This is a genomic window from Microcoleus sp. B13-B6, from assembly GCF_036705405.1.
Classification (GTDB): domain Bacteria; phylum Cyanobacteriota; class Cyanobacteriia; order Cyanobacteriales; family Microcoleaceae; genus Microcoleus.
In genome coordinates, this window is sequence record NZ_JAUBUJ010000014.1 from 1 (window position 1) to 49807 (window position 49807).

Sequence of the window (49807 nt, forward strand, 5' to 3'; positions counted from 1 at the left end):
CCGTCCAAAAAGGACGGGCGGGACGCCCATCCCACAATAACAATTAAAATTGTAAGTTATTTAATTCGCGATCCTAATGAGGACTAAAATCCTGGCTACCTTTCGTCAGAGTTGTCACTATCTGCTAACCAGAAGCATTCGCAGGATTTGCTATCAGATTGCGGATTTCATTTGAGCGTTCAATGTACTCTCGATCGCTCAAAACAGCTTGGCTTCCCTCCAGCGAAATAGCATCGGCCAAATCGATCCAAGAACGGCAACCGCCGTATTCAGGAATGTAGGGAATTTCGCGGATTTCTGCAAGGCGATAAGCCCGCAGCAATAAAATATAAATTGGCTGATTTTGTTTCCATTTCAGGCGATCGCTGACAAAATTTTCATTCCAAATATGGTACGGAAATAGCGCAGTAATTGCCGGTTCCCAAGCTACCAAAAAAACATCGGTAATCTCCGCCCAACTGCCAATTCTAACAACTTCAGGATGCCAACCAGATTCGACAGTATTGACTTGATGTGCAAACTCCGGCTTTAATAAATCCGGCTGTTGGTGTTCAAAAGTTGGATACAGCAAAACCTGTTTGTCAGTGACATTGAACTGTCCTGCTTGCTCGCGAATTCCCCCCTTCCGCAACAGCACAATCGTTTGACCTTGTTCCAAAGCATTAACTGCTACATTCCATTCTTTCAGCGCCCTAGTAGTTGATTTCATGGGAATTTAGTTGGGTTTTAACAATAGTAACAAAAATCGGTACTTTCAAGCAAGTACAGCCACTTTTTCCTGTTAAAATTGGCGTAGTCCTGACTATGCAGGACTACCCTTTATTGCTAAATTCTCACTGCAAAAGATGCTGCTAATTCGCGTTCTGGTTCCATACCAACTGTAGGCGGCATGGAACGATTTGCTACTTGCTCGATCAGTTGTAGATGTTGCGGCAGCATTTTAGCTAAACTGTAGCGTTCTAGGGCGGTTTGACGGGCTTTGATGCGAATGTCGGCCATGCGGGTAGGATGGTCTAAAACTTCATCAATGCGATCGGCTACTTGTTTCGGTGAGAAGTAATCGACTAGCAAACCGTTTTCTCCGTCGCGGATAACTTCTCTGACTGGCCCTGTGTCGGAACCGATTACTAAACATCCGGTTGATAGAGATTCAATCATAGACCAAGATAGCACAAAAGGTCTGGTCAAATAAACGTGTACGTCCGATGCTTGAATTACTTTTAGATAAAGCCCGTAAGGTAGGGGCCCGACAAAGTGAACTCGCGACAAATCTAGGGGTACTTTTTTGAGCATATAGTCTTTGTAAGACTCGCCGTTGGGTAAAGAACGCCCATAACAAACTCTTTCGGAACCAACGATTACGACGTGACAGTTGGGGCGGCGTTCTTGTACATAGGCGATCGACTCAATAAATTCGGGAAAACCTCGGTAAGGTTCCATTCCCCGCGATACGTAGGTGACAATTTCATCAACGCCAGACAAGTCTAAGTTAGGCAAAATTAGTTTAGCACCGGGGTCGGGTTTGAAGTAATCGGTATCTACGCCGTCGTGGAGTGTGGATAATTTTTGTTGTAATTCGGGCGGAAATTGCGATCGCTGCCAATAAGTTGGTGATAAACCCCAATCGCAAGAGTATAAATCGATCAAAATCGGCGCATTTTTGATTCTAATTCTGGCCATATCGTCAACTGTTAAAGGTTCCGCTGGGTCGAAATCTGCGTCGGAACCAATAGCATGATAAAACCACTCGAAATAGCACAAAAGCGGTGTATTTGGAAAAGCTTCTTTGACAAATAATGTCGGCCCCCAACCGGAATGTCCGCAGATAATATCGGGTACGAAACCGTCTGCTTTGAGTTGTTCTGCCATTCTAAATACGGCTTGTCCGTAGATGACGGCACTTTCTAAAGGGCGGACGTATTGGTGAGTCTGCGCGTGGGGTTCCCGGCTGGGGGTAAATGCTGCTTTCCGCACGCCGGGAATGTTCCACTCTGGGCGCTCGTTTTTAGTGCCGAAAACAATTTGATTTTTGGGATCTGCGCCTAAAGCCGTGATAATGTGGCGGTATTGGGCGGGGAAGTTGGGATGGAGAAATAATGCTTTCATTGTCTGTTGACTGTTGACTGTTGACTGTTGACTGTTGACTGTTGACTGTTGTCTGTTGACTGATAACAATCTAAAATCTAAAATCGATTGACTGTTGACTGTTGACTGTTGACTGTTGACTGATAACAATCTAAAATCTAAAATCTAAAATCTAAAATCGATTGACTGTTGTCTGTTGTTAGTTGGAATAAAATATTTTGAGGCGGCTAAAAAGCTTTGGTTTTATTGATTGGGGGTTGGTGCTTTGCAGATCCAGACACAATCTCGCGGTACTGAAGATGTATTTTTCAGGATAATTTCATAGTTTAAATGATGGAGAAATTTTTCCATGATTGTATCAGTCATAACTGAAAATGCTGTGCCGTCTCTGCGTCCCAGCAGGTTTTTGTCCCACTCGCTGGCGAATTTTTGCCACCCTAATTCGCTGAGAATATTCCCGTGGTGAAAGACGCAAATTCGATCGCCCCGCAGCAGTTTGGGAATTCGAGTCAGGTAGTTGAATATATCTACTGGCTCTACGTGTACCATTGTATCGTAACAAAAGCAGACATCGGCTGAACCTGGAGCGATGCCGTCTAATGTTAAACCGTCGAGTTTGACGTAAGAAACGCGATCGTCTCCCAAGCGCGATCGGGCGGCTTGCAGCATTTGACTGGAAATGTCGGCACAAATTAGTCGATCGCAATATTTCAGCAACAGCGAACCTGTTTTTCCGCCACCGATACCAATTTCTAAAACCCTATGTTCTTTTTTGATGTACGGTGCAATAAATTGCTGTTCTATCAAGGATTCATATTCTGCTAGGGAGTTAGCGGCACCGGCCGCTTTCCCTATCCATTCGTCGCCAATATGGGCAAGTTCGGTATTACTTTTTTGCCACTGTTGGGCGTAACTGTCCCACGCCGTTTCATAATCTACTTTAGGCGGTATTATTTCCATTGTTTTTTTTTCTGTCTCAGAATACACAAACAAAAGTCGCTTGATAGTCCTCCCGGCTGATCCATTAAGATTTGTTCAATCTCCAGCAATAACCTGACGATCGTTTCACTCTTTGGTTCTCCGTCTGAAAGTCGAGCGTGATCTAAAAAAGGGTAAAGTTCGTGAAGTAACCCCCCACCGGCTAGATTCAAGACTTCCACATCAAAGTAGAATTCTAAAAACGGAAGTATCAGCTTTGACCGGACTGCTTCTGAAGGGTCTCTCGCCAATACTTTCTCAATACTTGGACTAGAAAATTTTTCAGTTGTTCCCGACCTTAGCGTGTCGGGAAAACATTTGTAAATGCGATTAATCACATCCACTTGAGCTTGATTATATATATTGTAGCAATCTCCTATGTATTCATTGACAATAAAATATCCATCGGGTTTTAAACATTTCTGAACAATTGATAGACATCGTTCTAGTTCTTTGACGTGATGCAGCGAACCAGAGCAAAAAACTACATCGTATTTTTTATTATCATCAACCGCAAACAAATTAAAGTCATCTTGATAAAAATTAATCTCTACTCCCGCTGCGGCGGCATCTTGTCTAGCAATTTCTAAAGAATTTTCGGAAAAGTCAAAGGCATCAATTTGAGTTGCTAATCCTAATTTAGCCATGAGAATCTCGTGATTTCCCACACCGCAACCAATCGACAAAAGACGATCGAACCGTCGATTTTTTAAATATTTTTTGACTAACCAGGTTAGCCAGTAACCTTGAGTATTACCACCTGACAGCCGATGGTTGATAGTTTTTTCGATAATCGGATTAGACAACCAGTAACCCTGCTTCCCAATTGCGGCTGTTGGGTTAGTCTCCCAGTAATTTTTAGCTGTTAATTCATTGGATGTGTTCTCTTCCGTGATGCTGGAAATTTGACGCCATACTTTTTTACCATTGAATCTTGAACGATTACTTTTTAATAGTAAAATAACCTTCTCTAAAAATTTGACCATAAGCTTGAGTCATTTCTGCAAAACTATTCAAAGACTCTAACACATATTTAGCATTTTCTGCTAACCGCTGGCGCAAAGATTTATCTTCCAATAAACTATGCAGTGAGGCCGCTAGTTCTTCTGGGCGATCGGGCGTGTAAAACAAACCATTAATTCCAGGTCGCACTTGTTCTTTAATCCCAAAAACTGGCGTTGTAATAATTGGCAAATCGCAGGCCATCGCCTCCAAAATCACTCTTGGAAAACTTTCGACGCGAGAAGTGCAAACAAAAATATCAGCGGCTTTGTAATATTTTCCCGTCTCCCCTGTTTCCGGGACTACTGTCACCCTTAGCCGCAACTCGGCTGGCAATTCCCCCACCAACTCGGCTAATTTATTGCTGTAAATACTCGGTCTATCGCCCACAATAAAACACCTAATTTTATTGTGCCATTTGTCAGGCAAAAGAGAAAGTGCCTTAACTAAATCCTGCTGTCCTTTGCGTTCGCATACCGTTCCCAGCAGCAGAATTACCACATCTTCCGCTGCAACACCTAAAGTTTTTCTAGCCAATTCAGAGTTCTCCGAATTTTCCAGTTTGCTCAAATCTAAGCCGTTGTGAATCACGGTAAAATTGTGGTGGCTGTTGAGAGGCAAATACCTGTCCCGCGTTGCATCTGCCACAAAAATCACTTTGTAAGGAAAGCGAAAACACTCTAAAGCTCTCGCCGCAATCTCCGAACCAAACCTGTTAAAATAAGTTTGCCAAGGTTCGCTTTCGTGCACGTTCCATACCACAGGAATTCCGATTTGCCACGCGGCATCCACTACAAAAAAGTTTTCTAAAGTATTGGCATAAATTGCATCTACTTTTAAACTTGCAATTTCTTGGCTAAAACTGCGGATGGCTTCATCATAAGCATCGCGCTGGTAGATGTGTTCGAGAGGATTGTCGCGCACAATTACTTCAATTCCCTGCTGTTCGTAAGCTTGACGCAGGGGCCCGTCTGTTACGCAAAGTACGATCGGCTTAATCACACCCTCAGCCGCTAATTTCACTGCAACTTCGTACTGATGCAGCGGCGCCCCCGTAAAATCCAGCGAATTGCTGCACATCAAAACTCTGATAGGATGAATCAAATTCTCTGCTTCTGCTACCAACAAACCAGAATCGGAAACTTCCAATGTATAACCTTCTTCCTTCTTCCCTCTTCCTTCTTCCTTCTTCCTTCTCTCTTCTTCCTTCATAAAAACCCGTCGAGGTTGAATATGAAAATACTCATCTTCTAAAGACAAGTGAGGACTGTAAAAACTGTCATTTTTGCCCGCATACTTGCGCCTAAAAGCTGCCACTTCTTGAGGATTGTCGGTAAAACCCCTAGAAGTTCCCTCTTTGTGCAACAACTCCGCATCGGGACAATATACGCACCGATAACCCCGTTCTAACAGTCGGTATCCGTAATCTGCATCATTGTAAGCAACAGCAAAATTCTCCTCATCAAAACCGCCCAATTCTAAGAACAATTGACGCGGAGTAATGGTGCAAGCGGCTGTTACCGCAGAGTAATTTCGCGTTACCATCGCTTGAGAAAGATAGCCTCGATTTTCACTGTTCATCAGCTTAAAAGCGTGACCCGCCAAACCGTGATGCAGCCCGTGAATTACGCCCGCGTGCTGAATTCTGCCGTCTGGATATAAAAGCCGCGCGCCGACTGCACCCACTGCGGGAATTTGAGCATATCCCACCATTTGACTCAGCCAGCGAGGGTTAATTACTTCAGTATCGTTGTTCAAAAACAACACATATTCGCTATCAACTTGTTCGACAGCGCGGTTGTTAATTGCTGCAAAACTAAACTTGCCCCCAGGATTTTTTATATGCAAAACTTGGCAATTTAATTGCTTTAGATATTCCAGAGTTTTAGGGTCGTCGCTTTCGTTATCGATGACGGCAACTTGATAATTTTTGTAGGTTGTAGTTTCTAGAGAATCCAGACAGGCTTTCAGCAATTTTAGCTGATTTTTAGTAGGAATAATTACCGTTACTGATGGGCCGTTATCCGGGAAATCCTGGGCAAATATGCCCAGATTTTCTTTAATCGCCCATGCGTGCTGAGCGACATTGCCGTTAATTTTTCGGCGGTTTAGTGCGTCTTGAATGGCTTTTTGACCTGCGGCAAAACTGGCGGGTTTTGCTGCCCCAGATATGGCTGTAGAACCGGGTGCGGTTCGCCAGTGATACAGCACTAGCGGCAGGTGCGCGACGTGGCGAGAAATTTCGGTGGCTCTCAAGGCAAAATCGTAATCTTGCGAGCCTTCAAAACCTATCCGCAAACCGCCTATTTGTTCAAAAATGTGTCTTCTCACGGCGCACAAATGACCGAGGTACATATAGGAAAGCAGCAGTTCCGGCGACCATTCCGGTTTGAATTGCGGGGCGAATCTGCGACCTTTAGTGTCGATTTTGTCGTCGTCGGAATAGAGAAAATCGGTGGCTGGATGCGAGGCAAAATATAAGGCGACTTCGCCTAATGCGTCGGGAGTTAGTTCGTCGTCGTTGTCTAAAAACAGGATGATGTCGCCTGTTGCGAGGGCGGCGGCGCTGTTGGTTGCGGCACTGATGTTGCCGTTTTCTGTACGAAATGTGATGCGGATACGATCGTCCTTTTGGGCCCAGCTTTTCAAATTTTCAGCAACAGTAAATTCGGTGCTGCAATCATCGGCAATGCAGAGTTCCCAGTTTGAATAAACTTGATTGATTACGCTGTCGATCGCACTTTCGAGAAAATCTATCTGCGGGTTGTAAACTGGCATTACTACCGAAATTTTTGGCAGGGGTTCCCGGCAGGATTTTAACCGAGAAATCAAGTAATCGCGCGCGCGATCGTTCCACTGATTCACCTCCAGCCAAGCGTCATACCTATCAATGGGTTGAGGCACCACAAAACCCGCAGGTGGCAGTAATTCCCCAGGCGCACTAAACTGTTTTTGCTGCCGATAAATCTTCCCCAACTGGCGCAGCACTTTCACAATTTCCCAGGGCAGAGGCAAAATTCTACCAAGACGCTGTTTTCTTTCCTTCGCCCGCTGCTGAATTGCCGCTGTAAACCTTGATAACTCCTCAAACTTATCAGCACTTCGCTGCCAGATATGGTAGCGCCGCACTGTCAATATTTTAGGCGCTTGAAAAGACAAAATTTCCCCGGTTTCTAACTCAGCTTGCAGAGAAACGTGCCATTCCCCTGGCGGCAAATCGACAAGGGCCTCAAAACCGCTTTCCGAACTGTTAACCCAGTCGGGAAACACTTCGCCGACATCTTTTCGCCGTAAACCGTAGGCGCATTCTACAGAAGTATCACCGCACAATAAGCTTAATTTAGCAATTTTGCGATCGTGGTGGCAGCACCAACCTGCAAACAAAATTTGACCCTGACGCTGTTCCCACACCACCGGTACATCTAACGATGCTTGAATCGTTGAAACTAACAACGGATAAGCGGCCAACAAATGCCATTTACCTCGCTCGTCTTGCGCTTCCAGTAGCACTTCGTGCCGTCCGGCAGGCGCTTCCAATTGAATTGTAAAACCTGATTTCTGCGCCGCCGGAATATTAGAGTGTGCTAGCGCTATATCACTTCTATCTATGCCGTAAACGCCTGGGAAACTCTGGTCTTTAATTCTGGCGCGGACTGCTGTAGTCTCTCTTTTTTGGTTAAAAACCCAGCCGACAATTAGCAGGTTGGAATCACAAACTTGCCAAGTAGTGGGTCGATCTAACGAAAAAATAAATTTCGGGAACCAGTCGCGGATTTTGCGCTGAACTTCCCACAACTTTTCTCTCAGTTGCCACCATATTGAATACTTGATTATAGCAAGTTCTGCCCGAAAATTTTCATTTTCCTGGCGGTACTGTTCTAATTTTTCCTGAGTTTCCTTTAATTTTTCCTGATTTTGACTTTGTGCTGTTTCTAACTGAAGTAACTCAGCTAACTTCTGCTGCAATATAAATTCAGTCTCTTCAAATTGTACCTGAGTTTGCCCTAATTCTGCTTCTAATTCTAATACTTTCGCTAACGCTGTTTGAAATTGCGTTTCTTTGCCTGCAAGCTGTACCTGAGTTTGTCCTAATTCTGTTTCTAATCCGAGGAGTTTCGCTAACGCTTCTTGAAATTGCGATTCTTTGCCTGCAAGCTGTACCTGAGTTTGCCCTAATTCTGCTTCTAATTTTAAGACTTTTGTTAAAGCTTCTTGAAAGTGCGATTCTTTGCCTGCAAGCTGTACCTGAGTTTGTCCTAATTCTGTTTCTAATCCGAGGAGTTTTGCTAAAGCTTCTTGAAAATTTGATTCTTTGCCTGCAAGCTGTACTTGAGTTGCTCCTAATTCTGTCTCTAATCCCAACACTTTCGCCTGGGCCTGGTGAAATTGTTCTTGCCACTGTTTGAGTTCGGAAGAGCTAGTTTTTTGCTGCTTTTCCAGCAAGCGGATTTTTAGCCAATCTTCAAATGGCCAGACTGGAGATGCTGGGAAATTAATAACTCGATCGATCGCACCTTTCGATTCGCTGCTCAGATTGCCAGCTTGAGTTTCCAAAAGTTCATAGAGTTCTAATGCTTCGGGAAAATATTTTTCTATTAAACTAGGTCTGTGACTTTTGACAATATCGTTGACTAATAAAGATTCTTCAAAATTGTCGCCCGGTATCGCACCTAAGTTAACATTAAATTTTTCGTTGACTTGATGGAGGAAAAGTTCAGGAGTGTTGCCGATGGGGTAAACGTTGGCTAGGAGACAGCGATGGGGGAAACGTTCGTAAAGTTCTAAAACTTTTTGATTGTAGTGAATCCACATTTTTACTGCCTTTTCGGGATTTTGCAGCAAGCTGACATCGGTTCCCCGGCGGTAAAGGGAATCGACTACTTCCCAGGGCGATCGATAAACACAGATAAAATTAGCTTCGGGGAGTAAAGTCAGCCAAAAATCCCAAAAAAGGGCTGTTCGCGGGTCTTTCCAACCCCAATGTTTGTGAGGAAGTTGATTTTGGTCGATCGCCCTTTTGGCGATTTCGACGTATTCTGGTGCTACCGGAATCGTTTTTTCCAACGTACATCCGAGTTCATCAATACCGTGCGATCGCAAAACACTTTTGTGAAACTCCACAAAATCAACATTCTCGAAATGACCTTTCACATTTCCGTCAGCGGGGCCCACTAACTTTTTGCCAATATCAACCCCGACTTTCTGAAACAAAGAAGCTGTTAAAGACGTACCGGAACGGTGCATTCCGGTAACAATAAAAACCGACGGTTTGCTGTCATTTGTACTCACAATTTCTCTCCCTCGCCCTAATTCCCACACCCAATTTACTCGCTACTCTCCCGCTAAGCCCAGGGATCGCCTGACTTGAAACCACGCGCTTCTCAGCTTCCAAAACTTGCTGGTTTCCATTGCCAAAATCCGACACTTCGCTTGCTCTAGTTCTTGCTTGAGATTAATTAGCTGATTTTCTTTTTTCTCCAACTGTGTTTGCACAGATACTAACTGATTTTGAGTTTGCTCCAATTGCCTTTGAGCAGAAACTAATTTAGTTTGAGTGTCTTGCAACTCCGTTTGAGTAATCATTAACTTACTTTGACTTTGCTCCCCTTCTATCCTAGCCGACTCTAACTGAGTCTCAAGTAATTTGAGTTTAGTCTGACTAGAACCCAATAAAGACTGGGCTTGTTTTTGGTTAATCAGGGAGTTAACAGTGCAAGTTTCCAGAATCCATTCCCCACCGTAGTTATTGATTGCTTTGACGATTAACACATCCTGTGGCGTCACAGTATTTTTGGGTACATAACAGTTCCAACCCGATTGCAAAATCGCATCTTTTTGAAAATATGCAGCCACATCCGGGCGATCGTAAAAAGGCTCGCACCTCTGCACAACCTCACCGTTTACCAGCACTTGCACCTCCTCAATTCGCCCGTCGAGATTCACATCAGCCGCCCATCCTTCCAAATATAAACTACCTTTACTCGTAAAAGCAGCCACATCAATATATCCTCCCGGCTGGTGATTAAATTCCAACTCCGAAAAATCTCTCACTAGCTGATTTGTGACAACATACAAATCCTGAAACCTGCAGATGCCTTTTTTGAGGCGGTGAACAAAAGCTTTGCCTCCGCTAACTTCCTCAACAATTTCTCTCACAAACTTTTCTGTTACATAAGTTGTGCCGTATTCCTCCTTATCTAAAGACTGACTTTCGCTTTGGGGACTAAACAAAATACCGTTGGCAGGCATTTCTATGTGAGACGGCAGCAAACACTGATCGTGAACGCTGAACATTAAAATGCCGCTAGGAGTCAACAAATCATACAAATTTTGGAGCCAATTCGTAAAAGTTCTTTCCGGCATATGGCTGAAAAAAGAATTAGCCAGAATGCAGTCAAACTTTCGGTCAATTAAATAATTTTCTGGTTTTCCCGTCGAGACAATACCGCTGACGCCCAAATATTCACTTTGAAACTTGACCGCGTTAGCATAAATATCAGAAACCCAAATTTTTTCCGGCGGCATTTCCTGAATCAAATACCGCGTAAATCGACCGTAACCGCAGGCAAAATCTAGAAAAGACGGTACATTTTCAAAACTGCCAAAATGCCATTCCACAACTTGTTTAACCGTAGCCAGGACGCTGCGCCCGATCGCATAATAGCGCACCAAAGCCTGATCGAGATCGTCTTTGACATTGTTCAAGCTGAACAAATACATTTCATCGTCTTCGCAGATATTCAGTTTAAAATTTTCGGGAAACTTAGCTTGATCTTGAATAAATGCTTTGATTACGGGATTTTCTACTAAATCTAAATTGATCTCGCTCATCAGAAATATGGGTTAGAAACCCCGTCCTTTTAGGACGGCTTTACATTGAGTTAAAACTTTTGTGGGGTGGAGGGGTATGGTTGCCCCAAGGCGTGAGGTATGGTTGCCTCAATCTCATGAAGGAGTAAAGTTAGCACGCGCCTTTGTTTAGTGAGCTTGTTAGGCCCAAAGCACTGTAAAGCGTGACCTTAGAACTGTTTAACCTTCAGCGACAGAGCAAGGAACTAGCTACGCATTCTCCCGGTGTCGTGACTCAAAAAACGTAGTCAGTTAAGACTTAGGCCCGTCAGAACGGCTTGTCAGATTTCTCTTTCAAGCCTCATGCCTTCAGGCTGAGGTTCCTGACTGTTTTTACAGAATTTTAGATAACCTCTGTTGACTGCTCTTTCACTAGAGTATCAGCATTAACAACAGTTAAACACGGTTCGATCAGCAAGTCAACGATGCCGTTACCGCAGGACTCAGTACAAGACTGAACTCTAAACATCGCCACATCAACGCAGCGATCCAGATAAGTTAAATCTCCATCTACCGTTCCCACAACCCCAGCATTCAGAAAATAAACACCGGGATTCAGCAAACATTTAAAATGAAACTTCACTACAATTGTCGTTCCCGCTTCCACATACCTAACTGACTGAGTAGAAGCCTTCAAAGAAGCACCCGCCAACTCAAAACCGCTAATTGTTTTAATCAACATTCCAAACCTAACTTTGGAAGTTGACCGCGAGAAAGTGACAGAGTAAGTATAAATATAATCTTGACGGCCGATCAAGTGATTTACCACATTCCCCTTCAGCGTCTCGATGTGGGGGTTGATAATTTCCGCTCCGCGAGACGGATACCTTACCGTATTCGACGGTATCATCCCCGGATCGTAAAATTCATCGTAATATTCCTTGGGTTTAGAGAGATGTTGCTCCGGTTTAACTTCCCTCTTTGTGCTTTCTAAATTAGCATCCTGAAGCTGGTCTTGACTTTCCTGTTTTGTCAGTTGGTTCAGAGTGCGAATATCTGACTTCAACCCCAGAACCTGATCCGGATCGGCATAAATCAGCTTTTGATACTTAGAAATTACCACCTTCGGCGTGTGAGCGAGCAGCAATTCACCGCTATCCATTAAAATCGCGGACGTACAAAGTTGCACCACAGAAGTAGCAGCGTGAGAAACAAATAAAATTGTTCCGCCACCTTCCTGAATGCTTTGCAAGCGGGCAAAACACTTGCGTTGAAAAGCTTCGTCGCCCACCGAAAGCGCCTCGTCTACCACCAAAATATCTGGCTCGACGCTAGTCGCAACGGCAAAAGCTAGCCTGACAAACATACCGCTAGAATAAGTTTTGACGGGCTGTTCGATGAAATCGCCAATATCAGCAAAAGCAGCGATATCGTCAAACTTTTCTTCAGTTTCTTTTTGATTGAATCCCAGTAACTGAGCGTTAAAAAACACATTTTGTCGCCCGGTAAATTCCGGGTTAAACCCGCTTCCGAGTTCCAACAAAGCGGAGACTCGCCCTTTAACCTCGACGCTTCCTGTGGTAGGAGTCAGCGTACCCACAATTATTTGCAGGAGAGTGCTTTTTCCCGAACCGTTGCGACCGACGATTCCCAGAGTTTGTCCTTGAGGAATTTCCAGATTGATGTCGTGCAGGGCCCAAAATTCGTCAGCAAGTTTTTTGCTGGGGTAAATAATTTCCTTTAAGCGGTCTCCGGGACGATCGTACCGCTTAAAGCATTTGGAAACATTTTTTAGTGAAATTACATTTTCTGTCATCCGATTTTAGATTTTAGATTTTAGATTTTAGATTGATATTATGTCCGATCGAACGAAAAATAGGTTTGTAGGGAGTACGATCGTCCTCTGATTTTTATGAGGACTTGCATTCCTCACTACAAACACCTTTATTGGGATTTTAGATTGAAGAATTGACTGTATATCTCAAACATATTTACAGCACGTCAGCAAAAGCGGGACGCAAACGCCGATAAACCGCCAAACCTCCACAAAATATAGCAGCAGAAATTAGCGTGGCGACACCCCATTCGCCCCAATGCTTAACTTCTCCAAGCAGTATGAGGTCTCGATAAACCTCCGAGATGGCGGCCATTGGATTCAGCCAAAATATCCACGCTCGCCACTCTTGGGGGATGATGGATGCTGGGTAGACGATCGGCGTCAAATAAAACCAAAAATTTAGAATAACACCTAATGTCTGAGGAATGTCTCGCAAAAATACAGTCAAGCCCGCTGTCAAATATCCCAAACCAGCAGTTATCAGCAACTGAGGTATCCACACCAGCGGCAGCAAGCATAAAGTAGCGTTGAGCTTTTGCGACGACACTGCTACTATCACAATCAAAGCTGCTAAACCCAGAGAACTTTCAAGAAAAGCTGTAAAAATCGGCACTAGGGGCAGCAAACCGAGAGGAAATACCACTTTTTTTACTAAATTCGGCTGCCCCACCACCGATACTGCCGACTTGATCAAACCGCTGGTGAAGGCAGTCCAAGGCAGCAAACCTGCAAACAACCAGACTCCAAATGTAATGTCGCTGTTTTCTGGGAAGCCTGCAAGGCTGAGCTTTACCTTGAGGACGATCGAAAATACGTATGTGTAAATCACCAATTGCGATAGCTGATTCAGCAGCGGCCACAAATTGCCCAGAATCGAGCCTTTGTATTGAGATTCCAAGTCCCGGCGCACCAAGGTTGCCAGCAGATTCAGCTTCGCCCACCGCCGGGACGTACTTGTCGGCCGCCGGCCACCCAGCCTTCGGGCCTTTTGGGCAACTCCTTTCACAGTTCTCTGCAATTTTTTCGCCCTCGTTCACTAGCTTCACACCTAAATCAACTCAAGCTACAATTGTGCAGCTTTTGCTAAACCGCAATTATTCCACAGCCCCGCCGCTTTGATCAAGGATCTGCCACCCTGGCTTGGGCTTCTTCCTTCTTTCTTCTTTCCCCTTCCTTCGGAGGTTATTTTAGCCGATCGCACCCCGCACTGCCGAACCGATCGCTAGTTTTTGCTCGTCATCGTAGCCCCACCGCCGGAAAAATTTTTCATACTCGCCGTTGCCACTCTGCAAACTTTCTAGCATTTGCGACGCTATAGTTTGACACGCTGGCATTTGCAGGATTTGAATTAAATTGCGCGATCGCTCCTGCACTCTAGCAGAATCGGCCGCCATTTCCTCCTTTTGCTGGCGCGAATGATGTACAACCATTGCCGCCGACATCGCCAAATTTTTCACCAGCAGTTCTGCTACGATCTCAGGAGCCGATCGCAGCGCCTCGACTACTCCGGGTGACGGGTGATCTGCCTCCGGTCCATCGTCCGTTAGATAGGTGACAAAAAACCCCCTAGCACCGTTCTGTGTTTTCACCAGAGATGTAACAGCTTGCTGGATGTCGGCTTGTAAGAGTCGATCGGCCTCCATGAACGACAGTAAAGATTGAGTCAGCTCGATCGCCCCCTCAAAAGTTATGCTTTCCGATGCTAATAAAGAAGATGGAATACTCATAACGAACTCAATAATTGTAAAGATTCTGCTAACAATTGTAAACACTTCCCGCTGCCCGAACGCAGATAAATATGGCTATTATATCCTCCAAACAACAGCCCCCCGACCCAAATCTACCCGAAGACATAGCCCCAGCCCGTCGCAAAAAAGCCGCCAAACCCCAGGCGGAATCTTTGCTAGAATCGCAAGAACTACCCGACGAAATCAACAGCAAACAAGACGACAAAATCCGGCCCCAGCGGCTAGCTGAATACATCGGGCAAAAAGACTTAAGAGAAGTTTTGGCGATCGCAATTGCAGCAGCCAAATCTCGCGGCGAACCTATGGATCATTTGTTACTATACGGGCCTCCAGGATTGGGAAAAACCACAATGTCGCTAATTTTAGCAGCAGAAATGGAAGTTGAATGCAAAATCACCACAGCCCCAGCCTTAGAAAAGCCGCGAGATATTGTCGGATTGCTGATCAACCTCAAAGCAGGCGACGTGCTGTTTATCGACGAAATTCACCGCTTATCTAAAGTTACAGAAGAAATCCTCTATCCGGCGATGGAAGACTGTCGGTTAGATATTACGATCGGTCAAGGAAAAACCGCCAAAATCCGCAGCATACCCCTGAAACCGTTTACCTTAGTAGGAGCAACTACAAAAGTCGGATCGCTGACATCTCCATTGCGCGATCGTTTCGGCTTGATCCAAAGATTGCGCTACTACGAAATAGACGAACTTAGTCTAATTGTCCAAAGAACCGCCCAAGTTCTCGACACTCAAATCACCCCAGAAGGAGCCACAGAAATTGCCCGCCGAGCTCGCGGAACCCCCCGGATCGCTAACCGCTTGCTGCGGCGAGTTAGAGACTACAGCGAAGTCAAAAATTTAAAGCCAATTGATGCCGAAGTTGCCTCACTCGCCCTGGAATTATTCAACGTCGATCCGCTAGGTTTAGATTGGACTGATCGGCGGATTTTGACAGCAATGATTGAGAACTTTAACGGCGGCCCAGTGGGCTTAGAAACCCTCGCAGCTTCTACAGGAGAAGATACTCAAACCATTGAGGATGTATACGAACCGTACTTAATGCAAATCGGATTTTTGCAGCGGACAAATCGCGGGAGAATGGTAACTCTTGCTGCTAGAAAACACTTGGGTTTTATTGAATAAAAAATGGGGCATGAGGCATGGGGTATGGGGCATGGGGCATGGGCATTGGTTATTGGTCATTCATTATTGGAGCCACTCCTAAATAACTAATAACTAATGGCTGATAACTCTTCTTATAAATTAAGTAGGGTGGGCACGGCGCACCTTACCGCTATCGGTAGGTGAAACCACTTTTTGCATCCAGGAATGAACTAATAACCAATAACTAATGACTGCTAATATAAATTAGTTTTCCATCTTTTTGACATCCGTAAAATCAGCTTTTAAATCATGGGAAACCAGCGAGGAATTACGCAATACTTTTTCTCGATCGCTCGCAATTTTTAGAGCGGTTTCCCAAGTAAAAGTAAAAGAATGAAAAGAATCCGCATCAATTCTATCTTCATCCAAATCCGCCATAACTTGCTTAAAAATCTCAAATAACTCTTCTTGCAACCGATCTATTTCCTCAAAAGTTCCGGCTTGGCGGCTTCTTTGAATCAAATTTAGAATAATCAAATTAAACTTGTCAGCTCGATTTTTTTGTTTCAGCAAAAAGCGCGCTCGCAACTGCCAAAGCCAAGAAACAAAAAGAGTAACAAACGAAAAAGACAAGCCGATAACATCGGAATTTGCTGCAAAAAAATCCGGCTTTTCGCGATCGTAATAAGCCTGAGCGCCCTCATGTACGGGCAAAGCCAAACCGCCGCTTTCCGACGGCTGACTAATCATGGCCGCCAAAGAATTAGTAGCTACCAAATTGCGGCGGTACTCGAACAAAATTCGCGTAATTTCCTTAACTATTACCGGATCGACATCCTCGCGAACCAACAGAGTAGCCTGCACCTCAACGCTAGGCAAATCCACATCTGGTACTGCGGGATCCGCCTTGTAAGTACCCTTAGGAATCAAGTGATCTTCCAGATAAGGCCACTTAATTTTCATCGCCGCCGCTTGGTCGATGGGCACCAATTTGCCCCGCGTATTTTTCAGCAAATCGCTAACCAAATCGCTCCCCAGAGGTTGCACCCGAAAAATAGCATCAACCTCGCCGCTAGCAAACAACTTAGTAGCCTCAGTCCAAGAGCCAGCAGTAAACTGAAAATCGCTTGCTTTCAAACCGTAATGTTTGCTGACCAACCAAAAAGAACTATAAGAACCGCTGCCTTTCTCCCTCAGCGCAATATGTTTTCCTTTTAAATCCGAAACGCTTTTAATTCCCGACTTTTCCGAAACAATTAAATGAAAAACTTCCTTAAACAAAGAAGCAATTACCCGCGCTTCAGGCACTGCCGGCGTATCGTTCAGGGCAATAGCTAACTGAGCCTCATTTGCCTGAAGCCGGCGCATATTTTCGTCAGCGCCTTGAGTCTCAACAACTTTAATCCGCAGGCGCGGATTTTGTTGCATAACTACCTCAGCAATTGCTTGTCCGAAAGGATAATAATAGCCTGTCTTTGTTCCCGTCACTAGGGTTAATTCATGGACTCGCTGGTTGTCTTGGTGCACCTCCCAGCCAAAAACTCCAATCAGGACAACGCTTAATAGAGCAACGGGAAGCAGAAATTTATTTTGCATAGAGGTTGAGACTCGATCGTTAGAATGGCAAAATCAAAAGTATTCTAGTTAAAACTGAAAATTGGAATCGGGAAATTAGACGCGCCCGATAGTGGAGGAGCCAATACCCAATTCCGTGTTTGGCCGATGCTTTTAGGCCCCATCCGAGGGGAGATTTCCCATAGGGGATTTTAGATTAAGATTACCACTCAATCTAAAATCTACAATCTAAAATCTAAAATTGTCCGATGCTTTTAGGGCCCCATGCCTAATTCCCAATTCCCAATTCCCAATTCCCAATTCCCCATGTTAATATCCCTCAGAATTGAAAACTTTGCTCTAATTGACTGCCTGGATCTAGAATTTGGCCCGAGTTTGAACGTATTTACGGGGGAAACCGGTGCCGGTAAATCGATTATCCTAGATGCGATCGATGCAGTGTTGGGCGGGAAAGTCGATCGCCGATCGATTCGCACCGGAGCAGCGCGGGCAATATTGGAAGCTACCTTTGAATTGGACAAAGCCGCAGCTTTGTGGCTGGGCGAGCAAGAAATCGAACCCATAGACGGAAATTTAGTCGTTTGCAGCCGGGAAATTAACGCATCGAGCGGTGCTCTGCGTAGCCGATCGCGCTTGAACGGAATTTTCGTCAACCGCCAGTTAATGGATCAACTGCGCGATCGGCTCGTCGAAATTACCGCCCAAGGCCAAACCGTCCACCTCGGACAAGAAAATCTCCAGCGAGAATGGCTCGATTTATACGGCGGCAAAAAGCTCACTGAAGCGCGATCGATCATCACCTCCGCGTGGCTGGGAGCCAACAGCGCCAAAACCGCCCTCAAACGCAGGCGTCAGTCGGAACAGCAGCGACTGCAAAGACTTGATTTGTTAGAATACCAAGTCCGAGAACTCGGCGAAGCCCACATCGAAGACGCCGACGAACTCGAACAGCTAGAACACGAATCAATCCGGCTAGGCCACGTCGTCGAATTGCAGCAGCAGAGTTACCAAGTCCACCAAGCCCTTTACCAAAACGAGGGCGACAGCGCATCAGCCGCCGACTTGTTGAGCAAAGCCGAAGTAATTTTAAGCGACATGGCAGTTTACGATGTGCAGTTGCAACCAATCCTAGAAATGGTCAGCGATGCTTTAGCCCAAGCCACAGAAGCCAGCCGGCAAATTAGCAGCTACGGCGAACAATTAGAAGCAGATCCCGAAAGACTCGAAGAAGTAGAAGATCGGATTCGCGAACTCAAACAAATTTGTCGCAAATACGGGCCGCTCAAAGAAGCGATCGCCTACTACCAAAGCATTCAAAACGAACTAAATGAACTTTTAGAAGGAGGCGAGTCAATGGAAGCCTTAGAACTCGCATATCAGACTGCTTTAGAGCAATTAAAAGACGCTTGCAGCCACCTCACCACCCTGCGACGCGAAGCCGCCCTCAAACTAGAAACGCACCTCGTAGGAGAACTTAAGCCCTTAGCAATGGAAAAAGTGCAATTTCAAGTCGAGATATCGCCTTGTACCCCAACCGCTACCGGTGCCGACCAAATCGCCTTTTGTTTCAGCCCCAACCCGGGCGAACCTTTGCAACCTCTGGGGGCGATCGCCTCCGGGGGAGAAATGAGCCGCTTTCTACTGGCCATCAAAGCCTGTTTTTCCCAAATAGAAAGCGCCGGTACACTGATTTTTGACGAAATCGACGCCGGAGTCTCCGGGAGAGTCGCCGGGGCGATCGCCAAAAAACTCTACCAACTTTCCGACAAACACCAAGTTCTCTGCGTCACCCACCAGCCGCTGATCGCCGCGATGGCTGATTTTCATTTTCGCGTCAACAAACAGACGATCGAAGCAGAACCAAGTATCGGCGAACCTGCTGCCGACTCCGAACCAGTCGAACGCACAGTAGTCAGAGTTGCCGCTCTCAACAGTGACCAGCGGCGGGAAGAACTGGCCCAACTCGCCAGTGGCCGCTCAGCAACAGAAGCCATCGCCTTCGCGGAATCCCTGCTTGTCGAAGCCGCTGGATTGCGCCAAACTGAGTTGGCAAAACCCTGACGACACACTTGAGCCGATCGGGGGGCCAAAAGGCGGAGTTTTTTCCGAGTCGGAGGTTACACTAAAAATGTCAACCGCAAATTTTACAAAAAAAAGCTGAAAACCCCGTGAATTTAGTGGGCTGAAAGCTAAGAACAGCAAAATAGAGAGAAATTCTAGTTAAAAACCACAATTGTGTAGAGAAGGGCACACATCACTAGCAACAGGTAGTGTCACAATTGCGGCTAGTCCCACCAGGCCACCCCTCTTTCATCAGTCCTCCCGCCAGTACGCATTCATGTTACGGTGGGCGATCGGCTCAAAGATAGGTAGAACTTACTTAAACCAGGCACGCACAATGTCAAAATCAGTTAATAAACCATTTAAACAGGATTCGCATTCTTTCAAAAGAGTGCAGCAATGACACAGCAGCCTTACCGTCGCACCAGCAGTTCACCAGCAATCCCAACTGAATTGGCCTTGCCCTGTGGCCGGAGTTCTGTAAACTGGGAAATACTTTCACACATAATTGAGTTTTGTGCGACAGGTGACTCACTAATGAACTTGCCCGCTCTCCTAGCTTAGAGACTAACCCTTACGCTTAAGATTCTGTAAAGGTCTATGAAATCTGCATCTTCCACCAATTACTCTTCTCTAGACAACGTGATTGATGTCGCTGTTGTCGGCGGTGAAAATCATCATCAGGAACGCTACTCTCCCCCTCCCCCTCCCCCTCCCTCTAGCAGCATTGCAATTATCCCCTACGACGGAAACTTTTCCAGCATTCTGGCCCCGTTAAACCAGCAAAGTTTCACAGTAGTAGTTAAGGAAGTAGAAGAAAAACTTAAGGTTGTTAATGACACCCTCGGAATGCTCGATAACATCCTTGGGAGTGAGGGATTTGACGCTATCCTCAACGATATGTTGCAGTCGATTACCCTCAAAACAGGGGAATTGCTCAATGCCGATCGCACCACGATATTTTTATTAGACGACGAAAAGAATGAACTCTGGGCGATCGTCGCTAAAGACGAAAATGGCAAAAATCTAGAAATCAGAGTTCCTGCCCACATGGGTATTGCAGGAGAAGTAGCCACCGAGAAAAAAGTGGTTAACATCCCTTACGATTTTTACAAGGACCCGCGATCGGCTAACGCCAAAAAAATTGAGGAAAAAACGGGATACCGCACTTATACAATGCTGGCAATGCCCCTGGTAAAGGAAGAAACAAACGAGTTAGTAGCAGTTGTTCAACTGATTAATAAACTTAAACCGGATCACCACAATCACACTACTATTCACGAACAAATCGACAAGAGTGGATTCACGGAAGAAGACGAACGAGTTTTTAAAGAATTTGCTCCCTCGATACGCTTAATTCTCGAATCGTCCAAATCTTTCTTGGCAGCAACTCAGAGACAGCGGGCAGCCACGGCGCTAATGAATGCCGTCAACGCTCTTTCTCAGAGCAGTTTAGACTTAGAAGATACCCTCAAAAGGGTGATGGATCAGGCCCAAGAACTCATGAACGCCGATCGCAGCACCCTGTGGCTAATCGATGAAGATAAAGACGAACTCTGGACGAAAATCCTGATCACAACAGGTCAACTTCAAGAAATTCGCATGCCCAGAACAGCCGGTTTTGCAGGCATCGTCGCCCAATCCGGCGAACCGCTGTTGATTCCCTTTGACGTATACGACGACCCCCGCGCAGAAAATGCAAAAAAAATAGACAAACAAACTGGCTACCGCACTTGCAGTATGCTTTGTATGCCAGTGTTTAACTCAGACAAAAAATTGATTGGCGTCACCCAATTAGTTAATAAAAAACGACCACAAGAAGAATACCCCCCCTACAACCCGGAAGATTGGCCTCACGCCCCCGAACAGTGGAAAGCGAGTTTCAATCGCAACGACATGGAATTTATGAAGTCGTTTAACATCCAAGCCGGAGTGGCGCTGCAAAACGCCAAACTGTTTGCAGAAGTCAAACAGCAAGAACAAAGACAAAAAGATATGCTGCACGCCTTGACTAACGGCGTGATTTCTACAGATAAAAAAGGCAATATAGTAGCGACCAATCCCAGTGCCAAAAATTTGCTGGGTGTCAGCGATGCCGAATTAGCCGAAGGTCAATCTTTGCGCGAGTTAATTAAGTTAGAAAAAGGCGATTTTGCCAAATGGTTTGATGCGTCTTTGTCTCCCGAAGACGATAACGACCGCCAGCAGTATTACCCCGATCAAGTTTTACTCTCCTTGGAAGGAGAAGGGCAGAGTATCAATCTCTCGATTAATTCAATGACTGACGCTACCGACCCCAACAAGGTCAACGGCGCGTTAGTCGTCATGGAAGATATTAGCAGCGCCAAGCAAATCAAAAACTTGATGTACCGTTACATGACTCCCGAAGTAGCCGAAGCTTTGTTAGCTTCAGGGGATACTGGATTGGGCGGTAAGCGCAAAAACGTTTCGGTGCTGTTCTCAGACATTCGCAGCTATACCACACTTACGGAAAAATTGCAAGCCGAAGAAGTGGTAGTGATGCTGAATAAATATTTTGAAGTGATGGTAGATGTCGTATTTGAGTACGGAGGGACTCTCGACAAATACATCGGCGATGCTCTGATGGCCGTTTTTGGCTCTCCAGCGCCCCTAGAGGATCATGCTTGGTGCGCCATGCAAACGGCAGTGAAAATGCGCGAAAAACTGGCAGAGTTTAATCAAGAGCGTATGGCGAATGGGGAATTGCCGATCGGCATTGGTATGGGCGTGCATTCCGACGAAGTTGTCAGCGGCAACATCGGTAGTAGCAAACGCATGGAATTGACTTCGATCGGAGACGGCGTAAACCTCGCCTCTCGCTTAGAAGGCGCTAGCAAGCAGTACGGCACCGACTTGATCATCAGCGACAATACTTACAGAGATTATGCCGATCGGCTCTACGTGCGAGAACTCGACTTTATTACTGTCAAAGGCAAAAGCGAACCCGTAATCGTTTACGAACTCATTGGCATCCGCGAGGGATACTCGCCAGTGGGCAAGTCACTAACCGAAACACAGCAACAAATTATAGAACATTACACGAAGGGGCGCGAACATTACAAAACTCCAGTCAGCCAAAGACTCTCAGAAAGTGAAGTGAAAAACATCTTAAAGGATGTCGCCGAAATGCCGGAGGCAGAGATTAAGAAACTCTCCTACAATCTAGAGCAACAGTTGGAACACGAACTCAAGAACCTGTTATATCAACTGAAAAAGCTGTCAGAGTACGACCCGAAAAACCTGTCCGAAGCAGACAAACTCATCGTACTGTTGCAGCCAGAAATCCAACTGCTGAAATTGGAAGGCATCAAAAACCTCTCGGAAGACGAAGCCAAAGTGCTGCTGCAAGCAAAAATCAAGCCCCTATCAGCAGACGATATTAAATACTTGCAAGAAGGCGAAGTCAAAAAGCTCTTGGAAGCAGACATCTTAGAACCATCAAATCCTCAAATCAAGCGGCTGAAACCAGGAGAGATCAGGCAGCTATTGCAGGCGAAAATTAAAAGTCGGGCCTGCGAGACAGTTGCAGAAATGTTAGATGAGGAATTTGAAAACCTGGGACTCGATCGGGTGAAAAAACTGCTGAGCGAGTTTAAGAAAGCCTTAGAACCAAAAGCCAAGCAAGCTTTTACAGACGCCAAACGCGAATTTAACGCCGTTCTGGAAGTTGACCCGAAAAACAAGGCAGCTAAATTGCACGTCGATCGCTGTATGTTATTTCAGCATAGTTTTTCAGACGTACTCAACTGGGATGGTGTGTGGAATCTCACAGAAAAATAGCAGTAGCCCACAGCAAATGCTGGCGGTGGCGTCAGGGTTCCGGGTGGGGGCGATCGCGATCGGGGGTGCGCCTCCCATCCCACCACCAATTAACCTGAATATCCTATTGAGGTAATTGTAAATAAGCTCCAACAGGTATTATGGTTATCAGGAAGATGGGTTTAAAACCCTGTCGTTTTAGGACGGCTTTGTATTAAAATGCTGAATACTCAAAGGATCTTTAGGCTCAAGACACGTTGAAACAGCTACGATGAGAGCAAACTTAAAGACAGCTAGAAGGGCAATGGTTGACTCTAACCCGTCCGGCAAGAGTAAAAGTCGCCATAGGGCATTGGGAGACTTTAAACGGACAGGGAGGGACTGTAAGACTACTCCGGTAGCAAGACCCGATGAACTGTCAAGAATCACCGCTGAAGAGAACGGGCGTGAGTATGTCAAATAACCGGATTTGAATTTGCAAGCGAGATGCCGGGGGTTTCGCCCTAGGTGTTTCGATCGCACTACCTACCGCAACAAACTTAGCACTTCTATTATTTGAAGCGCTTAAAAATAGTTATGACTGGCGGCAGCGTTACCCGGTTTCTGAGAAAAATCTTGGAGAAAGGTGACGAAACATCCGCTCAAAAACCGGGTTTCTCACCCCGCCTGCGTAAGTCTTAATAGCGTTAGCAGCTCGTAAAAAGAGCTTCGTTCGCAGATAGTCAATGTTCTAGTCTTACATATAGAAAACCACTAGCGTCAGTTATGAATAATTGGAATTCGCAATCGGGAGATGTTGAGTGGGTAGATCAGGTTTACCAACTATTGCTGGAGATTGCTCGGAGCTCCCTGTCAGATATCCCCAGAATCCCGGAAAATATCACTGTTAAGGCTATCCCTCTGATCCAGAAGGTACAAAGCATTCAGCAAAGACCTGACGGGCAAGTGTTCAAATCTGGTTCCTTTTCAGTAAACGATCACGAATGGGTCGATCGAGTCTGTCAACTATTGGTAGAACTAACCAGCGCGTCTTTGTCCGAACAGCCCAAAATGCCGGAAAACCTGGCAGGCCGATCTTTAGCCCTCGCCGATAGAGCACAAAAAATTAAAGAAGATATCGAAGAAAATGCAGCCCAAACCCCAGCAGATGAAGATGACAATTCTTTAGAGTCTCCAGAGGCGCTGCTTTCCCTCTTGCACCACAGTTTGAAAGCTCAGCGCGCCAAAAGCTACAACCCCGATGCCCCCGAATGGCAGCAAGTCTTGAGCCTGCTCGACGTAGTGCAGTCAATTTACAAGCAAATCCAAAATTAAATTCAAGCTTAACTCAGGGGCATCTTCCGCAGTGCGCGATCGCTGGCTCTTAAAGGCAGTTGCTCTTTGACAGAATTTTTTTTGCTGTAGCCCGAACATTTCCGATTATTGCACTTTTGTCAACTACACTAGGTTTAATCGGTTCTAGGGCAAGAGAACATGAGCGGACAAAACATCGGCGATTTGTCAAAAGAAATATTAGCCGATCGCTATCAGTGCGATCGGCGGCTCGGCAAGCAAGCAGGACGGCAAACTTTACTTGCCCGCGACTTAAAAACGCAACAGCAAGTAGTAGTCAAACTCCTCTCATTCAGCAGCGACTTTAACTGGGAAGACTTAAAACTGTTTGAGCGAGAAGTCGAAACCTTAAAATCCCTATCCCATGTCGCAATTCCCCGATATCTAGACTCCTTTGAAATCGACACCCCCAGCCGCAAAGGATTCGCCCTAGTTCAGAGTTACATCGAAGCCAAATCCCTACAAGAATATCTTTCAGACGGCCGCACCTTCAGCGAAAGCGAAGTCAAACAATTAGCCACAGCATTATTAGACATCCTCGCATACCTGCACCAGCGACAGCCCCCGGTGATTCACCGCGACATTAAACCCAGCAATATTTTACTCAAAAATCGATCGGGTAACAGCGTCGGCGAAGTCTACCTAGTCGATTTCGGTGCGGTTCAAACCCTAGCCACGCAACAGGGAAAAACTGTCACAGTTGTCGGCACGTATGGCTATATGCCGCCAGAACAATTTGGCGGGAGAGCAGTTCCAGCTTCCGATTTGTACAGCTTGGGAGCAACATTAATCGCCTTAATTACCAAGCAGCATCCTGCCGACTTGCCGCAGAAAGATTTGCAGATCGAATTCGAGCAATTCACCCAACTAAGCCCCGCTTTTACCAATTGGCTGAAGTGGATGACGCATCCCAGTTTAGAGCGCCGTCCCGCCTCAGCCCAAATAGCAAAAGAAGTGCTAGAAAAACCACAGGAAATAAATAAATATTCCCAGACATTGAGACTGGGGAAAATTGTGAGTAGCGGCAGGGTGTTCGCAACTGCGATCGGCTACAGCACCTTGACAGGAGCTATAGCTGTAGGAGCTTGTGCAGCAATTTACAGCACCTTTCTAATGGGGATATTGGGGACAATTATCGGAGGAATCCTGGGTATTGTTCTCGGCTTGCTGCTGGGTGTGGAGAACGGAATAATCGTCGGAATTGTGACTATATCAAGTTTTTTCCCCCTAACTAATCCCAAATCTCATCGACAGGTTTTAACTGCAATTAGTATTGGAATCTCCACCTTGACAAGCATCGTCTTCTTTCAAATGATGAATTTTAGTCCTGTATTGGATTCCAATTATATTTTCGTGGTGATTGCACCGTCGCTAATTGCAGGACTGTCAATGGGGGCAAGTACCAAGTCTATTGCCCGGTGGTATCAAAAAGAAAGTGGACTGTAATCTACAATTTACACTTTTGGACAAACTCAGACTCCTAGAAACCTGGTTTTTACGAAAATACTCCGTTACAAACGCCAGACTCGCTAAAAAACCCGGTTTCTGAACCCCGACGCTCCCCTCAAGTTAAAATTAAGGTAAAAAACATGACCAGCAAAATATTAGCAGAACGCTACGAAGTGCAGCGACAACTGGGAAAACAAACTGGTCGCCAAACGCTGCTGGCTCGTGATTTGCAAACTCAAAAATTAGTTGTCATCAAACAGCTATTCCTCGGCAGCGATTTTGAATGGCAAGACCTCAAGCTATTTGAACGGGAAGCGGAAACTTTAAAAGCACTCGATCACCCAGCAATTCCTCGTTACCTCGACTATCTAGAAATTGACGAACCTGACAGCAAAGGATTTGCCTTGGTACAGACTTATGTAGAGGGGAAAACTTGGGAAGAGCATTTGCGATCTGGGCGTACTTTTAGCGAAAGCGAGGTGAAAGAATTAGCTAAATCGCTGTTAGAAATTTTGATTTATTTGCACGAGCAAAAGCCGCCTGTCATTCACCGCGATATTAAACCCAGTAATATTTTACTGCACAGCAGATCCGGTCACTCGGTGGGAAAAGTTTATTTAGTTGATTTTGGTTCGGTGCAGAACCAAGCGGCAAAATTGGGCGGCACAATTACAGTAGTGGGAACTTACGGATATATGGCACCAGAACAATTTGGCGGGCGCTCGGTTCCGGCTTCTGACCTTTACGGTTTAGGTGCAACTTTAATTTATTTAGTAACGGGTTTGCATCCTACGGAACTGCCACAGCAGGATTTGAGAATTCAATTTGCCGATCGAGTCGCGCACCTCAATCCTAGTTTAATTGATTGGCTGGAGTGGATGACAGAACCGAGTTTGAACAAACGGTTATCTTCGGCTGGGGAAGCATGGCGAGCGCTCACAAATCCCCGCAATATCGAAAAAAGTCCTGTGACATTGCAGCCACCTGGCAGCGATATTAAATTGGCCAAAAGTTCGGAGTTTATAGAAATTGTAATTCCGCCACAGGGACTGAGTTTTAATTTAATGGCGCTGCTTTCGGCAGCAGTTCCCCTGAATTATATTTACTTAATGTTGCTTTATTCTAGTGAATTTTGGCAATTCGCTAGTTCACATATAAATTATTTGTTTGTAATTATATTATACATATTAGTGACTTTATCATCTCCAGTAGTAGTAATATTTATATTGGCGCTATTTCGGAAATGGCGTTTCAGAATCGATCGCCAGAAAATATCCTATACCAGCCATCTCTTGGGGTTGAGATGGAATAATTCCAAGCCATCCCCCAGACCGGACATTTTATATTTGGAAATTGAAGAAACTGGAAACAAGGTTTTTAACGTGATTATTCGTGCCGGCAACCAAAAATATCAACTAGGAGCAAACCAGGGACTAAGCGAAGCAGAAATCAAGTGGTTAGCGACAGAACTAAGCCAGTGGTTGGGAGTAAAAATTAAAAGAACTTGGACAGAGTAAAAAGAATATATGGTTCTGAAAATATCTCCCTCGCGCAAACAAAGCATTCCCCTCTCAAACTGTGGGATGGGCGTCCCGCCCGTCCCCTCTCTCTTGTGTGGGATGGGCGTCTCGCCCGAAAGCGTGTATTCCCCCAGCCGGCGACACACTCCCCCGCTTTCGGTCAATCTCATGGAGCATCGAGCCCGATCGCCCGTAAAATGCTATCAAAGGGATTTGGCAAGTAGCACTCATCCCAATCATCTGTTAACTTGGAGATATTGTTGTGGACTTATCGCTAATTCCGGCACAGCCGAAACCAGGACTGCTCAACGTCCTCATCGAAATTACCGCCGGTAGCAAAAACAAGTACGAATTTGATAAAGACTTACAAGCCTTTGCTCTCGATCGGGTGCTTTCTTCCTCAGTCCAATATCCGTGCGACTACGGCTTCATACCCAATACCTTAGCCGATGATGGCGACCCCCTCGACGGCATGGTCATGATGGATGAGCCCACATTTCCAGGGTGCATAATCGCAGCCCGTCCGATCGGAATGCTGGAAATGATCGATGGAGGCGACAGGGACGAAAAACTTTTGTGCGTTCCCGACAAAGACCCCCGCTATGCTCACTATAAGTCCCTCAAAGACGTAGCACCCCACCGCTTAGACGAAATAGCCGAATTTTTTAGAACCTACAAAAATTTGGAGAAAAAAGTCACCGAAATTCTGGGTTGGCAAGATGTCGATCAAGTCATGCCCTTAGTGGAAAAGTGCATCGCAGCCGATCGCAAATAAGCCCCTAGCCCGCACTCCTCGACTGCAACCCGACTAAAAACTCAGGAGACCGAACTTAAGGCGATGCTGCACGTCCGGCGATGCAGTCGAGGCACAGGTGGCTACAATTTCAAATCAGTCGTGAATGCCGACTCACCGGAACGGCATTCCTCAAAACCGCGCCCCGGCCCCAATCTTGAAAAAAATACTACTCATAGAGTAAGATGAAGCGCAAATTATACCCGTGGGGAATGCGTTCTACATTTGAGGAAATTTAACCCTAACAACTCTGGTTCGGCGCTATCTTAATCTCAGAACACAGAACACGCCGGGCAGCCCGCAGGGTGCAAAAAATAATCTCTCAAGCGTGACATCTCCTACACGAATCGGTAAGGTTGAGAATTCTAACAGCCCAAGTATTAGGCACTCGAATGGTTTCCCGATCAAGCGCTTTATTATAGTACAGATTGCTAAAGACTAAAAACTAAAAAGTAAAAACTAAGATTTCAACTCCCAAGTTCCTGCCACCAAAACTAAAAAAAATGCCAGATTCCGCACCCTCTCTAGCCAATCCACAGCCTTCCGAGCACAAAGCCACTATGGAAAATAGTCCTTTGACCGAGTTTGTCGTTCAGTTTTGGGGCGTGCGGGGCAGCATCGCCACCCCCGGCACCAAAACACTTCGCTACGGAGGGAACACCTCCTGTGTAGAAATGCGCTTGGGCAAAAAACGCCTGATTTTTGACGGCGGCACCGGTCTGCGAGTTCTAGGGCTCAACCTGCTGCGGCAAATGCCGGTGGAAGCCCATATGTTTTTCAGCCACACTCACTGGGATCACATTCAAGGGTTTCCGTTCTTTACTCCCGCCTTTATCCCAGGGAACTGCTTTCACATTTACGGTGCGATCGCCCCCAACGGCACTACAATCAAACACCGTCTTGCCGACCAAATGGTGCACCCCAATTTTCCCGTCCCCATCCAAGTCATGCAGTCCGACCTCAAATTCAACGATTTGACGCCTGGGGATATTCTCGAACTCGACGATGTGAAAATAGAAACGGCACTGCTCAACCATCCCAACACCGCGATCGGATATCGAGTCACCTGGGAGGGACACACAGCCGTCTACTGCACCGATACAGAACATTTTCCCGATCGCCTGGACGACAACGTGTTACACCTCGCTCGCAACGCCGACGTGCTGATTTACGACGCCAACTACACCAACCAAGAGTATTACGACTTCAAAACCCCGAAAGTTGGCTGGGGACACTCGACTTGGCAAGCAGGAGTAGAAATAGCGAAAGCTGCTGGAGTCAAAAAAATCGTGATGTTTCACCACGATCCGGGTCACGACGACAATTTTCTCGATGGCGTAGAAGCAGAGGTGCAGGCAGTTTTCGCCAATAGCTGCTTAGCCCGCGAAGGCATGAGCATACCAGTAATTTAACCAAAAATAAATTCAGAATTATGAAACAGGAAAAACCCCGCAAACGTCGCAGAGTAGGCTTGCGGGGGCTTTACTCAACGTTGCTATTGTTGATAATTATCTGCTGTACCTGCGGCGGATGGGTTGCTGCTCAGACTGCCTACTCTCGCACTCCCGCGCGACTTGCTCAGGTGTCTTCGATCGAGGATACTGGTACGGTCGATCGCATCCCCGAAAACTACCAACTCGGACAGCAACTTTATCTAGAAAACTGCGCCACCTGTCACATCGGTTTACCGCCGCAAGTCTTACCTACAGAAACCTGGCGCAGATTGCTGCAAGATCCCCAACACTACGGACAAACCATCAAACTGCTAGTAGACCCGCCCCGTCTGCTAGTCTGGAACTACCTGCAAACTTTTTCCCGTTCCGAAGCCAAAGACGAAGAACTCGCCTACCGAGTCGCCAGTTCTCGCTATTTCAAAGCACTGCACCCCAAAGTCAAAATGTCACAACCCGCAAATATCAGCAGTTGCGTTACTTGTCACCCCGGCGCATCTCAATACAATTTCCGCAAGCTTACCGCCGAGTGGCAAAACTCTCCGTAGGGAATGCAGGAATTATCCACAAACTATTGAGTAGGGGGGTTATGCGGGCTGATTAAGTTGTGGGTGTATCGCGCTAAGGCGGATGAAGAGATTTTAGGCCCACGGAAAGTCATTGTAATTATGTCATTCTGAGCGGAGTTTACTTGCAGAGCGTAGTGTCAATCTCGACTCAAAAAAATTAAGATTTTCCCATATCTATGCTGCAACCCACCATTTTATCATATTCATAATCTCAACTATCCCTAAATTTAGGACACACTTCAAACGCCAACTGTGAACGATAAAAACAGACATCAAACTCCATAAAAAAGTTTAACTGGCCTAAAATAATAGGCGGCTCGTTAGATTTAGCCCAAGCAAAAGCCAAACGAACAGGTGGAAAATCGCTAATTTGTCCCACCACAGCTAAACCCCTTGCTTCCACTGGCGCAAGATTACCTGCTAACGGAATTGAAAGCGTTTGCTCCTCCCAAACAGCTCCCAACGCTAAACCAACATGGTACGGTAAAACATTAAGACTCGATCCCGTATCCAACAAACCCAAAGTCTCCGAAATACAATCCCGATAGCTTAAAGTTATGGGTACACAGGGAAAAAAATTAGTTTCTCCTGCTTGATTCCTTCGTTCGATAAAAGAAAATCGTTTAGAATTTCGCATTTTCTTTCGTTTCTTCTTGTTCTAATAAGCTCATTAATTTCTGAGCAGCATCACCATAATCATAAGGCGACCAAACACGATAAGCCGCGCCATTATCCAATGGCTTTAACATTTCTTCTTTCGCCAATTCAGCCATTAAAAATTGCATCATTTGAAACTTCTCGGCAGGGGATAACTGCCGAAGTTGGTCTAATAATTCAAGATTTGACATAAAACGCCATTGAATTCATTTTTCTATCTTACCACGACCTTGAGGTTTAAACCACTCCAAAACATCACTGTCTATGCGTAAGGTGAGTTGAGCTTTAGTCTGAGGGTTGGGCAAACCTCGCCGAACTACTGCTAAGCGCAAACATTTTAGGCGTAATTTCAGGGCAATCAGATAAATCAATATCTCGATCGCTTATGGCATCGAGGCGTTGCCAGTCAGTTTGAGATTTGCTCGAAGTAAATTCGTTGTTCATATTTGGTTGCTGTAAAACACCAACTAAACAGGCAAAAACAGTTCTGAAAAACTAATTTCAATCTCAGGAAAAGCTAGCATTCTAATCACAGCATTATCTGCAACAACTATCTCAGATTGATAGCCTCCCGGTGCAGGATTCCGATAAATATATGCCTCGCGGGCCGCTACATCTAATATCCAATATTCAGCGATATTTGCTCTCGCATAAATCGGTGCCTTTTCCCGGCGATCAATTTGTAAGGTCGAGTAGGAAACTTCAATTAACAGCAAGATTTCGCTAGGATTTGGGTGATGGTCGCGATAATCTCCCGGATCGATACAAACAATAGCTATATCTGGTTCCGGTTCCGAAGTTGCTAAAGTAATTGGCAACTGCACGCGAATTAATGCTAAATCTCTTAGCAGGTGTTGTAGATATCGATCGCTGCGTTGGGTTGTAGCAGCATGGGGTGGAGTTTGTGCGCTCATTTCCACAATTCTCCCATCTAGCAATTCAATCTTATCACCTTCAGTGAGAATGCCAGCTTCAATCATGCGGTGATATTCTTCGACTGTCCAAGTTCTTTCTTTTGTTGCTGTCATAATCTTTGCCTGCAAAAGCTTACTTCATATTATAGTAATTGCCGATTCAATCAAAAAACACTGGTTTGTCCGGTGCTGGTCGAGAACCCTTTTGAAAGCGTTCCCAAGACTGTTTTAATTGAGCAGGATCTGGATATTCGCGATCGTAAACCACCAGGACATTCGTCAAATTCCGTCCCGGCGGCAATAAAATCTGCCCTTGATGAGCCAAACCCACGGAAGCACCACCGTCCAAATTCATCGCTTCAAAACAGCCGTAGCACGGGCGAGGGCGGGACGCATCGCTTGCATAACCTTAGCTTCTGCTTCCAAAGACAAACTATAAAAAAAAATTATCAAAAATAACTTCTCTCTCGAAGTCGGAAAGCCGATCGCCGTTCTCGAACCCACGCCCACAACATGAGAATCTTTAAAACCTTCCGATAAAGGAGACAGCCAAACTTTCCCCCCTTTAACCAATCTCGGCCCGCAAGTCAAAGAAAACCAATATTGACTCCAATCCAGCTTACGCTTACTGGGCCTGGCACCTTACAAATAACCTCTCGCTTTACCCTCATCAATAACTCTGACGGCTAACGGTGAAGTTTTGCGACTGCCGATAACGTCTGTTGCCAAACCGACCAAACTCGCTAGTCCGTTCCAACTGAGATGTTGCACCATTGTCAATAAGCCTTTTATGAACGGGCTCTGGGGCCGGTTCCACAAGCAGAAAATCTACTCTTTGTGGAACCGGCCGTCCAGCCTGTTAAGCGAGAATGGTGTCCGATGTGAGTTCCAACCGAGTGCTTAGCAGCAGCTTGAGTGGCATAGAAGTAAAAAATCTGTGTCTTTAGCTACTTTTTGACAAATTGTTATGATATCTTAACTTTAGCGGAGGCTAGTTCCGACAATTTAAGAAACCTGGTTATCAAGTAACCTGATTTATGATTGACCGTAAAAAAATTCAACTGAAATGGGAAAGTTATTGGTTTAAAACCTTTGGGAGATGGCGATCGTGTCCATTGAGCTGCCCAATAGACCGACCTCATCCTCGGCATATTTTTTGGAGTTGGATTGGCAGTTTTTTGGCAATTACTGCAACGTCCTATCTTGCCGTAAAAACTAATTCTCCTTTACTAATGGCTCCGTTTGGCGCTACAAGCGTTCTGATCTTTGGTGTCCCTGACAGCCCCTTGGCTCAACCCCGGAATGTCATTGGGGGCAATTTCTTAGCTGCTCTCACCAGTTTAATGATTCTGCATTTTCTCGGTTCTTCTCCCTGGGCGATGGGAATGGCTGTTTCTACTGCGATCGGAATTATGCAGATTACCAGAACTCTACATCCGCCTTCGGGAGCAGTTGCCTTAGTCGTCATGATGACCCAACCAGACTGGAAATTTTTGCTAACACCTGCTTTTGAGGGATCAATAATCTTGGTCTTGTGCGCCGTCATCTTTAATAATTTAGCGGCAGAAAGGACGTATCCCAACCACTGGTTATAGCATTGTCTCTAATTCTCTAATCCTTCCCTTGGGAGCACTACCAAAAATTGGGATGCTCCCTCGATTCCTTCTTCCTTTTTCGTTCTTTCTTCCATCCGTTAGATCCCGATTTACTGCGCGTTGCCGAACTTCCTGCTGCTAGATCAATCAAAAAACACTGATTTGTCCGGCGTTGGTCGAAATCCCTGTTGAAACCGTTCCCAGGACTGCTTTAACTGAGCCGGCGCTGGATATTCGCGATCGTAAACCACCAGGACATTCGTCAAATTCCGTCCCGGCGGCAATATCCCTTCGTCAGAATTTAGCAGCCCGTCGAAAAAATCCCGCTGTGTGTTTAGGCGGGGATAATCCATTTTACTGATTTAAAATCAGTAAAATTACTGATGTTTAAGCTTTGTCATCTATCTTAAGATATAAATCCTGAAGCGATCCGAGGATCATTAGGGAAGTACCACGGGAGCATTACCCATACCAGGTATCGCTGATGGACAAGAACGATGAGAATTGCCCCATCCGCTACAGCTAGTTTCCACCAAAGCACAATTTTTCCTACCCATAAGAAAAGATGAATCAATTGAAGCAGTCGGTAAAGCAGTTTTGGTCGATCGCCAACCCCTACTTCTTTTCCAGAGAAAAATGGGGAGCTAGGGGGTTGTTCGCCCTCGTAATGTTATTAATGCTAGGTTTCAATGGTGTAAGCATAGTCCTGAGCTATATTATGCGGGACTTGATGAATGCAGTCACGGGAAAGAATGTTTCAGACTTCTATAAGATGTGGCTGATGCTATTGGGTGTGTTTGCCATATTCACGCCCATTATGGTTTCCTTCTTCTATTCGCAAAATGTACTGCAACTCTACTGGCGAAAGTGGCTAACGAATCACTTACTGAAGAAATATTTTAGCAATCAAGGTTTCTACAAAATTAAGTTCAATGATAAGGTTGATAATCCCGATCAGCGTTTAGCTGAAGACGTTAATTTGTTTGTTAAGCAAAATATTGATATTTGGGGATTATTATTCAACCAAATTGTCACAATAATTTCTTTTCTCGGCGTTCTCTTTACAATTGACAAGGCACTGACTTTAGTTGTATTGATACTGGCTGCTTTTAGAACTGTTTTCACTATCTTTATAGGTAAGAGGTTAAGTAGATTAAAGTTTAATCAGTTACAACGAGAAGCAAATTTTCGCTATAGTTTGGTTCATCTTCGAGACAATAGTGAATCCATTGCATTTTACCGAGGTGAAGAGCGTGAATTTAGTGCAGTATCACAGCGATTTAATGAAGTTTTGAATAATTTTAATAACCTGATTGTCTTGCAGCGTAACCTTGGTTTCTTTACCCAAGGAAGCCAGATGATATTTACAAATTTACCTATAGTTTTTTTAGCTCCTCGATACTTTGCGGGCCAGATAGATTTTGGGCAGGTAACGCAAGCTTCTGGAGCGTTTGTGTCTATTTTAAGTGCCCTGGGCTTTATTGCCGAGAATTTTGATATGCTAACTAACTTTACCACTCAGATTAATCGTTTAGGAACCTTTGATCGGGTTCTGTCCGAGCAAATGGCAGCACCTCGAGCGGGCATGGCAACGATTGATGTTGTGGAACAGGACTATCTAGCCCTCCAACAGGTTACCTTAGAGACGCCTAACTATGAGCGAATCTTAGTTAGAGATTTATCTTTCAAGGTGGGGCAGGGTGAAAGCGTCTTGATTGTTGGACCTTCTGGCGCTGGCAAGAGTTCGTTAATGCGAGCGATCGCAGGATTGTGGAATGCGGGTACGGGTTGCATTGTCCGTCCTAAACCGGAGGAAACGCTGTTTTTGCCCCAACGGCCTTATATGCTGCTAGGGGACTTACGCAGCCAATTGCTATATCCCAACACCAGCGGTCAAGTTACTGATAAACAACTGCACGAAGTGCTCGAACAAGTCAATCTTTCCCATTTGCCAGAACGGGTAGGTGGATTTGATGTGGAATTGGAATGGGCTGATGTTTTGTCACTAGGAGAACAACAACGGTTAGCATTTGCACGCCTACTGCTGACTAAACCTCGCTACGCTATTTTGGATGAATCAACGAGTGCATTGGATGTGGCTAACGAGAGACGGCTCTATCAGTTGCTCAAAGAAACAGGAACTGCCTTTATCAGTGTCGGTCACCGTCCGACTTTGGTACAGTATCACGAGCAGGTCTTAAGGCTAGTTGGTAATACCAATTGGCATCTGATATCGGCTAAAGATTACAGCCCCGATCTCGCCGAGTTTGGTTGAAAAATGCAATTGCCGAACTGCAAGTAATGGTCTTTACCGTACCCGCCTCAAAATTCCAGGCGTGCGATCAGGTAGAACAGGAGTAACTGGGACGATCGTAAACGGCAAACTCGTCAAAAAACACTGTATCTTATAGCGGGAAGGGAGTAAGACTCGGATGCTCCCCGCAAAACGTCCTGATCATCAAAAACTCTAAGAATGGCTAAAGCCCATAACGTGACGTAGCCTCCGCACTTCCACGTCCTAGGCTGGGAAAATGGTATTTCCCAGCCTAGGGGTTGAAACCGTTGCAGCTTTATCAGGATAAGGGCATATTTTGACCCAGCGCTTGAAATCGCTACAGCTTCATTAGACTTCTTGCAAAAGTCCTTTCGATCAAATTTTCGGACGGGCTCTCCGGCCCATCCCACAAGATAAAAAACTTTTTGTGGGACGGGCCGGAGAGCCCGTCCCAGCTATTTTTGCAAGAGGTCTATTACGTTGCCTGCAATAAATCCATACAGCACTTCCGGATGTTATGAGGTACAGTAGCAGCAATTAGTAAACCAGTTTTTAAGATGTTTCGGATTAATTAAGTCAAGAGCCACAGCAATTATGGTGTAAACCATTTTAGTGGTGGTTGGTGAAAACTGGATCAATAAAGATTTGAGTTGCGACCACCATAATTCAATTGGATGAAAATCAGGAGAGTATGGGGACAAACACAAGATAAAAGCATCCACCGCTTCAATCTACGGGCTTAATTGAATCTACTTTATGCGCTGGTAAGTTATCAATTCACGTCTACTGCTCCCGACCACAATTGTGGCACTAAACATTGCTCTATAAACACCTCAAATGCTTGGCTATCCATCGAGTTGTCTATGGTCATTAATGCCACTACTCTCTGGAAACTAATTGCACCAATTACTGTGACTTTCTTGCCTCGATAAAAAGGTTTGACTGCATAGGCTCTCGTTCCTCGTTGGAAGCATGAGTTCTGGTTAAACAAGCGTAATACTCCAGTCTCATCTAAAAAGACTAGATTTTTGGGGTCGATATGCTTGACTTTTTCCCAATACTCTAACCTTAATTTCATGACTCTTTCAGTGCCGACTTGGCTACTTCTCACTGTTTTTTTTTACGATTTAATCCCAACTTTTGTAAGGCGTTACACATGGCTGTTCTACCCACCCAATTTCCCGTATTCTGGGCAAATAACTCACACAATTCTACCCTGGTTGCATCGGGATGTGCTGCCACTATTTCTCTCAAAGAAGCTGTGGAATTATTCAAATGACTGTATCTCGGTTTCCCACTCTCGTTTCGGCTGTAAATTTCCCTCTATTTTTTGTTGCTTGACCAGTTTCTGAAAAGAGCTTTTACTGACGGAAAATATCGCTGCTGTTTTTCTGATCGACAGCTTCTGATCTTGATGGGCTGCTACTATTTTTGGAAAGCAAATCTACTGAATATGCTTTCATTGGTGTATTTTTTAATCTATTCTTATTGTACCTCATAACACCCGGAACTGCTGTAAAATCTGCCCTTGATGAGCCAAACCCACCGAAGCGCCCCCGTCCAAATTCATCGCTTCAAAACAGCCGTAGCACGGGCGAGGGCGGGACGCCATCGCCCGCATAACTTTAGCTTCTGCTTCCAAAGACAAACTATCAAAAAAAGTTACCAAAAATAACTTATCTCTGGAAGCCGGAAAGCCGATCGCCGTTATCGAGCCCACGCCCAAAACACCAGCATCTTTAAAACCTTCCGATAAAGGAGACAGCCAAACTTTCCCCCCTTTAACCAATCTCGGCCCGCAAGTCAGAGAAAACCAATGTTGACTCCAATCCGGCTTACCTTCAGTTCTAGCCGTCACCATTTCCAATTGATTTCCGGCTTTAATTCCCAAAGTCGTGCCGTAATTTTCCCATCGGCTGTATTTGAGAAACTTGCCTGCCGCCACCATATTTCCCAGCACAGATTTCTGCTCATCTTTACCAAAAAAAGTCCCGTTAGCAACAACAGCAGCCCGGTAACGCGACACCATATTTTCAAAAGGTTCGTCGCCCCGCGTGACTTTAGAAGTATTGGCAAAGTCTGCATTATTAGCTAACCCAATTGTGATATAAATTTCTGGGTCTGCGAGGTCAATAGTTGTGAGATAAAAACTTGCGCCAGCTACATTTTGGCTGCTGACTTGTACCGGTTTTGTTTGCTTAGCAGAACGTTTGATAATTTGAGGTTGAGACGGCTGCACAGCAGGAGAATTTTCGGGCGATTTTACAATAGGATTACTCGGCAGAGGTTGATTGGTTTTTGCCGATTTTACAATGGGATTGCTAGGAAGAGGTTGAGGAGTTTGATTTGATTGTATACTTGATAAAAAAGCGAGTGACTTTTGCCAAAGTTGACCCGCGAGAGTCAAGAAACTATCTCGGTTTTGGGCGATCGCAAAATAGTCAGCCGCAACCCGCGCCAAAGCGATGGCCGTTAAAAATAAAAAAGTGCGTCGCAGCATCGGGCGACAACCTTCAGACTGTTTGCGTTTAGACATAAAAAATCTCAGCTAGGATAGCGAACAGATACATTTAACCCGGTAAATTCAGGACTAAGCCAGAATTTGCCGTGTATGGCAAGATAGAGAAAGCTGCAAGCTTTTCTATCAGGGAGGTATCTCTCAAAGCTTTCAATAAAATATTGCAAGCGCCATTGAAATCTCTGTCCAGAGTGTGTCCGCATTCTGGACATTTAAAGATTTTAGACCCGTTTAATTTAGTGTGGATATGTCCACACTTTGAGCAAGTTTTCGATGTGTACTCTTCTGTTACGTCTACTACAAAGCCCCCATGTTTAGCGGCTTGATGCTTCAACATTTGTTTAAAACGATAATGACTCAAAGTTACCATCGCTCTAGCTGTTTTAGTTGCCAGTCTGCGCTTGCCTTTCTTGACCATTTGTTGCGTTTCAAAGGTCGGCAACAAAATTAATTTGTATTTGACTGTCAAATGTTTAGCAGCTTTTTTGTGCAATTCATTGACTAAGTTTTTAATCTTAATCCGAATTTTTGCTGCTGACTTTCTCAAGGAATACCTCAACCGCTTGAGTTGCCTTCCTTTGCTCAACCCTATACGTGACATTAATTTGTCTAGATGTCTTGCCAGTCGATAGATACGACCGATATCATTCTTTCCTATTTCGATAAATTCACTGCCGTCAAAGCCAGTAATAAAAGTTCTCACGCCTGGGTCTAAAGCAATAGCTAAATCGCTTTTAATCGCTTCTATTTTAGGTGCATCAACAGCATAGCCAATAAACCATTGCCCGTCGCTCAAGCTTAGTGTTGGTTCGTGTTGCATTTCTTCAATAATAGGCTCCGATGCTTTAAAGCTTAACCCCTTAGTAGACAGCGGATAAAAAGTCCCGGATTTCCAATTACACTTTTGGAACCTGATAGTCTGAGATGCGTCGAAACGGCTTCTAAACTTTGCTATTCCTTTTGACTTCTTAGCTGCTTTATGTGCTTCAAAAGCTTGAAATACTGCCATTTGTCGCTGGTTGTAAGGTTGCTCTGATACCCAAGCAGGAGCCAAGTCCATTACTTTTTTTCTTAAGTCGTACTTGCCAATTCTTTCGTTTTTAACAATAGCAATTGCTTGGTTGTAACACCATCTACTTGCTGCAATCCAAGTCCTCCATTTCGCTGCTAGCCCGATTTCCGGGTAAACTCGGATCTTCTTTGATAGCAGATTTGTATTTTCGGAGTCCGTAGAGTCGGCAACTGAAGACGTGGATGATGGCAAGGATATCTTCAACCATTTCTCGCTCTGGAGACAATTCACTTCTACTGAGAACCATGAGTTCGCAATCGTTCTGCTCGCAGATCCATTTGATGAGGTCGCCACCAAACCTTGCGAGTCTGTCTTGGTGTCCGACCACAACTGTTGAGATAGATCCTGACATGATTTGTCCCAAAAGGGCAAGCAGTGATTTTCTTTTGAAGTTGAGTCCGCCTCCGATATCTTTGAAGACTTTAGCTTGCGGGTAGAGACTTTGGAGGTAGCCAACTTGTCTTTCGAGGTCTTCTCGCTGTTTGTAGCTGCTGACTCTGGCATAGATAGCTGTGACTCGGTTGTGTTTTGTTCCGAGAACGCTGTCAATGTCGTAGCGGCGCTGGTTGGAGGGAGTTCTGATTGCTGATATTTTGTCGGCAAGCTCCCAGTTTCTAAGCGTTTTTTCTGAGACTTGCAGGATTTTGCAAGCTTCTCGCGGTGTGACATATTTGGTCATCGGTGGCGGTAGAATGTTCTTAATCTAAGTTACCACGATCTACCAGCATTTACCGGAAAATTCCGGAAAATTATTTATTTCACATTAACAGTTTTCTATGGCTGTGACTATAGCGGTTCTCGGAAAGATGAGGTATTCACCAATTAATTAAAAATTCCCCAATCCCCCAATCTAAAATCTAAAATCTAAAATCTAAAATCTAAACTTGTACCTCATCTATCTGAGAAAGGCTATATAATGGGTGATCGCCTGAATTCTGCAACTACCAGTAGCAAGGTGCTCCATCGCGCACCTCACCACGAATTCAAAACTCAAAACTATTTCCCTAGCCGGTATTCCGCATCCCCGCAGCAATTCCATTAATCGTCAGCAGAGCTCCCCGCAACAATTCACCCTTGCTATAACGCGAGTGAATCACCCCCGGAACCCCGCCACTACCGTGCTGCCGCAAGCGTTTCAGCAGCGAAACCTGCAACAAACCCAAAGGTACAATCGTCGCATTTCGCAACTGCACCGAACGCTGCAGCGAGGGATCTTCGTCCAACAAACGTTGGTGTCCGGTAATCGTTAAAACCAAATCGCGAATCAAGTGAAATTCTGCCGCAATTTGATCGAATAAAGCGTTAAAACGCTCCTTATCAGCAGGCAAAGCTAACTCCTGCACATAGTGTTCTGCAATCTGCAAATCCACTTTAGATAAAGTCATTTCCACCTTAGAAATTACCATTCTAAAAAAGGGCCATTTCAAGTAGAAATACTGCAAAAGTTTCATGTGTTCTTCCGGTTCCTCCAGCAAAAACTCTTGCAAAGCCGTGCCGACACCGTACCAAGAAGGCAGCAAAAAGCGGCTTTGAGTCCAGCTAAACACCCACGGAATTGCTCGCAAACCGCTGATGTCTTTTTTGCCCCCGCGCCGGGCCGGACGAGAACTAATTTGCAACTGGCTGATTTCTTGAATCGGGGTAACTTGGTGGAAGAAATCGACTAAATCCGGCTGTTCGTAGATTAAATGGCGGTAGTGCGATCGCGATCGCGCAGATAACTCCTCCATAATCTCATTCCAAGGGTCAATGCCATCAAAACCAGTGTGCAGCAAACTAGCTTGAATTACCGCCGCCGCCACAGTTTCCAAATTGTAAAGCGCCAACTCCGGCAAAGAATATTTAGAAGCCAAAACCTCGCCTTGTTCAGTAATCTTAATTCGCCCGCTAATACTCTTTCCAGGCTGAGCCAGAATTGCCTTATAAGCAGGCCCGCCGCCTCGCCCTACAGAACCGCCTCGGCCGTGAAAAATTCGCAACTCCACACCGTGTTTTTCCGCTACCATTTGCAAAGCCTTTTGAGCCTTGTGTATTTCCCAATTGCTGCTGAGGAAACCAGAATCTTTATTGCTGTCCGAATAGCCCAGCATCACCTCTTGCAATTTGAGAGTTTCGATTGGGCCTTGGATATTCTCTTCACTCTTTTGCGCTATTTCCTGCGCGTATCCTCCTGTTAGCAAAGCTCGATAAAGCGGCAAATCAAATATTTTTTGCATTACTTCCGGCGCTTTTTTCAAATCTTCCACCGTTTCAAACAGGGGAACTACTTGAATGTTGCTAATTCCTGTTGCCGGATCGTAAAGTCCTGCTTCTTTTGCTAACAGCAAAACCGCCAGTAAATCGCTGACATCGTGGCTCATGCTGATGACGTAAGTTTCGCAAATTTCCGGGCCAAACTCCTGCTGCATTTGCCGCAATATTCGGAAGGTATTGATCGTCTCGCAAGTTTTAGGAGAAAAGGGCAATTCTGCTGGAATTAAAGGGCGACGAGTTTGCAGTTCCGTTGCCAGCCAAATAATTCGATCGCATTCCGACATTTGATTGTAAGGCTTGGGCAAAATTTGCAAGTATTCAGCAATTTCGCTCAAAGCCTCGGAGTGTACTGTTGACTCTTGGCGGATATCTAGGTAAGCCAAATTAAATCCGTAAATTTCTACTTGGCACAGCAGATTTTCCAAGTCCCGACAGCTCAAACCTGTTTCCACTAAATTGTGCTCGATGAGCTTGAGCTCGGTCAAAAACTCAGCGCCCGATCGATAAAGGCCGGTCATTCCGGGATGTTCTGACAAAGCTTCGCGTTCCCGCTGCAATTCGTCTCCTTTGTAGAGCCGCCAATTGCGATCTCGCGTATTTTCCAGTCGCTGCTGCACGTAGGCCAGCTTCAACCGATAAGGTTCTTGCCGATAGCGAATCGCCCACTGCTCGTAAACCTCCGGGAATTCCGATTTGTCGCGATCGAGAGATTCGAGCAATTCCGGCAGCACGTCGCTCCAGTGCAGCGACAAACTCAAAAGTTCGTTCAGTCGCTTCACCGCCGCGATGTACTTCTCTAGCACCAAGTGGCGCTGATAGCAAGCCGTTTGCCAAGTAACTTTTGGAGTAACAGAAGGGTTGCCGTCCCTGTCCGAGCCCACCCAAGAACCGAACTTGCAAAAATTGTAACTAGGCGGTTTCAGATAAGGATAAGAAGCGTGCAGAGCTTGCTTTAAGCGGTGGTAGAGTTCGGGAATAGCATCAAACAGAACTTCCTCGAAGTAGTGGAGAGTGTACTCCACCTCGTCAAGTACAGTCGGCTTGAATTGGTGCAGTTCGTCAGTGCGCCACCAGAGGCGAATTTCTTCCATCAGTTGCTCTTGGAGAGCCGCTGCTTCCCAGCAAGACACCGGATAGGGGCTTTGAGAGTCGGTTCCGATCGCCTGAAATTTCTCGTCAACTTGGTCTAGCTGTTGGAGAATCTTCGCCATTCGCCGCTGCTTGGTGCGGATCGTGTGGCGGACAATTTCCGTCGGGTGAGCAGTGAATACCAAGCGGATGTCTAACTGATCGATCAACCGCTGGATTTGCTGGCTGGGTACGTTCAAGCGCAGCAGCATCGGGAACAGTTGGTGAAAAGTTCCGGCATCTCGGGCGATCGTCTCGCTGCTGTCTGCATTGCTCAAAGCCGTTTGGGTGGGGCTTGGGCCTTCCCTGTGCCGGGGGCGATCGGGGGCATCCGTTGCTTGTCCTGGCAGCTTAGAAAACATCCGCCCACCAGCATCGTTGCTGCTAGCGTAAGCTAGCTGTTGGTCTCGCTGTTCGTAGTGCTGTTCGACAATGTTGATCAACTGAAAATACAGTGCAAAAGCCCTAGCGGCGCGGATGGCGGCGTTGAGGTCGAGCTTTTCGATTAGCTGTACGACATTCGACTCGCGAAAGTGAGTGGCTTGTCCTTCGGCGGAATTGACCGATCGCATTTGTTGGAGCAAATCCACCAATTCCTGCCCGCACTCCTGTCGCAGCACCGATTCCCACAAGTCCTCTACAACTTTGAGGCGATTTCGCAGAAACAGGTCTGATTTGGAGTAAGCGGGAAAATGGGAAATAGATGTTGCATCAATAGCCTGTTCTGAAGACTGGAGGACTGAACTCATCGGGCTGTTCCTCAATAGCTGCGGGTGTCTGTGAAAATTGTATGGTTTAGTTTCGCCTAAAACACTTTTGTTTGCAGTCAAATTTGAGACTTATTGCAACCTTGAAAGTAGAAGGCACTTATGTACAAAGTATAAGGAAAGATTAATTCTTACAGCACGGATTGTACCTCTTGTCAAGCTTTCAGGTCAGTTAACTTGCTAGTTTGAGATTGTAGACGATCGGCGTGAGACGTTCGGCCAGAAGTCAGTTGAGTCGCGCTAAGTCGAACACTTTTAGATTTACTCCAAAGATCAATCTGGGATGTTGAACTAGGGTCGAAAATTTTTATCTCTCCCCGACAGGAGTACGTGGCACCGTATCCGTTTTTGGGCGGGGTCACAAAAATTAACTTCTAGCTGCAGCATCCTTCCTTGGGCTTTCTAATCCTGTGATTGAGGAAAGTTGAGTACGGGAAGGCGCGAACCCCGAAAGACTTCTTCGCTTTCAACGCCGATCGACGCAACAAACTCAGCAGCAGCTTTAGCCACCACCAACCCGCCCAGCATGGGTAAGGCGACCAAGCTCAACAAAATATCTGAGGGAACCGGCAATTTTGGACTGTTAGGTGTTTGAGTTTTGAGCAAGTCTTGGTTTTCCGACGGCATAAATCTTTCCTGCGTATTCTGTTATCCCTAGTTTACAAGCTAGGGCGGGTTTTCTTGCCTCGTTGTATCCTAGATTGGGGCGAGATCCGTGTTCATCCAAGAATTAGTGCCGTGTCGATCGCGCGTACAACAGCTTTTTCAAGCCGATCGCCCCTCGGGGCATATTACACAAAAATTAGAGCATAAGAGCGATCGTCCCAGCTAAGCTGTGTATGAAAGTGCGATCGACTGTTGGAAAACAGACTAACTTGTCTACTTCGATTCAGGATGCCAACACATCCCATCAACTAAGATCGATTAAACTCTTCCCGTTATTATGAGAGGAAGTACGCAGCCATTCCAGAAAATCCTTATCTAAGGTTTCTGTTTCTTTCAATCTTTGCAAATCTTCGGTTTCTTTAGCCATTTCTCTAACCGCAAATGGATGACAGGCAATCGCTGCTATAAACTTTTCCCTTCCATCTTGTTCCCGACTAACATTGAAAAATTCATCTTCGCAAGCTACATAAAACTCAATGGTATTTCTAGCGTATTCTACTATCCTAACAATCTCTCTTGTAGCTGCCTCGCTACAGGCTCTCAAAGTCGTGCATATAGCGTCAATAAGTTGTAGTGATTTATAACTATCACCACCAAAATCAAGCGAATCAGGAGCTATATTGTCGCTGCCACAATTATTGATTAATCGCTCTATTCTGAGTTCATCTATTGGTTTTCCTTGGAGAATCTGCCAAACTTCATCGAGTGCATTTCTCAGTACGCTGGGATCGCCAAAATCATACATTCGGCAAAAAGCGTTGTAGTTGGGAAGCATTCGTTCGCAACAAGCAGCAGCAAACGCAAGTCTGTGAAATACGGGAAGTTTTTCCAGTTCTTGTTCGAGGGTATCAAATTCAAAAAAGTGCATATTCATTTCGTGATTTTATCGTCTCGGTGGTTCATTTTGTCTGCTCGGACCGGGTTTGTAGGTAGGATTCCATCGACTGCCAGGTCTTATACCTCTTTCTTGCATCAATGACTTACAGAAATATTCGCAAATTCCGTTTTTATGGCTAACCCCAATTGATTCAATTCCAACTATTGTTCCTTTAGCTTTTTCAGCATCAGCCCAATAAATCATTCGCTCCTCCGCATGAATATTTTTTAAAGGTCTATTATCGGGAATAACAATATATCCCTGTGATTCCAGCAATTTTCTCTGTTTATCTGTAAAGTATCCCGCACTGGAAGATACAACTTTTCTGGGTTCACCTCCTTTTACAGGTATGACTCGCCCAACAGCGATTACCGTCAGATCGGCTGTCTTAGTATCTTTGCCGAACAACTCGTCAGAAATTCGTTTAGCGTCTGCTTCTAACTCCGCTGCATCTGGGTGAATCTCATTTTCACCGCGCCTCGGGCCTGCACTTTCTGAGCCGTCCGTTGTACTGTGAAAAACTACTCCCAGGAGCTTGGCTATATTCTTTAACCCAGTCGAAGCTGTAGTTGCTCCGTGTAGCCCTAGAGCTGTCCCTGCTACTATAGCAGGAGCACCTGCAATGCAACCAACTCCTGTTACACATAAACCTGCACCCCCAGCACCAGTACCGCCACCTCCAATTATCTCTAAAATCCCCGTAACAATTGACGCCGCATCTCCGAAGGTTCGCCCTGATTGGAAAGCCCAGCTTTTAGGCAGATTTCGCTCTACATCTTGCTCGAGTCCATTCCATTGGGGAGACAATACCTGCAACAACCATCTAGCAAGTTCTCCATTATTACGCAACCATTGATATATTGCCCCAGCAACAAACTCTCCAAGAGCTCTAAAGAAACTCAACAATTCTCGGATAACTTTTGCCAGTGCAGAAATTTTGTTAGGAGGTAATTTTCCCGAACCTGGATTACCCCCACCACCAGAGCCAGCAAACCAATTATCTGGGACATTCTCTACTACTCGCGGACGAGTACGAGGCGGTGTTTGCCAAATATTATCAGTAGGCTTAGGAGGCTTATTCAAATCTATAGGCCGATTCTTCGGCACCTTATTCAACCGCGGCGCCTCCCCAGCTTCTGGCAAATTATTCGGGAGCGTCCCCGTACCCTTCGGATCGTAAGACCCCCTCGCCGTCTCCGATTCACCCGGTACAGACCTCCCATTCTCCCAATTAGACTTCGACCAACTCTCACTCCAATTATTGCGCCCATCATCCCACACCGTCCCGCTGCGAGTCCAACTCCAATTGCTTTGCTTGCTAGTAGTCGTCCCCCCTTTCGTTACCGATTCGGAATTAGTACCGCTGATGGTTTCACTCCAACTGTAACCGCCTTTAAACTCGGACCTGCTGTAACTCGAACTCCAACTTTCATAACCGTTTGTCGTCGCAGTCACGCCTCGATCCGTTGCTGTTTCATTCCACCATCTTTGGTAACTCGAACCCTCATTCTTATTTTTCCGACCATCTTTATGAACTGTAACTGTTTGGTCATTGCGGGTGCGAACCGTATCGCTGCTGCTGGATGAAGTATTGTTAGTTCCGTCATTGTTGCTGGTGGAACGAGTAGATGTAATTGTCTCTTCATCTCCCGTGGTGGTCGTAGTATAAGCATCTATCTTATACTCGCTTTCATGCTTAATTCGGTTCTCGGAATAAGTTTCTTGATTGTTTTTAGAGGTGATTTTTCCAGAACTATTGGCGCTATAACCATCCGACTTCGTTACGGAATAGTTATCTGTAATCCTGCTGCTGGTTTGCGGGCCGTGTTTGTAAGTTTGCGTGTCATTCCCTTGAGTGACCGAGTAATTGTTGTGCCGATTGTTCTGCCGATATGAGGAACCCTGACTGCTGTTGGTTTGTTCGGATTTATTGACAGTGTAGGTGTCTCGATTGCTGTGATTTTTTGACTTGCCATCATCGTAGCTGCTTTGATTGTTGGTACTGCCTTCTGAGTAAACGTCGCGGGTGTTGCTGTTGATAGCTACACCGTTAATTGTCGTGTTGTCCCAAGTAGAGTTGGTTACAGAATAGTTGTCATTTCCGCTGCTGTTTTTGGAGAAACCGCTGCTGTTGCTGTTAGTAGAATTCGACGTGCTGACTGTGGTTTCTTCACCAGTGTGAGTGTTGTTGTAACTGCTACCGTTACTGCTATTCGTCCAATCAGCATTGCCTGCCGTTTGAGTCGCACTCTTGCTAGTTGATATGTTGTTGCCGCTAGTAGTGCGGCTGTTGGAAGTTGATTTAGAACCCCAATCATCTTGACGATCGCCCTTAGCTATGCTGAGGTTCGTAGCGTATTGGCTGTTAGATTTGGACTTGCTGTTGCGGTAACTGTCTGAAGCATCTTTCCTGGTGTGTGTAGGAGTGGTATAGTCGTAAGAACTGCGGGATTTTTGAGCCGATTCGCTAGTGTCGGCGCGAGTGCCTTCGTGTTTCACTCGGCTGCGGTTTTCCTGCCATTGATTTTTCCTTTCTGTTGAATTTTGAGAAAAGCTTTTGCTGGTGTGAGTGCTGGCATTGGTAGCTGAATCGCTGGTGGAAGAGTCAAAAGATTCGCCCTTGTGGTTGGTTTTGGTAGTGCTTCTATCCCAGCTTGATTCGGTGTTTGAAAGGCTGCTCAGGGTGCGAGAGTTGGTACTCGTTGTGCCGTTGGCACTACTGCTAGAAGTTGTTTGGTACGGTGCTAAATCTGCGGTATAGGAACTGGTACCGTTGTTAGAGTCTCCGGTTGAGGTACTCGTAACCTTTGGTGTGCCTGGGGCGGTGGTTGCAGTTGCTCTTTCTGAAGTTTTAGTTGCGGTAGAATTGGGAGAGTTACTGATATTTACATCAGCATCAATTAGGGATTTTGTCAAGTATTTTGCGGCCACCAATACTGGAATTGTCGGGATAGTTTCCGCTGCTGTAGCAATGGCAGATCCTGCGTCGAGAATGCCGTATCCTGTCCTTTCATCCCATGAGGGTACGTCGATGTCTTTGGCTGTGTTGAGGAGGATGTTTTTGATTTGTTGGTAGTTGAGGGATGGGTTGGCGGCCCACATTTGGGAGATGGTGTTTGTGACTTTTGCGGCTGCTATTGATGTGCCTTGTTTGGTTTCGGTTGTTGCAGTTTCTGCTGTTGGTGGAGTGCTTGTTGGTGCTAGGATATCTAAGCCGTTTCCGTAGCTGGAATAGGCGGCGCGATAGTTGTTTTGGGATGCGCCGACGGTGATGATGTTGTCGAATTCTGTTGAGGCTTGTCCGAGGGCGGAGATGAGATTCCCTTCATTCCCAGCGGCTGCTACAATCAGTATGTTGTTGTCTTTTGCGTATTGCAATGCTGCTGTTTCTGCTGCTGTCAGTTTGTGCCGTGTTGTTTGCCCTCCGTCGGGATTGATTTGGGTTAAGTCGAAGCTGAGGTTGACAACTGCATTGGGTTGTTTTGCTGCAATGGCTGCATTGACAAATTCTATCAAGGATTGATGCCAGTTGCCGCTACCCGTTGCTCTTCCCAACCAAATTTCACTTGATTTTTGGGTGTCGCTTCGGTTGTGGGAGTCGCTGATTATTTCTAAAATTGCATCCCCGTGTTGGTTTCCTGTGTTTGGTTGAATTAGGGGATTGCTGTCACCGTCGATGACATCTTTGCCGAGGATGATTTGGCTGTAGTTGATGTTGGGATTGTTGGCTGTAAATCCAGTGTCAATGATGCCGATTAGCGGTTTGGTTGGTTGGGGAGAATCGGCAGTTGTTTCTGTGAAGCTGTCTGTTTGTGCAACAGTGTATTCGTTGTTGTTTGTTTCCGAGTTGCTGGCGCTGGCTGGGATGGTAGTTTGAGAGGTTTCTGGCTGATTGTTTGCGGGCGTAGGGGTTGCTGTTTCGGAAATGATGGCTGTTTGTGCGGATTCTGAGGTTTCAGCTTCCCCGTCCCCGCCATTTATCAACTCGAAATCTGCTGTGTTTTCGATATCGGTTGGCAGATAATTTTGACTGATGGGAGTGAAGGGAAGACGAGTTGGGTTGTTTGAGTCGGTATCTTCGTTAGCGTTGATGTATTCTAACTCTGAGGTTTCGGAGTTTTCGCTTAATTCTGCCGCCGCCCAGATGCGGTTGAGATTTTCCCACAGCAGGGCAATTTCTTCGTCGGAAAGTGGCCCAAAAGTTTCATTACTTTCGCTGGCTGTTGCGAGGCTGTCGGTAGGGGTTGGGGAGATGTTTTCAATTTCGCCGGTGAGTATGTCTGCGGCTGCTGCGGGTGTTGTTGGTGTTTCTGATTTTTCTGGCTGGAGAAAGACGCGTGTTTCGATTTTGTCTCCTGTAATCGCGTCGATTTCTGAGTCAGCAGGATTTGTCGCCCAATTGGGATTTTCCGCAACAATTGGGTTTTGAGTTTCACCTGCTGGGGAAGTTTCTGTTTTTGTTTCAACAGAATTTGTCACAGCATTGGAAATTTCTGAAACAGTCGGATTGTCGGCTTCAACTGCGGGAGATTTTTCGGTTTGTGTTTCAACCGAATTTGTTGCAGAATTGGAAATTTCCGAAACAGTCGAGTTTTTCGTTTCTGCGGTTAAGGAAGTTTCCGTCTTTGTTTCAGTCAAATCCGTTAGAGAGTTGGAATTTTCGGAAACAGTCGGATTTTTGGTTTCAACTGCTGGAGAAGTTTCCGTTTTTGCTTCCGCAGCATCCGTCACAGAATTGGCACTTTCGGAAACAGTCGGATTTTTGGTTTCGACTGCTGGGGAAGTTTCCGTTTTTGCTTCCGCAGCATCCGTCACAGAATTGGCACTTTCGGAAACAGTCGGATTTTTGGTTTCAACTGCTGGAGAAGTTTCCGTTTTTGCTTCCGCAGCATCCGTTGCAGAATTGGCACTTTCAGAAACAGTCGGATTTTTGGTTTCAACTGCGGGAGAATCTGTTTTTGTTTCAGTAGAATTTGGATCGGAATTGGGAATTTCAGAAACAGTCGGATTTTTGGT

At 45.6% G+C, this 49807-nt stretch carries 40 protein-coding genes; 11 read left to right on the top strand and 29 right to left on the bottom strand.

Annotated features, from left to right (window positions below; all coding sequences use genetic code 11):
- Positions 1 to 124: 124 nt before the first annotated feature.
- The 9 genes from QUB35_RS08500 to QUB35_RS08540 all read right to left on the bottom strand — a co-directional run bounded on the left by QUB35_RS08500 (position 125) and on the right by QUB35_RS08540 (position 14418).
- Positions 125 to 709, bottom strand: coding sequence for a DUF1802 family protein (locus QUB35_RS08500; RefSeq protein ID WP_333141153.1), 585 nt, complete (start codon positions 707 to 709; stop codon positions 125 to 127).
- A 116-nt stretch (positions 710 to 825) separates the two neighbouring features.
- Complete coding sequence (locus QUB35_RS08505; protein ID WP_333101594.1) at positions 826 to 2106, bottom strand: glycosyltransferase family 4 protein; 1281 nt, start codon at positions 2104 to 2106, stop codon at positions 826 to 828.
- A gap of 222 nt (positions 2107 to 2328) precedes the next feature.
- Positions 2329 to 3045, bottom strand: a complete 717-nt coding sequence (locus QUB35_RS08510) for a class I SAM-dependent methyltransferase (RefSeq protein WP_333141155.1) — start codon at positions 3043 to 3045, stop codon at positions 2329 to 2331.
- A complete protein-coding gene (locus QUB35_RS08515) occupies positions 3036 to 4049 on the bottom strand; it encodes a class I SAM-dependent methyltransferase (RefSeq protein ID WP_333141157.1) in 1014 nt (337 codons plus the stop codon). Before QUB35_RS08515 ends, QUB35_RS08510 begins: the two co-directional genes overlap by 10 nt.
- On the bottom strand, positions 4006 to 9354 hold the full coding sequence (locus tag QUB35_RS08520) for a glycosyltransferase (protein WP_333141159.1): 5349 nt from the start codon (positions 9352 to 9354) through the stop codon (positions 4006 to 4008). The genes QUB35_RS08515 and QUB35_RS08520 overlap by 44 nt, the downstream gene beginning before the upstream one ends.
- A gap of 42 nt (positions 9355 to 9396) precedes the next feature.
- Positions 9397 to 10896, bottom strand: a complete 1500-nt coding sequence (locus QUB35_RS08525) for a methyltransferase (protein ID WP_333141161.1) — start codon at positions 10894 to 10896, stop codon at positions 9397 to 9399.
- Positions 10897 to 11257: 361 nt separating this feature from the next.
- Entirely contained in the window at positions 11258 to 12670 is a 1413-nt protein-coding gene (locus QUB35_RS08530) for an ABC transporter ATP-binding protein (RefSeq protein ID WP_333141163.1), read from the bottom strand.
- 175 nt (positions 12671 to 12845) lie between these two features.
- Complete coding sequence (locus tag QUB35_RS08535) at positions 12846 to 13697, bottom strand: ABC transporter permease (RefSeq protein ID WP_333310443.1); 852 nt, start codon at positions 13695 to 13697, stop codon at positions 12846 to 12848.
- A gap of 181 nt (positions 13698 to 13878) precedes the next feature.
- The gene (locus QUB35_RS08540; RefSeq protein WP_333141165.1) at positions 13879 to 14418 is read right to left on the bottom strand and encodes a hypothetical protein; all 540 of its coding nucleotides are present in this window, start codon (positions 14416 to 14418) and stop codon (positions 13879 to 13881) included.
- Positions 14419 to 14489: 71 nt separating this feature from the next.
- Here QUB35_RS08540 and ruvB point away from each other — a divergent pair, with 71 nt between their 5' ends.
- Positions 14490 to 15578: a Holliday junction branch migration DNA helicase RuvB gene (gene ruvB / locus QUB35_RS08545; protein WP_333141167.1), complete on the top strand. Its 1089-nt coding sequence runs from the start codon at positions 14490 to 14492 to the stop codon at positions 15576 to 15578.
- Between the two features lie 225 nt (positions 15579 to 15803).
- Here the strand turns inward: ruvB and QUB35_RS08550 are convergent, their stop codons facing one another.
- A complete protein-coding gene (locus tag QUB35_RS08550; protein ID WP_333141169.1) occupies positions 15804 to 17135 on the bottom strand; it encodes a TAXI family TRAP transporter solute-binding subunit in 1332 nt (443 codons plus the stop codon).
- Positions 17136 to 17420: 285 nt separating this feature from the next.
- Between QUB35_RS08550 and recN the strand changes: the two genes are divergently transcribed.
- The 5 genes from recN to QUB35_RS08575 all read left to right on the top strand — a co-directional run bounded on the left by recN (position 17421) and on the right by QUB35_RS08575 (position 27253).
- The gene (gene recN, locus QUB35_RS08555) at positions 17421 to 19175 is read left to right on the top strand and encodes a DNA repair protein RecN (RefSeq protein ID WP_333141328.1); all 1755 of its coding nucleotides are present in this window, start codon (positions 17421 to 17423) and stop codon (positions 19173 to 19175) included.
- 600 nt (positions 19176 to 19775) lie between these two features.
- On the top strand, positions 19776 to 22976 hold the full coding sequence (locus tag QUB35_RS08560) for a GAF domain-containing protein (RefSeq protein WP_333141171.1): 3201 nt from the start codon (positions 19776 to 19778) through the stop codon (positions 22974 to 22976).
- Positions 22977 to 23720: 744 nt separating this feature from the next.
- Positions 23721 to 24269 carry an inorganic pyrophosphatase gene (locus QUB35_RS08565; RefSeq protein ID WP_333101576.1) on the top strand — a complete coding sequence of 183 codons (549 nt, stop codon included), beginning with the start codon at positions 23721 to 23723 and terminating at the stop codon, positions 24267 to 24269.
- 159 nt (positions 24270 to 24428) lie between these two features.
- Entirely contained in the window at positions 24429 to 25733 is a 1305-nt protein-coding gene (locus tag QUB35_RS08570; protein WP_333141173.1) for a serine/threonine-protein kinase, read from the top strand.
- Positions 25734 to 25876: 143 nt separating this feature from the next.
- Positions 25877 to 27253 (top strand): serine/threonine-protein kinase, encoded by a 1377-nt coding sequence (locus QUB35_RS08575; RefSeq protein ID WP_333141175.1) that lies wholly within the window; start codon positions 25877 to 25879, stop codon positions 27251 to 27253.
- Between the two features lie 54 nt (positions 27254 to 27307).
- On the opposite strand, the gene QUB35_RS08580 is transcribed toward QUB35_RS08575, so the two are convergent.
- Positions 27308 to 27487, bottom strand: a complete 180-nt coding sequence (locus QUB35_RS08580; protein WP_333141177.1) for a hypothetical protein — start codon at positions 27485 to 27487, stop codon at positions 27308 to 27310.
- 31 nt (positions 27488 to 27518) lie between these two features.
- Between QUB35_RS08580 and QUB35_RS08585 the strand changes: the two genes are divergently transcribed.
- From QUB35_RS08585 to QUB35_RS08595, 3 genes are all read left to right on the top strand, one after another.
- On the top strand, positions 27519 to 28031 hold the full coding sequence (locus QUB35_RS08585) for an inorganic diphosphatase (protein WP_006634582.1): 513 nt from the start codon (positions 27519 to 27521) through the stop codon (positions 28029 to 28031).
- 521 nt (positions 28032 to 28552) lie between these two features.
- Complete coding sequence (locus QUB35_RS08590; RefSeq protein ID WP_333141179.1) at positions 28553 to 29461, top strand: MBL fold metallo-hydrolase; 909 nt, start codon at positions 28553 to 28555, stop codon at positions 29459 to 29461.
- Between the two features lie 20 nt (positions 29462 to 29481).
- Positions 29482 to 30048: a diheme cytochrome C gene (locus QUB35_RS08595; protein WP_333141181.1), complete on the top strand. Its 567-nt coding sequence runs from the start codon at positions 29482 to 29484 to the stop codon at positions 30046 to 30048.
- 232 nt (positions 30049 to 30280) lie between these two features.
- On the opposite strand, the gene QUB35_RS08600 is transcribed toward QUB35_RS08595, so the two are convergent.
- From QUB35_RS08600 to QUB35_RS08635, 8 genes are all read right to left on the bottom strand, one after another.
- Positions 30281 to 30706, bottom strand: coding sequence for a hypothetical protein (locus QUB35_RS08600; RefSeq protein ID WP_333141183.1), 426 nt, complete (start codon positions 30704 to 30706; stop codon positions 30281 to 30283).
- Positions 30693 to 30917: a hypothetical protein gene (locus QUB35_RS08605; RefSeq protein ID WP_333141185.1), complete on the bottom strand. Its 225-nt coding sequence runs from the start codon at positions 30915 to 30917 to the stop codon at positions 30693 to 30695. Before QUB35_RS08605 ends, QUB35_RS08600 begins: the two co-directional genes overlap by 14 nt.
- Before the next feature lie 15 nt (positions 30918 to 30932).
- Positions 30933 to 31058 (bottom strand): BrnA antitoxin family protein, encoded by a 126-nt coding sequence (locus tag QUB35_RS08610; RefSeq protein WP_333141330.1) that lies wholly within the window; start codon positions 31056 to 31058, stop codon positions 30933 to 30935.
- The gene (locus tag QUB35_RS08615) at positions 31012 to 31170 is read right to left on the bottom strand and encodes a hypothetical protein (RefSeq protein WP_333101679.1); all 159 of its coding nucleotides are present in this window, start codon (positions 31168 to 31170) and stop codon (positions 31012 to 31014) included. The genes QUB35_RS08610 and QUB35_RS08615 overlap by 47 nt, the downstream gene beginning before the upstream one ends.
- A gap of 23 nt (positions 31171 to 31193) precedes the next feature.
- Positions 31194 to 31754: a Uma2 family endonuclease gene (locus QUB35_RS08620; RefSeq protein ID WP_333141187.1), complete on the bottom strand. Its 561-nt coding sequence runs from the start codon at positions 31752 to 31754 to the stop codon at positions 31194 to 31196.
- A gap of 46 nt (positions 31755 to 31800) precedes the next feature.
- The gene (locus QUB35_RS08625; RefSeq protein WP_333141189.1) at positions 31801 to 31995 is read right to left on the bottom strand and encodes a hypothetical protein; all 195 of its coding nucleotides are present in this window, start codon (positions 31993 to 31995) and stop codon (positions 31801 to 31803) included.
- On the bottom strand, positions 31992 to 32213 hold the full coding sequence (locus QUB35_RS08630) for a hypothetical protein (protein WP_333141191.1): 222 nt from the start codon (positions 32211 to 32213) through the stop codon (positions 31992 to 31994). Before QUB35_RS08630 ends, QUB35_RS08625 begins: the two co-directional genes overlap by 4 nt.
- A gap of 69 nt (positions 32214 to 32282) precedes the next feature.
- Complete coding sequence (locus tag QUB35_RS08635; protein WP_333141193.1) at positions 32283 to 32414, bottom strand: hypothetical protein; 132 nt, start codon at positions 32412 to 32414, stop codon at positions 32283 to 32285.
- Positions 32415 to 32677: 263 nt separating this feature from the next.
- Between QUB35_RS08635 and QUB35_RS08640 the strand changes: the two genes are divergently transcribed.
- The gene (locus tag QUB35_RS08640) at positions 32678 to 33235 is read left to right on the top strand and encodes an HPP family protein (protein WP_333141195.1); all 558 of its coding nucleotides are present in this window, start codon (positions 32678 to 32680) and stop codon (positions 33233 to 33235) included.
- A 143-nt stretch (positions 33236 to 33378) separates the two neighbouring features.
- Here the strand turns inward: QUB35_RS08640 and QUB35_RS08645 are convergent, their stop codons facing one another.
- Positions 33379 to 33588 carry a hypothetical protein gene (locus QUB35_RS08645; RefSeq protein ID WP_333141197.1) on the bottom strand — a complete coding sequence of 70 codons (210 nt, stop codon included), beginning with the start codon at positions 33586 to 33588 and terminating at the stop codon, positions 33379 to 33381.
- 212 nt (positions 33589 to 33800) lie between these two features.
- Between QUB35_RS08645 and QUB35_RS08650 the strand changes: the two genes are divergently transcribed.
- Complete coding sequence (locus tag QUB35_RS08650) at positions 33801 to 35510, top strand: ABC transporter ATP-binding protein/permease (protein ID WP_333141199.1); 1710 nt, start codon at positions 33801 to 33803, stop codon at positions 35508 to 35510.
- A gap of 772 nt (positions 35511 to 36282) precedes the next feature.
- Here QUB35_RS08650 and QUB35_RS08655 read toward each other — a convergent pair.
- The 9 genes from QUB35_RS08655 to QUB35_RS08695 form a co-directional block, all read right to left on the bottom strand.
- Complete coding sequence (locus QUB35_RS08655; RefSeq protein ID WP_333141200.1) at positions 36283 to 36621, bottom strand: transposase; 339 nt, start codon at positions 36619 to 36621, stop codon at positions 36283 to 36285.
- Positions 36618 to 36785, bottom strand: a complete 168-nt coding sequence (locus QUB35_RS08660) for a hypothetical protein (RefSeq protein ID WP_333141202.1) — start codon at positions 36783 to 36785, stop codon at positions 36618 to 36620. The genes QUB35_RS08655 and QUB35_RS08660 overlap by 4 nt, the downstream gene beginning before the upstream one ends.
- A 220-nt stretch (positions 36786 to 37005) precedes the next feature.
- Entirely contained in the window at positions 37006 to 38046 is a 1041-nt protein-coding gene (locus QUB35_RS08665; protein ID WP_333141204.1) for a phosphodiester glycosidase family protein, read from the bottom strand.
- Between the two features lie 34 nt (positions 38047 to 38080).
- Positions 38081 to 39238 (bottom strand): transposase, encoded by a 1158-nt coding sequence (locus QUB35_RS08670; RefSeq protein WP_333141332.1) that lies wholly within the window; start codon positions 39236 to 39238, stop codon positions 38081 to 38083.
- Positions 39162 to 39779 (bottom strand): IS607 family transposase, encoded by a 618-nt coding sequence (locus QUB35_RS08675; protein ID WP_333135348.1) that lies wholly within the window; start codon positions 39777 to 39779, stop codon positions 39162 to 39164. The genes QUB35_RS08670 and QUB35_RS08675 overlap by 77 nt, the downstream gene beginning before the upstream one ends.
- 325 nt (positions 39780 to 40104) lie before the next feature.
- Positions 40105 to 43230 (bottom strand): phosphoenolpyruvate carboxylase, encoded by a 3126-nt coding sequence (ppc, locus tag QUB35_RS08680; protein WP_333141206.1) that lies wholly within the window; start codon positions 43228 to 43230, stop codon positions 40105 to 40107.
- A gap of 420 nt (positions 43231 to 43650) precedes the next feature.
- Positions 43651 to 43875, bottom strand: coding sequence for a hypothetical protein (locus tag QUB35_RS08685; protein WP_333053485.1), 225 nt, complete (start codon positions 43873 to 43875; stop codon positions 43651 to 43653).
- Between the two features lie 283 nt (positions 43876 to 44158).
- A complete protein-coding gene (locus QUB35_RS08690) occupies positions 44159 to 44788 on the bottom strand; it encodes a DUF416 family protein (protein ID WP_333141208.1) in 630 nt (209 codons plus the stop codon).
- 9 nt (positions 44789 to 44797) lie between these two features.
- On the bottom strand, positions 44798 to 49807 hold a 5010-nt coding region (locus QUB35_RS08695; RefSeq protein WP_333141210.1), incomplete at its 5' end, for a S8 family serine peptidase.

Coding starts and splice junctions, on each gene's coding strand:
- QUB35_RS08500 (WP_333141153.1), bottom strand. CDS start 709: ATGAAATCAACTACTAGGGCGCTGAAAGAATGGAATGTAGCAGTTAAT.
- QUB35_RS08505 (WP_333101594.1), bottom strand. CDS start 2,106: ATGAAAGCATTATTTCTCCATCCCAACTTCCCCGCCCAATACCGCCAC.
- QUB35_RS08510 (WP_333141155.1), bottom strand. CDS start 3,045: ATGGAAATAATACCGCCTAAAGTAGATTATGAAACGGCGTGGGACAGT.
- QUB35_RS08515 (WP_333141157.1), bottom strand. CDS start 4,049: ATGGTCAAATTTTTAGAGAAGGTTATTTTACTATTAAAAAGTAATCGT.
- QUB35_RS08525 (WP_333141161.1), bottom strand. CDS start 10,896: ATGAGCGAGATCAATTTAGATTTAGTAGAAAATCCCGTAATCAAAGCA.
- QUB35_RS08530 (WP_333141163.1), bottom strand. CDS start 12,670: ATGACAGAAAATGTAATTTCACTAAAAAATGTTTCCAAATGCTTTAAG.
- QUB35_RS08540 (WP_333141165.1), bottom strand. CDS start 14,418: ATGAGTATTCCATCTTCTTTATTAGCATCGGAAAGCATAACTTTTGAG.
- ruvB (WP_333141167.1), top strand. CDS start 14,490: ATGGCTATTATATCCTCCAAACAACAGCCCCCCGACCCAAATCTACCC.
- QUB35_RS08550 (WP_333141169.1), bottom strand. CDS start 17,135: ATGCAAAATAAATTTCTGCTTCCCGTTGCTCTATTAAGCGTTGTCCTG.
- recN (WP_333141328.1), top strand. CDS start 17,421: ATGTTAATATCCCTCAGAATTGAAAACTTTGCTCTAATTGACTGCCTG.
- QUB35_RS08560 (WP_333141171.1), top strand. CDS start 19,776: ATGAAATCTGCATCTTCCACCAATTACTCTTCTCTAGACAACGTGATT.
- QUB35_RS08565 (WP_333101576.1), top strand. CDS start 23,721: ATGAATAATTGGAATTCGCAATCGGGAGATGTTGAGTGGGTAGATCAG.
- QUB35_RS08570 (WP_333141173.1), top strand. CDS start 24,429: ATGAGCGGACAAAACATCGGCGATTTGTCAAAAGAAATATTAGCCGAT.
- QUB35_RS08575 (WP_333141175.1), top strand. CDS start 25,877: ATGACCAGCAAAATATTAGCAGAACGCTACGAAGTGCAGCGACAACTG.
- QUB35_RS08580 (WP_333141177.1), bottom strand. CDS start 27,487: ATGAGTGCTACTTGCCAAATCCCTTTGATAGCATTTTACGGGCGATCG.
- QUB35_RS08590 (WP_333141179.1), top strand. CDS start 28,553: ATGCCAGATTCCGCACCCTCTCTAGCCAATCCACAGCCTTCCGAGCAC.
- QUB35_RS08595 (WP_333141181.1), top strand. CDS start 29,482: ATGAAACAGGAAAAACCCCGCAAACGTCGCAGAGTAGGCTTGCGGGGG.
- QUB35_RS08600 (WP_333141183.1), bottom strand. CDS start 30,706: ATGCGAAATTCTAAACGATTTTCTTTTATCGAACGAAGGAATCAAGCA.
- QUB35_RS08605 (WP_333141185.1), bottom strand. CDS start 30,917: ATGTCAAATCTTGAATTATTAGACCAACTTCGGCAGTTATCCCCTGCC.
- QUB35_RS08615 (WP_333101679.1), bottom strand. CDS start 31,170: ATGAACAACGAATTTACTTCGAGCAAATCTCAAACTGACTGGCAACGC.
- QUB35_RS08620 (WP_333141187.1), bottom strand. CDS start 31,754: ATGACAGCAACAAAAGAAAGAACTTGGACAGTCGAAGAATATCACCGC.
- QUB35_RS08625 (WP_333141189.1), bottom strand. CDS start 31,995: ATGAATTTGGACGGTGGTGCTTCCGTGGGTTTGGCTCATCAAGGGCAG.
- QUB35_RS08635 (WP_333141193.1), bottom strand. CDS start 32,414: ATGGTGCAACATCTCAGTTGGAACGGACTAGCGAGTTTGGTCGGTTTG.
- QUB35_RS08640 (WP_333141195.1), top strand. CDS start 32,678: ATGATTGACCGTAAAAAAATTCAACTGAAATGGGAAAGTTATTGGTTT.
- QUB35_RS08645 (WP_333141197.1), bottom strand. CDS start 33,588: ATGGATTATCCCCGCCTAAACACACAGCGGGATTTTTTCGACGGGCTG.
- QUB35_RS08650 (WP_333141199.1), top strand. CDS start 33,801: ATGAATCAATTGAAGCAGTCGGTAAAGCAGTTTTGGTCGATCGCCAAC.
- QUB35_RS08665 (WP_333141204.1), bottom strand. CDS start 38,046: ATGTCTAAACGCAAACAGTCTGAAGGTTGTCGCCCGATGCTGCGACGC.
- QUB35_RS08675 (WP_333135348.1), bottom strand. CDS start 39,779: ATGACCAAATATGTCACACCGCGAGAAGCTTGCAAAATCCTGCAAGTC.
- ppc (WP_333141206.1), bottom strand. CDS start 43,230: ATGAGTTCAGTCCTCCAGTCTTCAGAACAGGCTATTGATGCAACATCT.
- QUB35_RS08685 (WP_333053485.1), bottom strand. CDS start 43,875: ATGCCGTCGGAAAACCAAGACTTGCTCAAAACTCAAACACCTAACAGT.
- QUB35_RS08690 (WP_333141208.1), bottom strand. CDS start 44,788: ATGAATATGCACTTTTTTGAATTTGATACCCTCGAACAAGAACTGGAA.